Below are 56,722 nucleotides of genomic sequence, written 5' to 3' on the forward strand. Positions count from 1 at the left end.
ACCGCCTGATCGCCAAGATGCCGACGATCGCGGCGATGGCCTACAAGTATTCGGTCGGCCAGCCCTTCGTCTATCCGCGCAACGACCTGTCCTACACCGGCAACTTCCTGCGCATGACCTTCGCGGTCCCGGCCGAGGAATACGAGGTGAACCCGGTGGTCGAGCGGGCGCTCGACCGCATCTTCATCCTCCACGCCGATCACGAGCAGAACGCCTCGACCTCGACCGTGCGCCTGGCCGGTTCCTCGGGGGCAAACCCGTTCGCCTGCATCGCGGCCGGCATCGCCTGCCTGTGGGGCCCGGCGCATGGCGGCGCCAACGAAGCTGCGCTCAACATGCTCAAGGAAATCGGCACTCCTGACCGGATCCCGCACTATATCGAGCGCGCGAAGGACAAGAACGATCCGTTCCGCCTGATGGGCTTCGGCCACCGCGTCTACAAGAACTACGACCCGCGCGCGACGGTGATGCAGCAGACGGTGCGGGAAGTCTTCGCCTCGCTCAAGGTCACCGATCCGCTGTTCGAGACCGCCCTGCGGCTCGAGGAACTGGCGCTCAGCGACCCTTACTTCATCGAGAAGAAGCTGTTCCCCAACGTCGACTTCTACTCGGGCATCATCCTTTCGGCGATCGGTTTCCCGACCACGATGTTCACCGCGCTGTTCGCGCTGGCGCGTACCCTTGGCTGGGTGGCGCAGTGGAACGAGATGATCAGCGATCCCGGCCAGAAGATCGGCCGTCCGCGTCAGCTCTACACCGGCCCGGTGCAGCGCGACTACGTTCCCGTCGAAAAGCGCTGAGCCCTTGGGGCGGCGAGAGGAAGAAGCAGCATGAACCTGATCTTGCGTGTTTTCGGTATCGCCGCCCTCCTCATGGGCCTGCTCTGGATGGGCCAGGGAGCCGGTCTCATCATGTGGCCGGCGTCCAGCTTCATGCTGGAGCAGAAAGTCTGGATCCTGTGGGGCGGCGTGCTCACCGCTGCAGGAGCGGGGCTGCTGATCCTCGCCCAGCGCCGCCGCTGAGGTTCAGGCCGTCCGGTCGGGCGGCAGGGTCAGTTCGAAGCGCGCGCCTTCGCCCGCAGCGCTCGTCACCACGAGATCGCCGCCCATGGCGCGCGCGAGATGGCGCGAGATATAGAGGCCGAGGCCGGTCCCGCCATCACCGCTACGGCCCAGTCGCTCGAACTTTTCGAACACGCGTTCGGCCTGTTCGGCTGTGAGACCACGCCCTTCGTCCTGCACGGCGATCCAAGCACCGCGCTGATCCAGCCCCACCCCAAGCGTGACCGTGGTGCCTTCCGGACTGTAGCGGATGGCATTGGTGACAAGGTTGAGCAGCACCTGCAGCACGCGGCGGAACTCACCGATGGCCGGTACGTGCGCACCGCTTTCCGGCGTGACGAGCGTGATGCCGCGCTCCTGCGCACGCACCGAAAGGATACCCGCAGCCCGCCGTGCGCAATCGGCCAGATCGATATGATCGGGCGCCGGCGCAAAGCCCGGCGCTTCGACCGCTTCGAGATCGGCAAGGTCCTCGATCAAGCTCATCAGGTGGCGGCCAGCATCGGCGATATCACGCGCGTAGCTCGCATATTCCTCCGCCAGCGGCCCCGCGAGCCGGGTGCGGATTGTCTCGGCATTGGCGATGATGCGGGCGATCGGCTGACGCAGCGCCGGAGCCAGATCGCGGCCCAGCAGGCGGTTCCAGCCGGGCTGCGCCTCTGCCTCCTCCGGCTTGGCTTCGGCCGGCTGGGCGCTGGGAGGCAGCGCTTCGATAACTTCGGGAAGCGCCAGCAGCGCAAAGCCGCCCTGAGCGCGCGGGAGGATGCGTGCGCGCCAGTTGCGGACCGAGCCTTCGACCGTGAACGGCGCATCATCGAGCAGGCGCCAGTGCAGCGGCCCCTGCCGCGCAGTCATCAGATCGCTCACCCGGTCGATGGTTACGAAATCGGTCCAGTAGCGCCCCCGCCCCGTTTCCAGCGCAGCCGCAAGGTCAGCCAGATCGGCCGCGCGCACATCGGCAACGATGACCCTTTGCGCGTCGTCGAGCAGGATCTCGGCCTCGGCCAGATGGTGCAGTAGCGCGTCCGGCACGGGCAATTCGGCGGCAGACTCTTCGCCGCGATGCCATTGGCTGAGCTCGATCGCGGTTCCCTCGCCCTCCGGCGTCACGAACGCCATTGCGGTGACCGGGTAGCCTTCGTCGACCGAAAGGATCGTGCGCGAGGCAGGCTGTCCGGTCCGGCGCACGCGGCGCACCAGCGCAAGCAGCGCTGGCAGCGCGATGGCGCCGGGCACGGCACTGCCACTGCGGACCTGGAGGCCGGCCAGCGGTTCGTCCGCTGCGATCAGCTGGTCCGTGCCATCGGTGCGGGCGCGGATCATGCCGCCGGGCGTGGTGGGCGCGGCACCCTGTTCGCGCAGCGCGCTCATGCTGCTGCCTCGCCAAGCAGCGCGGCAGCATCGCCGGGCGAAAGCTCGGCATAGCCCTGCGGCAGAATGGCGTCCGGATGGAACGCCAGTGCGGCAGCGGCGACCGCAGCGGGTGCAAGGCCGCAGGCGCGCAGCGCCAGCAGGAAGCGCGGTAACTGGCTGTCCACGGTTGCCATGATCGCGGCCTCGCGGCTCAGCCCCGATCCGCGCGCAAGCGCGGTGAGGAACAGCGCGACCCCCGCCTTGTCGACATCAAGCGCCGCAAGCGCGGTGCCCCCCATGGCATCGAGCACGCGGCTCATCTGCGCGAGGCGTGAGCGGCTCTCATCGATCCCGGCGCGCACGCTGCGCTCGGCGATCAGGGCATAGGCATCCGCCGTGGCATCCAGCCCGACATGGGCCCGCAGGGTGACCAGCGCGATGTGGACCAGATCGCCCGGCAACTCGCCAAGCGGCAGCTGCATGCGCCGCTGGCTCTGGCAGAAGCGCGCCTGCGCGGCGAGGAGGGTCATCGCACTTGCTGAGGCCTGCCCATCGGGATCGGCCATGCGCGACTGGAGCAGCGGTGGCAGTACCGGATCAAGCGCGCGGCTGCGCTCGAGCTTGACGGTCCATTGCCATTCCAGCGCAAGGGCATGAAAATGCTCGAGGAAGGCGGGATTCTCGACAAGCACCTGGGCCAGTTCGTCCGCCGCTTGATGCGCCCAGCCCTCAGGCTCGGAATGGCCTGCCGCCTCGGCCAGCGCAACGACCAACTGGCGCGCCACATCGACGAACATGCCGCGTACGCGCGCGACGATCTCGTCACTGAAGATAGAACTGTCGTCGCTGCGCAGAAGATGCCGCAATATGGGCACGGCATTGGCCACAGCGCCGCGCGCAGCCGCGATTTCTTCCGCCAGCGGCGAAGGGATCGCGGTTGCCGAAGCTCCGGAAGATGCGGGTATGGCCATCGTCACCAGCATAAGCCTGTGCTGGTTAATTCGGGGTTAGGCGGTCGACCGTCACGCAGGCCGCCCTCCAGCGGGCAAGGCGCTCCCCGGCCCATCGCTGCGTGCGGTGAGAAACAGCCCCACGACCATGAGCGTCACGACCAGCGCGCGCAGCACGAAATCGAACGGTAGCAGGATGCTGGAGAGCGCCAGCAACGTGCCGACCACGAAACGATCGTTGAGCCACCAGATCCACGCTTCATCGCCTCGCAACCGGGCAAGCAGCCGCAGCAGCAGGAACAGCACCACCGGCGGAAACCACGCAATTCCCCATGGCACGCCGGTGACCGCGGGAATCTCGCTCCGCCACGCACAAAGCGTGATGAACATGCCGTCCAGAACCCAGTCGGCCAGCTGGTCGAGCGGGGCGACGCCCGTCGAGGCGATCAGCGAATCCCGTTCGACCCGGGCGAGCAGCCCCGCCACCTGGTGGACCAGCCACGCCAGCGCCAGCATGGCAAAGCCCGGTCCGCACCAGCCGAACCAGCCCGCGCCGGTGCCTAGCAGAGCCGTGATAACCGCGCCCAGCGCGATCAGGTAAGGGCGCGTGCCGGCATGCAGCAGCGCCGGCCCCAGCGTGCGCACCACACCTGCCGCCAGCCACAAACCCGGCGAGCGGACCTGCGCGCTGGCGGTGTGCAGCCGCACCCAGCCCGGCTCTGCGCGGTGCGCTTCGGCCTCATCGCGGATCAGGCGCCAGCGGCCCTGATCGAGCAGGAGCTGCGGCAATTCACGCTGCACGATCCGCGCCTGCGAGGCGATGCGCAGCAGCGCCGAGCCGGGGTTCCAGTCCCCCGGCAAATCGCCCAGCGCGGCAATCAGCTTGCCCGGCAGCAGCATCGCGCCTGCGCCGGCGTTGTTGATGTCGATCCGCTCGAAGCCGAGCGGAAGGCCCGTCTCGACCGGCAGCGTCAGGACAACCGGGCCATCGCCGAGCAGACGCAGCGCATCCTCGGGCATGGCGAGCAGCCCTTCGCCCAGCACGAGCAGTTCGTCCTCGGCCGCGACCAGCGGTGCCAGGGCACGGGCCGAGGCGATCACGTGGAAGCGTGCCCCGCCCGCCTCTGCCGCATGCTGGAGCACGACGAGATCATTCGTGAGCGTTTCGGCCAGAACCACGATGCGCGAGCAGCCTAGCGCCATGGCAAGGCCCAGTTGATGGCGCAGGATCGAGCGGCCGCCGATCGGCAGCAGGCCGCGAAGACCCTGTGGCTCGCCCTGAGCGGCGTCCATCAACGACAACAATGCGACCCGCAAGGCGGCGACCTCCCTTTGCCCTATGCTAGGGCCGCCGGGCAGCAATGCCAAGTGTGTGGGCCAAGTGTGAGGGCGAATCAGCCGGTAGGTTCGATCGAATCGAGCGCGGCGGCAATGCGGCGCAGCACAACCGGCTCTCCCGGTGCTGCCTGCAGGGCCTGATCGGCTAGCGCGATGAGATCTTCGGCATGGAACGTCGCGGCAAGGCTTTTCAGGCGCATGGCGGCCATTTCCCAATTGCCGTCGCACCGGGCGCGGCCCAGCAGATCAAGCTGGCGGCGGGCAGATTCGACGAAAGCGGCCCTCAGTTCGCGAAAGAGGTCCGCATCGTCGCCGGTTGCCGCCGCCAGGTGGGCATCGATCGCATCGCCAAGATAAGCCATGGCAAAGGGAATATCGGCTTTGGGTTAACCCCCGCTTTAAGCGGCAGCCCCATGTGTGTTAAGGTCTCCGACATGGCCGGGGGAAGAAAGATCATCGCGATCGAAAGTGGCGCGGACGACGACGCAGCGAATGCGGCTGCCGTGCGGCTGGGCAAGCGTCTGGCAAACGAAGCGCTGCTCGAGGAAGCCGATACCGGTGCGGCGCTGGCCGCATTGGAAGAGGATGTTGCTGACAGCGGCTGGCCGATCGCGCCAACCCCGGAAGACAGTATGGCCGTTTGGGACGATGATGGAGACAACAGGCTGCCGCTCCAGCGCGAGTGGCTCGGCCTTGCCATCGGCGGCGCGCTGATTGCGGCGTGGACGGCTGCTTTCGTGATGGGCAATTGGGCCGCGTTTCAGCAAGCCCAGCCTCTGGGCGTGTGGACCGCACTCGTCTCGGCGTGGTCTGCGCCGGTGCTCGTAGTGTTGGTCGCGCTCCTCCTCGTGCGGCGTGGCAGCCGGCGCGAGGCCGCGCGCTTCGGTGATGCTGCACAATTGCTCCGCATCGAATCACAACAGCTTGAGCGCCGCCTGGCCGCCGTGAACACCGAACTTTCGCTCGCGCGCGATTTCCTGGCGGCCCAGGGCCGCGATCTCGAATCGCTGGGCCGCATTGCGGTGGAGCGGATCAGTGGCAATGCCGGGCAATTGCAGGCCCTGATCGCCAGCAACGGTGCGCAAGTCGATCGTATCGGCACGGTTTCGGACCACGCGCTGGAAAACATGGAAAAGCTGCGCGGCCAGCTGCCCGTGATCGCCAATTCGGCGAAGGACGTCACCAACACCATCGCGAACGCCGGGCGCACGGCGCATGCCCAGCTGGAAGACCTCGTCGCCGGGTTCCAGCGGCTCAACGAATTCGGCCTCGCCAGCGAACGGCAGGTCGGCACGGTGCGCGAATCCGTCGATGCAGCCCTTGCCGCCTTCGAGGAAAGCGCCGCGCGGATCACCCAGATCAGCGAGACGCGCTTCGCAGCCCTGGAAGAAGGCACCGATGCGCATCGCCGGCGCCTCGATTCCGAAGAAATCGCTGCGCTCGCCGCCATCCGCACCCGCGCCGAAACGCTCCACGAAGAGCTTGCCCGCCAGCGCGAGGCGATCATCCGCAGCGAGGAAGACACCCTTGCCGCGCTCGGTGCGCGCTTTGCCGCCATGCGTGCGGAAAGCGGCGCGTTCAGCCGCTCGCTGAGCAGCGCCGAAGACACCGCGCTGCGCCAGTTTGCCGAACGTTCGGAGACCCAGCTGGCCGCCTTGCGCCATGCCATCGAAGCGCTCGGCAGCGATCACGAAGCGCTGATCTCCGCCTCGCGCGATCGGCTCGCCGCGTTCGAGGCCAACGCCACCGATCTCACCCACCGCCTTGGCGAGGATGCGACCTTGCTCGACGAGCAGCTCGCCGCCCGGCGCGCGAATCTCGAAGTCGCCTCGGCTGAGCAGCGCGCCGCGCTCACCCAGAGCCTCAGCGATCTCGACAGCGCGATCCGCGAACGCCGTTCCGCGATGGCCGCTGCCGGGGCCGAAGCGGCCGAGGCACTTGCCCGCAAGCTTGCCGATCTCGATACCGCCGTCGAAGCGCAGCGCCAGCGCCAGCTGGAAGAAGCGCGCGCGCTGGGCCAGCAGTGCGAGGCGATCGCCGCACAAGTCGCGGGCTTCAGCGCGACCCTCAAGCTCTCCGGCGAAACCGGCGATGCCGCCGCGACGACCATCGACCGCGCGCTGGCCGCCCTCAATCAGCACCTTGTGGACATGCGCCAGGCTCTGAATGGCACCGACGGGCAGATCGGCACGCTGACCGATTCGGCGGTGCGCCTGCTGGAGCTGATCCAGGCGGGCAGCGACCATGCCGGCACCGCGCTTCCCGCTGCGCTGGGCCGCGCCGAAGCCGGGCTTGGCGCCTTCGAGAACCGGGTCGACCAGATGCGCGCGGCGCTTGGCGAAGCCGGCGAGACCGGCCGCGCCCTGTCGCAGGACGCGGAGAACACACGCAGCAGCCTGAAGGCGGCGATGGCGGACGCAGCGCGCATGCAGAAGACACTCGCCGCGCAGGCCGCCGAACAGGAAGCGCGTCTTGGCGAACTGCGCGCGCTTCTCGCCGCAGCGCGGGAAGACAGCGAGGCGCTTTCGCAGGATATAGACGGGCAGCTTTCGGGCGCGATCGTCCGCGTACTGCAGGGCCGCGGCGCCGAACTGGTGGCCCGGCTGGAAGAAGCGATCGACAGCGCTGCCGCCGCGAGCCGCGAGACCGCGATCCAGCTGCGCGACCAGCTCGCCAAGGTGGACGAACTGGCCGGCAACCTCGAAAACCGCGTCGCCCGCGCGCGCGAACGCGCCGAAGAGCAAGTCGACAACGATTTCGCCCGCCGCACCGCACTGATCACCGAATCGCTCAATTCCACCGCGATCGACATCACCAAGGTGCTCTCTGCCGACGTTTCGGAAACCGCCTGGGCCTCGTACCTGCGCGGCGACCGCGGCATCTTCACCCGGCGCGCGGTCAGCTTGCTCGAGAGCAGCGAAGCCCGCGCGGTGCAGCAGCACTATGAGGCCGACACCGAGTTCCGCGGCCATGTGAACCGCTACGTCCACGATTTCGAGGCGATGCTGCGCCAGCTGCTCTCGACCCGTGACGGGCATGCGCTGGGCGTGACGCTGCTCTCTTCCGATATGGGCAAGCTCTACGTGGCGCTCGCGCAGGGGATCGAGCGACTGCGGACCTAGTCGGGCTGCCCGATTGTCGGCAACGATCTGCGCCGTGGTAGCCAATGGAGTTCAGCATGATCAGAAGCGTCGCGCTTGGACTTCTGGTCGTCGCAGGACTCGGATTTCGACCAATGGCGGCGCGGTCTGCTGATCGTGATGGTCCGGTAGGCCGCCCAATCCTCGTGCCCCCGGCGCGGCAGATTGCCCCCCTCGATGAGCGGGCCTTTTGGACGCTTGTCGATCAATCGGCAAAGTTCGAGGACGAACCGGAAGCTCAGATTGTGGCGCTTCGTAGCAGCCTGAGCCGACTGCCGCAGGAGAGGATCGCCGACTTCGAGCGGGTCTTCGATCAGGTCATGCGTCGGTCTTATTCCTGGGACCTCTGGGGCGCTGCCAGTGTTGCCAATGGCGGTGCGTCGGATGACGGTTTCGAGTATTTTCGGTGCTGGCTGATTTCAAAAGGCCGCAAAACGTTCGAGGCCGTATTGGCCAATCCCGATAGTCTTGCCGAAGTCTTGGCACCGGGCCCTCAAGGCAGCCTCGAGTTCGAAGATTTTGCCTATGTTGCACGTGAAGCGTGGTCGGCAAAGACGGGTCGCGACTGGAACGAGATGCCGTTTGTTGCGGCCATGATGTATGCCGAAAGTCCCGGTGGCATTCGTTTCAACGATAATCCGACTGACCTCGCAAAGCGGTATCCGAAACTGTGGGCGAGGTTCGGCAGCCGGTGATGTGTTGGAAACCTTACAACCTCTTCCACATCAGCGTTTCATCCACATAGCTGCCATCGCCGCGCCGAACCGAGTCCGGTTCACTGGCATAGACCTCATAGCCGTGGCGTTCGTAGAGCGTCTGGGCGCGCGGGTTGTCGGCCATCAGGGTCAGTTGCAGCTGGCGCAGGCCGAGTTCGCGGGCCTTGGCTTCAAGCTGCTCCAGTATGCGCGCCGCAGCGCCCGAGCCGCGTGCGGCGGGGACGGCATACATGCCCCAGACGAGGCCTTTGTGATCGAGCTTCTGCCCGGCGATGCGCGTGAGGCCGCCGACGGCAAGCCATTCGCCGTCCTGCACCACGGCATAGACATGATCGCGCGCCAACCGGTCGCGCCAGGCCGCCACGCCGATGGCATCGTCATCCGCGCCCGCACCGCGAAAGCTCATCGCTTCGGCTTCAAACATGATCTGGCGCAGCGCGAGGAAGCGCGCGGTGTCGTCGGGGCCCAGTTGCACGAGTTCCATGGGGCGATCGCCTAACTGCGGCTCGCGGCGCAATTGTGGCGCGCGCGGCTTCAATGAAAATCGCGCGATTTCGGGATCACGCGGACGTTGCGCGGATGGCTGCGCGCAGGTGGCGGGACGCGGCCGGGCACGGGGCGGTTGACCTCATCGGCGCGGGCCATCGCGGGCTGCAGCGCATCGTCTGAAAGCCGCGCGAGGCCCTCGCTCGCGTCGGTCAGGTGCTGGGCGATCACGTGGATCACCTCGTCGTCGTACTCCACCCGCCCGCGCACTTCCATCAGCCGCGCGCCCATCACCACGCTGCGCTGCTTCTCCTTCAGATCGGGCCAGATCACGAGGTTGATCACCCCCGTCTCATCCTCCAGCGTGATGAAGCACACGCCCTTGGCGCTGCCCGGCTGCTGGCGCACCAGCACCACGCCCGCCACCCGCACCATCGAGCGCACCTTGCGGTCGCGCAGGTCTGCCGCGCGCACAAAGCCGCGCTCGGCCAGCTCGGCGCGCAGGAAGGCCATGGGGTGTGCTTTCAGCGAAAGCCGCTGCGTCTGATAATCGGCGACGACTTCCTCCGAGAGCGGCATGGTCGGCAGGCGGGTCCGCGCGCGTTCCTCCCCCTCCTCGCGCGCGTCGGCGGCGGCGAACAGCGGCAGGGCATTGGCGGCAACAAGGCTGCGCGCATCCCACAGCGCCTGCCGCCGGGGCAGGCCCAGCGAGCCGAAGGCATCCGCCGCCGCCAGCCGCTCGATTACTGCCGGCGAAAGCCCGACGCGTGTCTTGAGCGCGGCCACATCCTCGAACCGCCCCCCCGCCTCGCGCGCGGAAACGAGCGCGGCGGCGGCATGTTCGGGGAGGCCATCGATCTGACGGAGGCCGAGGCGGAGGGCCATTCTGGGTTCGCGCAGAGGCGCAGAGGCGCGGAGAGCGGAAGAAAGATCGGGTTCGCGCAGAAATCGCAGTGACCGCAGAGATTCAAGAGAAGGCGGCGAAGCCGCTTTTGATCCTGACGGCCTATCAAATTCACTTTCTGCCTGCGGCGCACGCAAGCTCTCTGCGATCTCTGCGGTCTCTGCGCGAAATATTTCCCTTCTCTGCGCCTCTGCGCCTCTGCGCGAACCATCCTCTTCCAAGGCTTCCAAGGTGCAATCCCACATCGAATGATTCACATCGATCGGCAGCACCGTGACCCTATGCTCCACCGCATCGCGCACGATCTGCGCGGGTGCGTAGAAACCCATCGGCTGCGAATTGAGCAGCCCGCAGGCAAACGCTGCCGGATAGTGGCACTTCAGCCAGGACGAAACATAGACGAGGTGCGCGAAGCTGGCGGCGTGGCTTTCGGGAAAGCCGTATTCGCCAAAACCGCGGATCTGGTTGAAGCAGCGCTGCGCGAAATCGCGGTCATAGCCGCGCTGAGTCATGCGTTCGACCATCATGTCCTGCAGTTCGTCGACCATGCCCCGGCGGCGGAAGGTGGCCATGGCCTTGCGCAGGCGGTTGGCTTCCGCGCCGGTGAACTTGGCCGCATCGAGCGCGATCTTCATCGCCTGTTCCTGAAAGATCGGCACGCCCAAGGTGCGGCCGAGGATCGAGGTCAACTCGTCCGGCGGGCCGAAAGCGGGGCCGGGCGCCGGGATGCTGACGGCCTCCTCCCCCCGCCGCCGCCTGAGATAGGGGTGCACCATATCGCCCTGAATCGGCCCGGGCCGCACGATCGCGACCTGGATGACGAGATCGTAGAACTCACGCGGGCGCAGGCGCGGCAGCATGTTCATTTGCGCACGGCTTTCGACCTGGAACACGCCGAGCGAATCGCCCTTGCGCAGCATGGCGTAAGTCTCCGGGTCCTCACGCGGCACGGTGGCGAGTGTGAGATCGCGGCCGTGATGTTCGCCGAGGAGATCGAGGCATTTGCGGATGCAGGTCAGCATCCCGAGCGCCAGCACATCGACCTTGAGGATGCCCAAGGCGTCAATATCGTCCTTGTCCCATTCGATGAAGCTGCGGTCCGCCATCGCGCCATTGCCGATCGGCACGGTCTCGGTCAGCGGGCCTTGCGTGAGGATAAAACCGCCGACATGCTGCGAAAGATGACGTGGCATGTCAATCATCTGCTCGGTCAACTTTAGAACTCGCTTGAGGTGTGGATCGGTGAGATCGAGCCCTGCCTGCGCGACGTTCTTCTCGGCGATCTCGCCCCCCCAGCCGCCCCACACGGTGCGCGCGAGGACGGCGGTGACGTCTTCGGTGAGGCCCATGGCTTTCCCCACTTCGCGGATCGCCATGCGCGGGCGGTAGTGGATCACCGTCGCGCAGAGCCCAGCGCGCTGGCGGCCATAGCGGCGATAGATGTACTGGATCACTTCCTCGCGCCGCTCGTGCTCGAAATCGACGTCGATATCGGGCGGCTCGTTGCGATCCTCGGAAATGAAGCGGTCGAACAGCAGCGCATGGCGTGCGGGATCGACCGCCGTGATGCCGAGGCAATAGCACACCGCCGAATTGGCCGCCGAACCGCGCCCCTGGCACAGGATTGGTGGATCCTGATTGCGCGCAAAATCAACGATATCCTTGATAGTCAGAAAGTAGGTTGCGAGGTTGAGCTTGCCGATCAGCGCGAGTTCGCGCGCCAGCGTATCGCGTACACTGTCCGGCACGCCGGAGGGGTAGCGCTCCGCCGCGCCGAGCGCGGTCTGTTCCTCAAGCCAATCCTGCGGGGTGCGGCCTTCGGGGCAGATTTCCTCGGGGTACTCGTAGCGCAGTTCATCGAGGCTGAAGGTGCAGGCATCGGCAAGCTCGCGCGCGGCGGTGATGGCGTGGGGCCAGCGTTCGAACAGGCGAATCATCTCGGCCGGGGATTTCAGGTGGCGCTCGGCATTGGGGTGGAGCAGATGCCCGGCACGCGCGACGGTGGTCTTGTGGCGGATCGCCGTCATCACATCCTGCAAGGGCCGCCGCGCCGCTTCGTGATAGAGCACGTCGCCCGTGGCAAGGAGGCCGAGGCCATGCGCCCTGGCCAGCGCATCGAGCGCGCTGATCCGCGCGATATCGTCGCCGCTGTAGAGATAGCTCGCCGCCAGATGGCGCATGGTGGGCAGGCTGTGGACAAGATGGGGGACAAGCGCGGCAAAAGGCAGGGATAGCGTGCTCCCCTCCCGCTGGCGGGAGTTCCCTTCCATTCCCCCCTCCCGCTGGCGGGAGGGGTCGGGGGTGGGCTGTTCAAGCGCAACGTCTGCCGCTTGCCCACCCCTAGCCCCTCCCGCCAGCGGGAGGGGGACAACGTTGCTCTCCACTTCGATGGTGAAGTGCGCATCCAGATCGCGCGGGGGGATCAGCACGAGGTGGACGCCTTCCGCATGTGCCGCCAGCAGCGCAAGATCGATCTCGCAGACCCCCTTGGCCTGCCATTCGCCATCCAGCCGCGCCATGCGTCCGGCGGAAATAAGGCGGCACAGGCGGCCATAGGCGGCGCGGTTTGCCGGATAGGCGAGGAAGGCGAGCCCCTCGACCGTCTCGATCCGGCAGCCGATCACGGGCCGCACGCCCAGCGCCTTCGCCTCGCCATGCACGCGCACCACGCCCGCCATCGAATTGGCGTCCGCCACCCCCATGGCATCGTAGCCAAGCCGGTGCGCGGCGAGCACAAGGTCGACCGGATCGGACGCCCCGCGCAGGAACGAGAAGCAGGTGGCAAGCCCGAGTTCGACAAACGGCGCCCGAGGCGGCGGGGTTACCCCCTCCTCCTCGGGCGCGACATGGCGGCGCGCCGGGGTGAGCGGTATGTCAGGCACAAAGCCCCTGCAGGAACCATTCAGGCGCGCCGCCGCGGCCATCGCCGGCAAGGCCGTGGCGGTAGATCCAGTAGCGCCGGCCCGTGCTATCCTCGATGCGGTAGTAATCGCGCAGCCGCACCGTGGAGCGTTCGCGCCACCATTCGGGCGCGATGCGTTCGGGCCCTTCGGCGCGCGCGATCTCGTGCACCCCGCCGCGCCAGCGGAACAAGCGGGGGAGCCCGTCGGGCGCTTCGTAGATCACCGCGATGGGTTCAGGCCGGTCGAGCAGCTTCAGCGGCCGTTCGTGGAAAGCGAAGTCTTCCTGAAGGCCGGGCAGCGGCTCCAGCGGCGGGGCCCAGCGCTGCGCGCGTTCGGGCAGATGGCTGGCGCGCGGCACAGGGCGGCGCACGGCCTCCGCGCCCAGCCGCACGGTCAGCCGATCCATGCAGGCGGCGAGGCTGGTGCCGTGGCGCTCTGCGGCGGCATCAAGCTCGGTCTGCGCGAGCGCCAGCGGCTCGGTCCACGGCGCGCTGAGCCGGACAAGTTCGATCCCGAAGCCCGCATCGAGATCATCGAGCCGCGCGGCGAACAGGCGGCAGACATGCGCGGGATCGCGCGTGGCCGCTGCCATCTCCAGCCGCCGCACCACGACGTCTCCATCGACCTTCCACGCCGCCATCTCGAGCCGCCGCGCGCCCTCCCCGCGTCCTTCAAGCGCGCGCGCCATGTCTTCGGCGAGATCGGCGAGCACGCGGTCGAGCAGCGGGCGGTGGCGGATGGGTTCCATCAGGCGGCGCTGCACCATGGGTTGTTCGGCGGCGACCACCGGCAGCAGGGGCTCAGGCACCCGGCCGAGCAACTGATCGAGCCGCACCAGCGGGTTTGCGCCGGGCGAGCGGCGGTTGCGGAAGCGCCGCGCCAGCGCCTCGCGCCCGATGCCGGCGAGATCGCCCAGCCGCTTGAGCCCGAGGCGGCGCAGCAGCAGCAGGACATCGTCATCGAGCCGCAAGGCCGCGACGGGAAGCGCGGCGAGGCGGTCCATGAGATCATCCCCGGCTTCGAGGATCGCGCCCTCCGGCCCATAATGCGCCAGTGCCCAAGCCGCGCCCGCCGTCGGTGCGATCGCGGCGCGCGCTGCAAGGCCGCGCCGTCGCAGCTGCGCGCGCGTATCCGCCAGCAGCATGGCCTCCCCGCCGAACAAGTGCGCGGCGCCGGTGGTATCGACGATCAGGCCATCGGGCGGATCGAGCGCGCTCCACGGGCCCCAGCGCTGCGCCCAGAGCGCGAGGGTTTCGAGGAACGCAAGGTCCCCCGCCGGATCGGCCGGACGCACGGCCAATGCGGGGCAAAGCGCCCGCGCATCCGCCAGCATCGCGTGCGCGCGCACGCCCTCAGCCATGGCGGCGGGATTGGCGGCGGCGATCCGTGGCCCGTGCGCCGTTTCGGCAATCAGCGCGAGCGGTGCGGCATCACTGCCCTCTCCCCGCGCGCAGCCTTCAGCCAGCCGCCAGCGATCGAGCGCCAGGTCCGCGCACCAGATCGCCATGATCCGGCGTGCCAGAACCGGCGGGCTCGGCGGCGAGAGCGGTGTCTTCATCGCGCAAGGTCCAGTGTCCGGGTTGAAAGGTGTGGGCGCGGAACAGCTCTGCAGACCATGTCGCGCGGCCGGGCGCCTGGGGGTTCCAGCGCGGCGGGGGCGAGGTGGCGGCGGCCACGCGCCAGCGCATCCGCGCCGAGCCGAGATCGCTGCGCGCATCCAGCCGCACCAGCCACAGCGCAGTGCCATGCTTTTCGGCGGCAAGGCTGAGCCGGCGCGAGGCGGTGAAATCGAGCGCGCGCGGATTGCTCGCGATTTCGCCGATCACGAAAGCGAGATCACGGCAGCGCAGCCCTTCTTCCAGCGCGAAGAGCGCATCTTCCGGCGTCGCGGCGGCAACATGGATCAGGCGGTGGCGCAGATGCGGCGGGAGGCCCGGGCGATAGGGCCGGCCTGAAAGCCGCAGCGCCGCCTTGTCCTGCACCCAGAGCCAGGGGCGCTGATCCTCTGCATCGGTGCAAAGAGCATCCCGAGCCAAGGCCAGCGCGAGGGCTACCCCGCTCGCTTCCCCGGCTGGCGCAAACACTTCAGCATGACGGCACCCGGTGGCCAGCCCCGGCCGCCAGCGCGCCGATTTGGCGCCGGAAAGAACACGAGAGACAGCACCACGACGCAAGCCTGCGGCCAGCGGCGGGGAGAGAACATGGATTTGGGACGAGGCTTCGATTCGGCTCATGTTCCCATTATGTTCTTATTCTCTCGCCATGCAAGCACCTCCCCGCGCGCCCCACACTTTCGTGCAAAAGGGCCCTTCCATGCAAAAGGGCCGCCTCCCGGTGGGGAAGCGGCCCTCCTGTATGGCGATTGCCCGCCCTTGTCAGACGATGGGCGGCACCGACTGCGGCGGAATGTCCGCGTCCGTCTCGTGCACTTCGACCGTGCCCCGGCCGACATGGCTGCGGCTGCGGCTGTAGGTGTAGTAGACAAAGAGGCCGATCACCGCCCAGCCGAAGAACAGCAGGATCGTCTCATGCGAGAGGCTGAGGAACAGGTAGACACAGCCCGCGATCGAGATCGGCGCGACCACCGCCACCGCCGGCGTGCGGAACGGGCGGTGCCGCTTGGCATCGGTCCGGCGCAGCACCAGCACCGCGATCGAAACCGCAGCGAAGGCGAAGAGCGTGCCCGAGTTGGACACGTCGGCCAGCAGACCCACGGGGAAGAAGGCGGCAAACAGCGCCACGAACACGCCGGTGAGCATCGTGATCACATGCGGGGTGTGGAACTTGGGGTGGATGCGCGAGAAGAACTCGGGCAGCAGCCCGTCACGGCTCATCACGAAGAAGATGCGGGTCTGGCCGAACATCATCATCAGGATCACCGAGGGCAGCGCCAGAATGGCTGCGGCACCGACCAGCCAGCCGACGAAGGGATAGCCGACCGAGCGCAGCGTCCAGGCCAGCGCCTCCTTCGAGCAGACCACCGCGTTGTCCTGAACGGCGGCGCAAGCGGCCGAGAGAGCGGGCGTGCCGGGTGAAAGCACCTCACCCGCCGGACCGAACATCGGCTGCGCGCCGACAGTGCCGATCACACCGGCAGCAACGAGCATGTAGAACACGGTGCAGATGCCGAGGCTGCCGATCAGGCCGATGGGCATGTTGCGCTGCGGGTTCTTGGTTTCCTCCGCCGCGGTCGAAACCGCATCGAAGCCCACATAGGCAAAGAAGATCGAGGCCGCCGCGCCCGAAATGCCGGCAAAGCCGAGCGGCGCGAAGGGCACGAACTTGCCCGACTGGATCACCGGCAGGGTCAGCACCACGAACATCGAGAGCGCAGCGATCTTGATCGCCACCAGCACCGCGTTGACCGTGGCGCTTTCCTTGGTGCCGAGCACGAGGAGGCCCGTGATCACCGCCGCGATCGACATCGCCGGCAGATTGATGATCCCGCCATCAAACGGCCCGCGCACGAATTCCAGCGGCACGGTTATATGGAAACTGTGCTGGACGAACCCGATCATGTAGCCCGACCAGCCGACCGAGACCGCACCTGCCGCAATCGCGTATTCGAGGATCAGCGCCCAGCCGACCATCCAAGCCACGAGCTCGCCCATCACGGCGTAGCTGTAGGTATAGGCAGAGCCCGAAACCGGCACCATCGCGGCCATTTCCGCGTAGCACAACGCCGCCACCGCGCAGACGAAGCCAGCGATGATAAAACTGATCATCATGCCGGGACCCGCCTTCTGGGCAGCCTCGGCAGTCAGCACGAAAATGCCGGTGCCGATGACGGCGCCGACGCCGAGCATGGTGAGCTGGAAAGCGCCGAGCGATCGATGGAGCGATTTCTTCTCGGCAGTTGCAAGAATGGCGTCGAGTGGTTTGACGCGACCGAACATTGATTTCTCCCGCCTTGGTCCGTCAGCCGATTGCGCCCTTTTCACCCATTGCGCGGGCGCGACTGCCGGTCACCAGGTTTGCTACTTTTATTGCTAGCGCCGAGGGCCGCTGCCGCAAAGCGCTTTTTCCCCAACCCTGTGCACCGGGGCGGAACAACCAAGGCCCGAAACGGACCCGCCTTGCGGCTTTGCGGCTTTGGTCTAAAAGCGCGAGGCCCAGCGACAGGGAACCTCGCTAATGTCCACGACCTACGTCCTCGACACCGCCACCAGCCGCGCGCACCCCACGCCGGCGCCGATGAAGCGGCTCAACATTCCCGGCATCCGCCAGCGCAAGGTGGATGGAGTGACCGAGCAGCCGGTGGTGATGCTCACCGCCTATACCGCGCGGCAGGCCCAATTGCTCGATGCGCATTGCGATCTGCTGCTGGTGGGGGATTCGCTCGGCCAGGTCATCTATGGCCTGCCTTCCAGCGTGCCCGTCACGCTCGACATGATGTGCGCGCATGGCGCTGCGGTCGTGCGCGGATCGTATCATGCGGCGGTCGTGGTCGATATGCCCTTCGGCGCCTACGAGCGTTCGCCCGAGCAGGCCTTCGACAGCGCCTCGCGCCTGCTCAAGGAAACCGGCTGCGATGCGGTGAAGCTCGAAGGCGGCGTGGCGATGGCCGAGACCGTGGCGTTTCTCGTCGCGCGTGGCATTCCGGTGATGGGCCACGTCGGCCTCACCCCCCAGGCGGTCAACGTGCTCGGCGGCTACAACGCACGCGGACGCAGCGCGGCGGAAGCCGAGAAGATCGTCGGAGACGCGCGCGCAATTGCCGAGGCCGGGGCCTTTGCCATCGTCGTCGAAGGCGTGGTCGAACCGCTGGCCATCCAGATCACCAAGGCCGTGCCCTGCCCCACCATCGGCATCGGCGCTTCGGCGCAGTGCGACGGCCAAGTGCTGGTGACGGACGACATGCTCGGCATGTTCGAGCGCACCCCGCGCTTCGTGAAAATCTACGAGCACCTTGCGGAGACGATTTCCGCCGCCGCCGCGACTTATGCCGCCGAAGTGCGCGCTCGCACTTTTCCGGGGGTGGAACAGACGTATCAGCCGAAGTAAGAGGCACTGCGCCGCTATTATGCGGCCATGACGGGACCCCAAATTGCTCAAGAACTTCGGCGGCTCGATCGCCTTCACGCTTGTCTGCCTCGCGCTGGCGGCCGCCTACGGCTGGTTCCAGACCGCATCCGTGCCTGCAACGCTCGCGATGCTGTGGATCGTGATCATGCTTTCGGTGCTCGAGATCTCGCTCTCGTTCGATAACGCCGTGGTCAACGCGGTGGTGCTCGGGGAAATGGACCCGGTGTGGCAACGCCGCTTCCTCACCTGGGGTATGGTGATCGCGGTGTTCGGCATGCGCATCGTGTTTCCGGTGGCGATCGTGGCGATTGCATCGGGCATCGGGCCGGTCGAGGCGGTCCGCATCTCGCTGACCGAACCGAAGCGCTACGAGGAAATCGTCTCCAGCGCGCATGTCGGCATCGCGGGCTTCGGCGGGGCGTTCCTCGCCATGGTCGGCCTCTCGTTCTTCTTCGATGGCGACAAGGACGTCCACTGGATCAGCTGGATCGAAACCCGCCTGGCCCGTTTCGCCGATATCAAGGCAGCGGAAATCGCCATCCTGCTGGTCGCGGTCTACGGCATTTCGCTGCTGCTGCCCCCTGACGAAGCGCTGACTTTCCTGGGCGCAAGTGCACTGGGCATCGTGACGTTCATTGCGGTCGAGGCAATCGGCACGCTGCTTGAAATGCAGGAAGCGGCGCAGAAGGCGGCGGGCCAGGTCGTGCGTTCAGGGCTCGGCGGGTTTCTCTATCTCAACGTGCTCGATGCCTCGTTCAGCTTTGACGGGGTGATCGGAGCCTTCGCGCTGTCCAACAACATGGTGGTCATCGCGCTCGGCCTGTCCATCGGCGCGATGTTCGTGCGCTCGCTCACGCTGCTGCTGGTCAAGCAAGGAACGCTGGCGGAATACCGCTATCTCGAGCACGGCGCCTTCTGGGCAATCGTGGCGCTGGCCGCGATCATGCTGATCTCGGCGCATGTGGAAATCCCGGAGACGGTGACTGGCCTGATCGGCGCGGTACTGATCGGGCTCTCGCTGTGGTGGTCTGTCCGCCACAACCGCCGGTTCCCCGATTGCGAGATAGAGGACGCGCTGCGGGCGGAGTAGGACGCGCCGCAGAAAATGCAGGCGAGCTTTGTTTCTTGAAAAGAAGAAGGCTGGTTCTCGCAGAGCTCGCAGAGGAAACAAAGAGCGCAGGGATGCTGCTTGGTACGGCAAAGCCACATTATCAACGAGCGGCTCGGCAAGCAGGATAATGCCTGCGGCGCACGCTACATCTTTGCGATCTCTTCTGCCTCTGCGCCCTCTGCGAGAAACAGCCTTTATTCGGATCAATCCAGCGGTTCAGACGCCAACTTGGGCGAAGGCGCAGGCGTACCCATGAAGCGCGGCGCTGGGGCGGGCATCGTCATTCCGCCATCTTCCACGAACGTGCTGCGCGCCGCATTGTGCGGGTGGTGGGGCGCTTCCTTGAGGCTCAGGACGGGCGCGAAGCAGATGTCCGTGCCGTCCATGATCGCTTCCCACTCCGCACGGCTCTTCGTCGCGATCATCGCGGCGACTTTGGCCTTGAGCGCCGGCCAAGCCGACTGGTCATGCTGCGCAGCGAAGGCGGGATCGGCGCCGAGCCCGCTCTTTTCCATCAGCAGCTCGTAGAATTGCGGCTCGATCGAACCCAGCGCGATCCACTTGCCATCGCTTGTCTGGTAGGTGTCATAGAAATGCGCGCCGCCGTCGAGCAGGTTGACCCCGCGCTCGTCCTTCCACTGGCCATTGCCGAAGAAGGTCCAGGTCATCGCTGAAAGGATCGCCGCGCCGTCGACCATGGCGCAATCGATCACCTGACCCTGGCCGGTCCGCTGCGCCGAGAGCACGCCCGCCAATACGCCGAACGCCATGACCATCCCGCCGCCGCCAAAATCGCCCACCGCATTGACCGGGAATTGCGGCTTGCCGCCTGCCTGTCCATAGGTGTGCAGCGCACCGGCGAGTGCGATGTAATTGATATCATGGCCTGCCAGCGGTGCCATCGGGCCATCCTGCCCCCAGCCGGTCATCCGGCCATAGACGAGGCGCGGATTGTCGGCGAGCAGCACGTCCGGCCCCAGCCCCAGCCGCTCCATCACGCCGGGGCGGTAGCCTTCGATGATCGCGTCGGCGTCTTTCACCAGTTCGCGGATGCGGGCGATCGAGGCGGGGTCCTTGAGATCGAGCTCGATCCGCACGCGGTTGCGGTTGAGGATATCGCGGTTGCCCTGATCCCCCACCCGCGCGCCCTTGCTAGGCCGGTCGATGCGGATCACCCGCGCGCCGTGATCGGCGAGCATCATGCAGGCGAAGGGTCCGGGTCCGATCCCCGCGAACTCGAGAACCGTCAAACCTTCCAGCGCACCAGCCATCACTCACCCCGTCTGTTTTAACCGATCGATTGAAAAGAGGTTTGCCCCGCGATTGCCTCGCTGTCGAGACTTATTGCACCGGCTGGGGCTGACCGCGTGCGGCAAGGGCCCGCGAAATCGCCAGATAGGCATCGCGGCGGGGCTCCCTTGCCCAGGCGGCGGCGAGCAGCTTCATCGCCAGCAGGCTCTGGGGGTTCTGGGCCAGATAGCGCGAGGTCATGGAATCGGCATCGCGCGTGCGGCCGAGCGCCCGCAGGGTGGCATCCATGCGCCGCAGCACAGGTTCGTTGAAGCGGATCGATGCGCCGTTCTGATAGTCCGCCAGCGCGCCTGCCGCATCACCGCGCATGGTGCGCACGTCACCGGCAAGGAGGTGCGCTTCGGCCGCGCCGGGATTGGCATCGCGCAGACGGTCCGCCGCGGCCTGCGCCTCGTCATTGCGGCCATCCTTCAGCAGCGCGCGAATATAGGGCACCGCCGTCTGCGCCCGGTTTGGCGCATCGGCATAGGCACCGCCCAGCACGGCTGCGGCGAATTCGGTGGGCAGCGGCACCGGACCGTGAGCCGCAGGGTGCGCCGCGCGCGCAAAAAGCGCCTCGGCACGGGCCTTGTTGCCCAGCCGCTGCCAGCTCGTACCGACCAGACGCAGCGTATAGGGCGGCGCGGTCGCCTGCATGGCATCCTTGTCGAAGCGGCCCAGCAGCGGCTGATCGCTGCCTTGGCGCGACATGGCGCGCAGCAGCATCTGCCGTGCCTCGAGATTGTCCGGCTGCAGGCGCACCAGCCGGTCGAACTGCTCCACCGCCACGTTGGTATTGCCCGCCCGGTATTCGAGCACGCCGGTCAGCATGACGGCGGCGGGCATGTCGCGAAAGGCGTTGCCCGTGCGCTGCAGGATTGTTCGGGCCAGATCGGTCTCCCCGGCGCGCGCCGCCAGAACGGCTTGCAGATAGGCGGGGCGCGGGTTCTTGGGATCGACTTGCGCCAGTTTTCGGCACACGATCAGCATCCCGCGATACGCGCCCATATCGCCCAGCGTCGCGGCATATTCGCCGAGCAGCGCGGGATCATCGGGCCGCACCTTGAGCCCCGCCTCGAACCAGGGCAGCGCGGCGGCGAGGCCATATTGTTCGCGGATCAGCAGGCCCCGGAAGGCCAGCGCGCGGGCATTCTTCGGATCGAGCGCAACGGCGCGGTCTGCCGCTTCGATCGATTGCAGCTGCTCCCCGCCCGAGAAGCGCAGGGAGGCAATCGCGACCCAGAGGTCGGAATCCCTCGGGTTGGCCCTCAGCGCCGTATCGAATGCGTTCGCCGCGCCGCGCAGATCGCCCTGTGCCAGCGCGATCTGGCCGCGCACGCGCCAGCCCAGTGCCTCGGTGCCGGGTGCGAAGGTACCGCCTTCCAGCACCTTGCGCGCCTCGCTGCGGTCCCCTTCGGCCAGCAGCGCCTCGCCCAGATGCGCCCGCAGTTCGTCCTCGCGGGTGCCGCCCTTGATCGCCGCGCGCAGCATGACTTCGGCCGAGACCGGATCGCGCCGCTCGATTGCCGCCTGCGCTTTCGCACGCAAGTCATCGAGCCGCGAGGCTCCCGCCGCCGGCCCCGCCAGCAGCAAGGCCCCCAACGCAAGGCCGAGCGCCCGCTTAATGCTGAAGGTCGTACTGCTTGAGGAGGTCATAGAGCGTGGGCCGGCTGATCCCCAGCAGGCGCGCGGTGTTGGAGATGTTGCCCTCGCTCCGCGCAAGCGCATGGCGGATCATCTTGCGGTCGGTCGCCTCGCGCGCGGACTTGAGGTTGAGCGGATTGGCCTCGTCCTCGCCTGGTTCGGCCAGATCGAGATCGGCGGCGCCCACCAGCTTGCCATCGGCCATGATCACCGCGCGCTTCACGCGGTTTTCGAGTTCACGGACGTTGCCCGGCCACGTCCAGGCGTCGATCGCGGCCAGCGCATCGGGCGCGAAGCCCTTGACCGAGGGGTTCATCTCCGCCGCAAAGCGCGTGAGGAAGACCTTGGCCAGCAGCGCCGCATCGCCCGGCCGTTCAGCGAGACTCGGGATGCGCACGACGATCTCTGCGAGCCGGTAGAACAAGTCCTCGCGGAACCGTCCGTCGGTGATCATAGCCTCAAGGTTCTGGTGCGTCGCGCACACGATCCGCGTGTCGACCTCGATCGAGCGCCGACCGCCGATGCGCTCGATCGTGCGCTCCTGCAGGAAACGCAGCAGCTTGACCTGCAGCGGGAAGGGAATGTCGCCCACTTCATCAAGGAACAGCGTGCCGCCGCTGGCCTGCTCGATCTTGCCCTCGGTGGTCTTGACCGCGCCGGTGAAGGCGCCCTTCTCATGCCCGAACAGCTCGCTTTCGAGGAGGTTTTCGGGGATTGCCGCACAGTTGATCGCGACGAACGTGCCTTGCCGGCGGGGGCTCGCTTCGTGGAGGCCACGCGCGAGAAGTTCCTTGCCGGTGCCGCTCGCACCCAGCAGCATGACCGAGACATTGGTCCCCGCCACGCGCTCGATCGTGCGCGCGACCTTGACCATCTCGGGCGCACCGGTGATCAGGCGGCCCAGCACCTTGTTGCCTTCAGGCGCCCGCTCGGCCAACTGCCGGTTCTCCGCCTCGATGCGGTGAAGGTGCAGCGCGCGCCGAACGATCAGGCCCAGCGAATCGATATCGACCGGCTTGGCGTAGAAATCATAAGCGCCTTGGCTGATCGCCCTGAGCGCGCTTTCGCGTGCGCCGTGGCCGCTGGCGACGATCACCTTGGTATCAGGCTTCAGCGCCATGATCGCATCGAGCACGGCAAAGCCCTCGCTCGTCCCGTCCGGATCGGGCGGCAGGCCGAGGTCGAGCGTTACCACCGATGGCTCTTCCGATCGCAGCAACGCGAGCGCGGTCTGGCGGTCGCCCGCGATGTGCACCTCGAAGTCCTCGTAGGCCCACTTGAGCTGCGCCTGCAGGCCCGGATCATCCTCGACGATGAGGAGCTTGGGGAGTGCCTTTACAGCACTCGGGGGCCGGTCCTGGATCATCATGCCACCTTCTTGTCGCCCGACGTACCGTCAGGCTGTGTTTCGAGTTCGGTCGCCACCACCAGCGGAAGACGCACCGCAAACCGGCTGCCAAGGCCCTCGCGGCTCTCCACTTCGAGCCGGCCGTTCATCGCACGCACGAGTTCGCGCGCTTCGAACGCGCCGATGCCGAAGCCGCCCGCCTTGGTCGAGACGAACGGTGTGAACAGGCGGTTGCGCACAAAGTCCGCGCTCATGCCGGAGCCGGTATCGGAAACCTCGATCACGCCGCTCAGGCCATCGAGCCGCGTCTGGAGCAGGACCGCCATGCCGGGCTGGCTGGCGTCGATCGCGTTCTGCACGAGATGCGCGAGCACTTGTTCGAGCGTCTCGCGGCTCGCCGTTACATGGCAGGGCTGGCTCTGGGTGACATAGACCGGGCACTCGCCCCCCGCCCCGCGATAGCGCGCGGCAACCGCTTCGATGACTTCGGCCGCATCGACCGCCTCCAGCCGCTGCACGCCGCCCGCGCCATAGCGCGAGAGCCGCGCCAGCAGGGCGTTGAGCTTGTCAGCGGAATTGGTCAGTGTCACCAGCATGTCCTTGCGGAATGCGGGATTGTCGGCATGGCGCTCGGCATTGCGGGCGAGCAGCGCGAGCTGGCTGGCGAGGTTCTTGATGTCGTGCATCACAAAGGCAATGCGGCGGTTGAATTCATCGAACCGGCTCGATTCGAGCAGCGCGCTCTGGCCGTTGTGCTCGGCGATGTAGCTGGCCAGCTGCTGCCCCACGACGCGCAGGAGATCGAAGTCTTCCCAATCGAGCTTGCGCGCCAGCGGCGGGCGGGCCAGCACGACAAGGCCGACGAGCCGGTCGAAGTACAAGAGCGGCACCAGCGCCCATGCGCCATGCTCTTCCACCAGCCACTGCGGCATGAGCGCGATTTCGCCCTCGTGGTCCGTGCCGGACCGCACTTCGTCGAGATCGACGATGAAGCCGCGCCGCTCGAAGAATTGCGCGGTATCGAGCGGCATCGCCTCGGCCGGAACCTCTATGGTCGGCCACTGCCACCGCGCTGCAAGCACGAGATCGCCGCCTTCGCCCGGGATCAGCATGAGCCCGCTGGCGCTGTCGGTAATGTCGGCCAGCGCCTGCACCACGCGCGCATGGAGCGGCAGCGCCCCCTGCCCGCCGCGCCCGATGGTGCGGGTGAAGCGCAGCCACTCGGCGCGGTAGTCATAGCGGTGCTGGAAGAAGTGCTTGGCCAGCATCACATTGAGCCAGCCGCGCAAGCGCCCCGAAGGCACCAGCGCGAGGATTACCACGGTCGTCGCAAAGGCAAAGCCCAGCTGCGCCAGCTGGCTGACATTGCCGCCAAGCCAGGCGACCGATTGAGCCGCCGCGACCATCAGAATCAGATAACCGCCGATCACCAGCAGCGAGAGCGACTGAAACGCCACCGACCGGCTGGGCGAAAAGCGCAGCGCCGATCCGCCGCGCATCGCGCCCACCGAGACGAGCAGGATCGCGCCGATCTGCACAAGGCCGCGCAGGGCCACCATTTCGAGCGGGATGGTCCGGCCGAGATAGGCGATCGTATAGAAGTTGAGGTCGTACCCCCACATCAGGGCGAGCGCGAGCGCAGTCCAGCGCACAGCATCGCGCTGCCCGCTCAGCGCGCCGACATAAAGATTGTGGACCAGCACCAGCGCGCCCGTTGTCAGCAGCAGGCGGAACATCACCGAAAGCTGGAAGATCATCGCAACAGCCGGCTGAATCGCGGCAAAGCGGATCGCCAGCACCAGAAGCACGATCTGGAGCAGCTCGACCATCGCGAGCACCGCCAGCACCGGGCGCACCTGCACCACGCTGGTATGCCGGTTGTCGCGCGCGAAGAGCGAGTAGACCACCGCCAACCAGCACAGATTGCGCACCAGTTCGAACACTTGCGTCAACGCTGCATTCGGCCCGAACGAAGAGCTCAGCAGGGTCCAGGCCGTGGTCACCGTCAGCGCCGCGATCAGCGCGCGGCTGCTTTCCCTGCCGCGCCGCTGCCGGTCAGCCAGCCACACCGTGAGCAACATCGCCGCGAACGCCGCGGCGAGGTAGCTCCACTGGCTGAGGCCGATCCATCCAAGCGGACTTTGCATGGGGGTTCCCCGCTACCGCTCAGCGCGCACCCTCGTTCCAGAGCACCACGCGCAGCGTCTGGAGGAGGATCAGGAGATCAAGGAACGGGCTGTAGTTCTTGGCATAATAGAGATCGTATTCGAGCTTGTGGCGCGAATCCTCGATCGAGGCGCCATAAGGATAATTGATCTGCGCCCAGCCGGTGATGCCCGGCTTCACCATGTGGCGCTCGGCGTAATAGGGCAGCTTTTCCTCGAGGTCGGAGACGAACTCGGGCCGCTCCGGACGGGGGCCGACAAAGCTCATCTCGCCCTTGAGGACGGTCCAGGCCTGCGGCAGCTCGTCGATCCGCAGCTTGCGGATCATGCGGCCCACGCGGGTCACGCGCGGATCGTCCTTGGCCGCCCACTGCGCCCCTGCCGCTTCTGCATCGGTGCGCATCGAGCGCAGCTTGATCAGGCTGAAGTTCTGGCCATAGAGCCCGACACGGGTCTGGCGGAAGAAGGCCGGCCCCTTGCTGTCGAGCTTCACGATGATCGCGAAAAGCGCGATCACCGGCGCGGTCAGGATGAGCAGCAGCAGGCTCGCACAGATATCGAAGATCCGCTTGAAAGCGCTCGAAATCATGCGGCCCGAAGAAAACCCGTCGGAGAAGATCAGCCAGCTCGGGTTGACCGTATCGAGATCGACGCGGCCCGTCTCGCGCTCCATGAAGGTCGAGAAATCATTGACATGGACGCCGGTCGTCTTGATCCGCAGCAGGTCCTTGAGCGGCAGCGCATTGCGGCGCTCCTCCAGCGCTAGCACGACTTCACTGACGCCGAGGTTCTCGACATAGCGCGTGAGATTGTGGATCGCGTTGCGGTTGATCGCTTCCTTGATCACCGGCGCGCTGTCGCTCATCCCGACGAAGCCGACGATGACGAAGCCCGCCTCCACCCGCTCACCCAACTGGCGCAGGCGCTCCGCCCGGTCGCCCGCGCCCAGCACCAGCACGCGCCGGCGGAACACTGCCGTGCCGAGCAGGCCGCCCAGCAGGATGCGGATGAACACCAGCAGCGCCATCGCGATGAACATCGCGTAGAACAGGTTGGACCGCCACAAGGTGTGGCCCGGCAGCACGAAATAGACGACCGAAAGCGCAATGATGCCAAGGCTGATCGCCACCAGCAGCCGCGCGGTAGCATAGCGCATCGAACGCAGCGCATCCGAACCATAGACGCCGACCGCGATCATCGCGGTCTGCACCAGCCCGGCAAAGATCAGCAGCGGCATCCACCGATCCGCCACCACGCCGCCATCAATGCCGATCTGGTTCGCCCGGACCGTCCAGCCGAGTTCGCCCGACGCGATCAGCAGGATGAAATCGAGCAGTGCCAGCAGGAACACCGCGTTCGGAATGTAGAGTTTGAACAGGCGGATCATGGTGCCGCAATCATCCGTCTATGCGGCCCGGTGCGGACCTTCTCGTCGCGGTTTATGCGCAGAGGGGTAAAGCGTCGGTAAATCTGACACCCTGTTTCGGCGTGTTAACCTTTGGATTGCCCGATTTTTCGCTGCCAGGGCGCGAGTGCCTGCCCGAAATGTCGGCGCGGTTTACAGCACAGTCTTATACAAGCACCGCACTGGCGAAGCGCTGCGAAGGCTGTCATGTTGCTTTTCATGCGGGAAAAGGAACTGCGGCTCGCCCTGGTCTGCTACGGCGGGATCAGCCTTGCGGTCTACATGCACGGCGTCACCAAAGAGATCTGGTACGCCACGCGCGCCAGCCGCGCGTTTCATGATGAGGCCCCTGCCGGCACCGGTGCCGAGGCAGTCTACCGGCGCCTGCTCGAAATGCTGGAGTCTACGCGCGATCTCAGGCTGCGCATCCTTCCCGATATCATCTCGGGCGCCAGCGCGGGCGGGATCAACGGCGTGTTCCTCGCGCAGGCGCTGGCGAGCGGGCAGAGCCTGGAGCCGCTGACCACGCTCTGGCTTGAACGGGCAGACGTTGAAATCCTGCTCGATCCCGATGCCCGGCCGTGGAGCCGCTTTGCCAAGTTCTGGGCCCAGCCGCTCGTGTGGTTCCTCCTCAAGCGTCCGGGGAATGTCGTCAGCCGCACGGTGGGTTCGGCCCGCACGCGCCGCGAGGTGCGCCTCAAGCTCTCGCACCTCATCCGCGCGCGCTGGTTCGCGCCGCCGTTCAGCGGGATCGGCTTCTCGCATCTCCTCGCCGAAGCCTTTGATGCGATGGCCGAAACCGGCAGCGGCACCGCGCCCTTGCTTCCGGCCGGCCACCCGCTCGATCTGCTGGTCACCGCCACGGATTTCAACGGCCACCGCGAAGATCTGCGCCTCAACAGCCCGCCGATTGTCGAGGAAAGCGAGCACCGCCTTGCCATCGGCTTTCGCCGCAATGCCTCGGCAGGCGCGGGCGAAGACATTGCCGAGCGCGCCGAACTCGTCTTCGCCGCCCGCTCGACCGCCAGCTTTCCCGGCGCTTTCCCCCCGCTCATGCTCGCGGAAATGGACCAGCTGACCACCGAACGCGGGCTTGCCTGGCACGGCCGGGAGGCCTTCCTCAAGCGCGTGATGCCCAGCCGCTGGAAGCGCGGCCAGCTTGGCGAAGTCGCGCTTGTCGATGGCGCGGTGCTGGTCAATCGGCCGTTTGCCCCGGCCATGGCCGTGCTGCGCGATCGGCCCGCGCAGCGCGAGGTCGATCGGCGGTTCGTCTACATCGATCCCAGCCCGGCCCGCACCCCCATGCCGGACCACATGGAGCGTTCGGTCGGCTTCTTCTCGGCCATCTTCGGCTCGCTTTCGTCGATCCCGCGCGAACAGCCGATCCGCGACAACCTTGAGGCGCTGGAGGCCCAATCGCGCGAACGGGCGCGGCTGCGGATGATCGTCGATACCCTGCGCGGCGAGATCGATACGGCGGTGGAGCGCCTGTTCGGCTATACCTTCTTCTTCGATCAGCCCACGCTCAAACGCCTGACCGCATGGCGCGCCAAGGCCCAGCAAGCGGCGGCTGAGCAGGCCGGGTTCGCCTTCCATGGCTATGCGCAGGTCAAGCTTGCCGGCGTCGTCGCTTCCCTCGCGCAGGTGACCGAGGAAGCGATGATCGAAGCCCCGCCACGCGGCGCGGTCGAGGCTGAACTCTGGGCGCACCTCGCCACGCTCGGCTTCGACCGGCTCGCGCAGGCCAGGGGCGGCGCCACGACCGAGGCCATCGCCTTTTTCCGCGCGCACGATCTTGGCTTCCGCATCCGCCGCCTGAAGCTGCTGGCCCGCCGACTCACGCAGGATTGGGACGATGCCGAAGGGATCAGCCCCGCCGAACGCGAGACCGCGCGCGACATGGTCTACCGCGCGCAGGCGCTCTATCAGGCGAAGCAGACTGCGGCCGGGCTGGGCGAGGACTTCGCTGCCGTCGCCGCCAGCGCGCTCGCCCGCCCCGCCGATGTGCTCGCTGCCATTGCCTCCCGGCGTGATCTCACCGGCATCGACCTTGCCGTCGATGCGATGATCGTCGAAGGTCTCGCCGCGATGAGCAAGCCGCTGCGCCGGCGCTTCCTCTACGCCTACCTCGGCTTCCCGTTCTACGATGTGGCCACCCTGCCGCTGCTGCAGGGCGAGGGCATGGGCGAATTCGATCCCGTGAAGGTCGACCGGATTTCCCCGGAAGACGCTTTGTCGATCCGCACCGGCGGCACCTACGCCTGCCTGAAGGGGGTCGAATTCTTCCACTTCGGCGCCTTCTTCGCGCGCGCCTACCGCGAGAACGACTACCTCTGGGGCCGCCTCCACGGTGCCGAGCGCACGGTGGACCTGATCGCCTCGACCGCCGAGCCGCCGCTGCCGGCCAGCGTGATCCGCGCCTTCAAGCGCGACGTCTTCCTCGCGATCCTCGATGAGGAAAAGCCGCGCCTCACCGCTGAGCCGGGCATGGTCGATGGCGTGTTCGCCGAAGTGAACGCGATGTTTGCGGGGGACTAAGGTTCAAGCGGATCGGCCACGTTTATGCCCCGTGCCCGCGATCCGTGCCTCCCCCATACCTGGTCCCCAAACCTCGTCATTGCGAGGAGCGCAGCGACGAAGCAATCCAGAGCGTCACGCACAAACGCCCTGGATTGCTTCGCTACGCTCGCAATGACGACAGGTAAGGGTAATGTCTGATCCGGAATGATCCGCAATTCACTCCGTCAGATCGTTCCAGGCATCCTTGATCCGGTCAAAGAAACCCTTCGACTGCGGGGTTTCCTCGCCCGTTTCAGTCGCCTGGAATTCACGCAGCAACTCGCGCTGGCGGGCGGACAGCTTGGTCGGCGTCTCGACCTGAATCTCGATCACCAGATCGCCCGTGCCGCGCGCCTGCAGTACGGGCATGCCCGCACCGCGCTTGCGCAGCTGCTTGCCGGACTGGATGCCGGCGGGAATTTCGATCTTGTGGCGCGCTCCGTCGAGCCCGGGAATTTCGATCTCCCCGCCCAGCGCAGCCTTGGTGAAGCTGATCGGGCAGCGTGTCAGCAGCGTCGTCCCCTCGCGCTCGAACATGCGGTGGCGCTTCACGTGAAGGAAGATGTAGAGATCGCCCGCAGGCGCGCCAAACGGCCCGGCCTCGCCCTTGCCGGCCAGCCGGATGCGCGTGCCGTTGTCCACGCCGGCCGGAATCTGCACATCAAGCTTCTGCTCGGCATCGACGCGGCCCTCGCCGCGGCAGCTCTTGCAGGGGCTCTCGATCACTTCGCCGCGGCCATGGCAGGTCGGGCAGGTGCGCTCGACCATGAAGAAGCCTTGCTGCGCACGTACTTTGCCGTGCCCGCCGCACAAGTTGCAGCGCCGCGCCGTGGTGCCGGGCGTTGCGCCGGTGCCGCCGCAGGGCTGGCAGCTCTGGGCCACCTCGACCGCGATCTCGACCGACTTGCCGTGAAACGCGTCCTCGAGCGTGATTTCCATGTCATAGCGCATGTCCGCGCCGCGGCGGGCCTGCTGGCGGCCGCCACCACCACCAAATGCGCCGCCGAAGATCGTCTCGAAGATATCGCCAAGATCGCCGAAGTCGCCGCCGCCAAAGCCGCCGCCACCACCGCCCTGGCCGCCCTGCTGGAAGGCGGCATGGCCATAGCGATCATAGGCCGCCCGCTTCTGCGGATCGGAGAGGCAGGCATAGGCCTCGTTGATCTGCTTGAACTTCGCCTCGCTGTCCTGGCACCCCGGATTCTTGTCCGGATGGAACTTCATGGCGAGTTTGCGATAGGCGGACTTGAGCACCTTTTCGTCTGCGGTGCGCTCCACCTCGAGCAGTTCGTAGAAATCAATTTCAGCCGACATTGCGGTCCCCATCCAAGAACAGCGGCCCGCCGCCTGCACCCGAAAGGCAGGCGGCGGGCCGACTTAACGCAACATCACTTGGTGTCGTCGACTTCCGAGAACTCGGCGTCCACCACGTCCTCAGCGTCCTTCGGAGCCTCGGCCGAAGGCGAAGAAGCAGCGGCCTGCTCCTTCTCGTAGATCGCCTGGCCCATCTTCATCGCCTTATCGGTGAGCGCCTGGGTCTTGGCGTTCATGTCGGCCGGATCGCCGCCCTCGATCGCCGTCTTGGTCTCGGCAATCGCGGCCTCGATCTCGGCCTTCAGCGCAGCGTCGATCTTGTCGCCATTCTCCTCAAGCTGCCGCTCGGTCGCGTGGACAAGGCTGTCGGCGTTGTTGCGCGCCTCGGCCGCCTCGCGGCGCTTCTTGTCCTCTTCGGCAAACTTTTCGGCATCGCGCACCATCTGCTCGATGTCGTTGTCCGAAAGCCCGCCCGAGGCCTGGATGCGGATCTGCTGTTCCTTGCCGGTGCCCTTGTCCTTGGCGCTGACGTTCACGATACCGTTGGCGTCGATATCGAACGTCACCTCGATCTGCGGCACACCGCGCCGCGCCGGCGGAATGCCGACGAGGTCGAACTGGCCGAGCAGCTTGTTGTCCTGCGCCATCTCGCGCTCGCCCTGGAAAACGCGGATCGTCACCGCCTGCTGGTTGTCCTCGGCGGTCGAGTAGACCTGGCTCTTCTTCGTCGGGATCGTGGTGTTGCGGTCGATCATCTTGGTCATGATCCCGCCCAGCGTCTCGATCCCCAGCGAAAGCGGGGTCACGTCGAGCAGCAGCACGTCCTTCACATCGCCCTGCAGCACGCCGGCCTGGATCGCCGCGCCCATGGCGACGACTTCGTCCGGGTTCACGCCGGTGTGCGGATCCTTGCCGAAGAACTCCTTCACGATTTCACGCACGCGCGGCATGCGGGTCATGCCGCCGACGAGCACGACATCGTCGATGTCCTTGGCGGTGAGGCCGGCATCGGCAATCGCCTTGCGGCACGGCTCCAGCGTGCGCTGGATCAGGCCCGAGACGAGCTTTTCAAGGTCAGACCGCGTGACGTTTTCCACCAGATGCAGCGGGGTGGTGCTGCCACCTTCCATGCGCGCGGTGATGAAGGGCAGGTTGATCTCGGTCGTCTGCGCGCTCGAAAGCTCGATCTTGGCCTTTTCAGCCGCTTCCTTGAGCCGCTGAAGGGCGAGCTTGTCGGTGCGGAGATCCATGTTCTCCTTGGCCTTGAACTTGTCCGCGAGGTACTCGACCAGCACGTTGTCGAAGTCTTCACCGCCGAGGAACGTGTCGCCGTTGGTGGACTTCACCTCGAACACGCCGTCGCCGATCTCGAGCACCGAGATATCGAACGTGCCGCCGCCAAGGTCGTAGACCGCAATGGTCTTGCCGTCCTGCTTGTCGAGGCCATAGGCCAGCGCGGCCGCAGTCGGCTCGTTGATGATGCGCAGCACTTCAAGGCCTGCGATCTGGCCGGCGTCCTTGGTCGCCTGGCGCTGCGCGTCGTTGAAGTAGGCCGGCACGGTGATCACGGCCTGCGTCACGGTCTCGCCAAGATAGCTCTCGGCAGTTTCCTTCATCTTCTGCAGGATGAAGGCCGAAATCTGCGAGGGGCTGTAGTCCTCGCCGCCCGCCTTGACCCACGCGTCGCCGTTCTTGCCCTTGACGATGCCATAGGGAACCAGCGCCATGTCCTTCTGGGTCATGGGATCTTCGAAGCGGCGGCCGATCAGGCGCTTCACCGCGAAGATGGTGTTGTCAGGATTGGTCACGGCCTGGCGCTTGGCCGGCTGCCCGATCAGGCGCTCACCATCCCTGGTGAAAGCAACGATCGAGGGCGTCGTGCGCGCGCCTTCCGAATTCTCGATCACCTTCGAGGTGCCGCCGTCCATCACCGCAACGCAGCTGTTGGTCGTGCCGAGGTCGATACCGATAACTTTAGCCATGGTGTTCCTGTTTCCTTGCCCACTAGACGCCGCGCTTGAAGCGCCCCCCGAACCGGGCGAGCCTTCGTCTATGCAGCTCTGACAGAGGGCGATATAGGTCGCCTTCGTCCCGGGACAAGGCCCAGCCGCGCGCCTATGTACCATCTCGTTTCAAGACTGGAGAGAGCTTCGATGCCCCCTATCCGTTCCAATGCATTCGGCTTTGGTCTCGCCCTTGCCGCTGGGGCCAGCCTGCTCGCGCTCGCTGCCTGCAGCGGCAATGCGCCCGATGCTGCCGCAACGGCTTCAGCTAGCGCCGCTTCCGGCTCTGCGCCGAACCCCTTGGCGCCCGACAATGCGCCGAACGTCAGCGTGATCGAACCGGTCATCAAGTTGCCCGCCGTGCCCGGCAATCCGGGGGTGCTTTATTTCACGATCCAGCAGACTGCGGGTCAGGCCAACACGCTCGTGGCTGTCCATGTCGACGGCGCCGGGCGCGCCGAAATGCACGAAAGCAAGACCGAGAACGGCGTATCGTCGATGGCTCCCGTCAGCTCGGTAAGCTTCAGCGACAAGCAGCCCGCCGAATTCAAGGCTGGCGGCTATCATGTGATGCTGTTCGATCTCGCCAGCACGGTGAAGGCGGGCAAGGATGTCGAAGTCACCTTCACGCTCGCCAATGGTGACAAGGTGAGCACTTTCGCGAAAGTCGAGGAAACCGGCGCGATGGAAGGCATGATGGATCACATGTGACCCTGCCGCACAGGGTCCCTCCCGGCGGTGAACGTCCGCTCACGCCGGGCGAACGAGCCTTGGCTGAAAGCGTTTTCGGCGGCGCCCTCGATCTCGCACCCGTGCGGATCCGGCGCCGCCGGTTCTTCCCGTTCCAGCCGCGCGGCACCGTGATGGCGCCGATGGGGCACGTCCATTTCCACCCGGCGAGCCCGCACTACCGCGACGATTTTGCGCAGGCCCCGCTCGGTCTGCAGGGCCTCTTCATCCACGAACTCGTGCATGTCTGGCAGACGCAGCAGCGCGGCCGGTTCTACCTGCCGTTGATGCGCCATCCGTTCTGCCGCTATGCCTACCGCTTCGATCCTGCGCGGCCCTTCACAGCCTACGGCATCGAACAGCAGGCCGAACTTGTCGCCCACGCCTTCCTCGCCGCGAGGGGTGCGCCGCATGCAGCGGCCCCTTCGCTTGCCGCGCTGCAATCCGTGCTGCCGTTCCCGGTCAGGTCTGCCTGACCGGGCGCGCACAACGGCTCGTCAGCAGCGAACCTCATATTCATAACCATCGCGATCGCGGCGATAGCAGCGGCCGTGCTTCTTGATCAGCGAACCGCCTACCGCGCCAGCTGCCGCGCCGATCGCCGCGCCGGTGCCGACATCGCCGCCTGTTGCGCCGCCGATCACAGCGCCGCCTGCCGCGCCCAGCAGCGCCCCTTCGGCGCCGTAATTCCGTGCGCAGCCGACAAGCGAGAGCGCTGCCACGGCCACTATGGGAAGCATGATCTTGCGTTTCATCGTCCAGACTCCTTGTGGCCCCCGGATGCTTGTCCCTGCTCAGGCACAAACGCGCATCCCGCCGCCGGGTTCCGCCACGCGAAAGGTCCGCTGCCCCGCTCTGGCGCAAACCCGCGCGGCCATGGCACGTTTGCCGCGCAGAAAAAGGACCGCGCCGATGCCGCATGCCATAGACACCCACGCCATCCTCGATGCCGTCGCCGCCGCGCGCGGGGGCGTGCGCAATGTGTTCGATGAAATCGACCCGAAGCGCCTCGCCCACATCTGCGTCGATATGCAGAACGGCTTTCTGGAAGAAGGTTCACCGGTCGAAGTGCCGATGGCCCGAGAGATCGTCGGCAACGTGAACCGGATCAGCGCCGCCGTGCGCGCGGGCGGCGGGCTCAACTTGTTCCTGCGCTTCACCACGCCCGATGCGGCCAGCTGGTCGGTCTTCGTCCGCCGGCTGGGTTCAGGCGCAGCGGCCCACCGCGCCGCCTTCACGTCGGGCGCGCACTATCATGATTTCTGGCCTGCGCTGGATGTAGAGCCCGGCGATGCGGTGGTCGACAAGCACCGCTTCAGCGGCTTCACCCCCGGCACCAGCGATCTGGACGCCGTTCTGAAAGCGCGCGGCATCGATACCGTGCTCATCACCGGCACGCTCACCAACTGCTGCTGCGAAAGCACCGCGCGCGATGCCATGCAGTTCAACTACCGCGTCTTGTTCGCAGGCGATGCGAATGCCGCGCTGACGGACGCCGAACACGCGGCCACGCTGCACAGCATCGCGTTCGTGTTTGCAGATCTCTATAACACGGACGAGGTGGTGGGATTGCTGGGCTGAACGCCACCCCCCCAAAAAAACTTCGTCATTGCGAGCGCAGCGAAGCAATCCAGAGCCGCGCAGAGCCACCCTGGATTGCTTCGCTGCGCTCGCAATGACGAACTCAGGTGATGCTCTTTTGCTTCTGTTGAGGCGTTGAGCAGTCGCTAACGCTTGCTACCCAAGGGGCCTTGGGCAAGGTGATATCTCCGTCGCAAGTGTCCCCCTCATCCTCATACACCGCGTGCAGAGGATGATGGGGAACAGACTGGCGCGCCGCCAGTCCGCCCAGCACAAACGGAAGCATGATCCAGCGACGCAGCCTTAATCCGGCTTCTTCGCCACCGCCACCATCGCGGCGCGCAGCAGGCGGTCCTTGATCATGTAGCCGGCCTGCAGTTCCTGCAGCACGGTGCCCGGCTCCACATCGGCAGAGGGGATTTCCAGCATCGCCTGATGCTGGTGCGGATCGAGCGGCAGGCCCTTGGCAGCGATGCGGCTGATCCCGTGGCTCGCAAAGACCTTCTCGATCTCGCGCCCCGTGGCTTCCAGCCCCGCGACAAGGTTCTTCATCTTGTCGTCAGCGCGCAGCTCGGCGGGAATCGATTCGAGCGCACGCGAAAGGTTGTCCGCCACTGAAAGAATATCGCGCGCAAAGGCGGTTGCGGCATAGGCGCGCGCGTCAGCCATTTCCTTTTCCATGCGGCGGCGCACGTTCTGCGTCTCGGCCTTGGCATAGAGCACGTCCTGCTTCGCCGCCTCGAGATCGCCCTTAAGCGCTTCCACGAGTTCGCCCAGGCCATCGCCGCCATCGGTCAGTTCGGAAGGCACGCCTTCAAGTTCAGCTGCCATTTCTGCATCCGTCGGGCGCGTGTCGTTGTCAGTCATTTTCGCGTAAATCCGTCCTGCGTGATGATCCTGCTCAAGGATTGAGCCGTGAAATCAACCATGGGGACAACCCGCGCATAATTCAACCGCGTCGGCCCGATAACTCCCACCACGCCGACCACGCGCCCCTCCCCGTCACGCCATGGCGCGGCGATCACCGAGGAGCCCGAAAGCGAGAACAGCCGGTTCTCGCTGCCGATGAAAATGCGCGCGCTGTCAGCCTCGCGCGCGGCATCGAGCACGCCCGCAATCGCTTCGGCGCTTTCAAGCTCGTCCAGCAGCTGCCGCACCCGCTCAATATCGCCCAGCGCCGCTTCGTCGAGCAGATTGGCTTGCCCGCGCACCACCAGCACCGGCCGCTGCGCCGCATCGCGGCTCCACACCGCCAGCCCCCGCTCGACCAGCGCCGCGCTCGCCGCATCGAGCGCCGAGCGCCCACCCGCGATTTCCGCGCGGATCGCCTGCAAGGCATCGGCCAACGTCCGCCCGGCCATCCGCGCGGTGAGGTAGTTGCCCGCCTGTTCCAGCGTCGAGGCACTCGTCATCCCCGGCAGATCGATCACCCGGTTCTCGACAGTGCCGTCATCCCCCACCAGCACGACCAGCGCCCGTGCCGGCCCCAGCGGCACGAAGGAAATCTGCGCCAGCCGCATTTCCCGGTGCGGCACCATCACCACGCCCGCCCCGGCCGAGAGATCGGACAAGGCCAAGCTCGCCGCCGCCAGCGCCGCCTCGATCGTGCCGCCCTCGGCCAGCCCCCGCTCGATCTGCGCGCGCTCCGCTGCCGAAGGCTCAGCCGCCTGCATGATGCCATCAACGAACAGCCTCAGGCCCACCTCGGTCGGCATCCGCCCCGCGCTGGTGTGCGGCGCCGCCAGCAGCCCTGCGTCCTGCAATTCCTGCAGAACCGATCGGATCGAGGCCGAAGAAAGCCCGACCGCCCCGCTCCCCGCGAGGGTGCGCGAGCCGACGGGAAGCCCGCTGGCGATATAGCCTTCGACCACCAGCCGGAAGATTTCACGGGCGCGGAGCGAGAGTTCAGAAAGTCCGGGGCCTACCATCGCTCCTATCTAGGACAGTTCATCCCGCCGTGAAAGGCATCGAGGCCCCCGTCTTTTCGTGCCGCAGGGCCTTTCATTCCGCTCCGCGCGGGCTAAAGGCTGCGCAAACTTCAACCAAAGGAATTCCCATGCGTCCTTCAGGCCGCGCCGCAGATGAAATGCGCGCCATCACCGTCGAAACCGGTTTCACCAAGCACGCCGAAGGCTCGGTGCTGATCGGCTTTGGCGATACCAAGGTGCTGGTCACCGCCTCGGTCGAAGAACGCGTGCCGCCGTTCATGCGCGGCAAGGGCGAAGGCTGGGTCACGGCGGAATACTCGATGCTCCCCCGCGCCACCCACACCCGCGGCAGCCGCGAGGCAGCGAAGGGCAAGCAATCGGGCCGCACGCAGGAAATCCAGCGCCTGATCGGGCGTTCCTTGCGCGCCGTCACCGATATGAAGAAGCTGGGCGAACGCCAGATCACCTTGGATTGCGACGTGATCCAGGCCGATGGCGGCACCCGCACAGCCTCGATCTCCGGCGCGTGGATCGCGCTGCGCCTTGCCGTGCAGGGGCTGATGGACAGCGGCGCGATCAAGGAAGACCCGCTGACCCGCAAGGTCGCCGCGATCTCCTGCGGCATTCATCAGGGCACGCCCGTTCTCGATCTCGACTACATCGAGGACAGCTCGGCCGATGCCGACGCCAACTTCGTGCTGATCGAGGGCGGCCATATCGCCGAAGTCCAGGCCACTGCCGAGGGCGCGACCTATGACGAGGAAGGCCTGCTGCGCCTCCTGCGCCTCGCCCGCATCGGCTGCACGGAAATCTTCGCCGCCCAGGCCCGCGCCGTCGGCCAATGACTTTCTGCCCCCACCTACCCTCGTCATCCCCGCGCAGGCGGGGATCCAGAGCCCAAGGCGCAGCGTCAGCCGCTCTGGATTCCCGCCTGCGCGGGAATGACGAAAAGTTGGGGGCAAGACCATGACCCGCCTGCTAGCGCCCGGAAAACTCGTCATCGCCACCCACAACGCGGGCAAGCTGCGTGAAATCCGGGCGCTCTTGGCACCCTACGGCATGGACTGCCTCTCGGCGGGCGAACTCGGCCTGCCCGAACCCGCCGAGACGGGCACCACCTTTGCCGAAAACGCACTGATCAAGGCTCACGCTTCGGCCAGCGCCTCGGGCCTGCCTGCATTGGCCGATGATTCCGGCCTCTGCGTCGCTGCGCTCGGCGGCGCTCCCGGCGTCTACACCGCCGATTGGGCCGAAGCCGCGCCCTACGAAGGCGGTCCGGGCCGCGATTGGTACATGGCGATGGGCAAGGTCGAGGGCAAACTTGCAGAGCTCGGCCCCGATACCGCGCGCGATTGCTGGTTTGCCTGCGTCCTCGCGCTCGCCTGGCCCGATGGCCGCGAGGCGGTGTTCGAAGGCCGCGCCACGGGCACGCTCACCTGGCCCCCGCGCGGCACGATGGGCTTCGGCTACGATCCGGTCTTCGTGCCCTCAGGCGATGCGCGCACCTTTGCCGAGCTGGACCCGGCCGAAAAGCACCGCATCAGCCACCGCGCCGACGCTTTTTCGAAGCTGGTTTCGTCGGCTTTGACGGACTGACGGCCGCCGGAGCGACCGGCGCGGCAGTGACGGGAGCGGTAGCGGGGGCAGCAGCAGCCTTGTAGTCATAGGCTTGCTGCCCAATGACATTCCCAGCAGGGAAATAGCGGCACACCAGATAGTCGTTCTGCCGGTTGCTGGCGATCGCACAGCCCACTTCGCGCGTATCCTTCCACACGATCTGCGTATAGTGCCCCACATCTTCCCAGCGTCCTGTGGTCGAGACATCGGGAAACTTGCGCCGCTTGAAGAGCTTTCCCTCGTCGATGAAGAAGCCGATCATTTCTTCCGGGGTGTAATCATCCTTCGTGCCGGTCCAGAGGTTTTCCCCCTCCCCGCCATCGGCACCGATCGGCGCGTGCTCGAACATGTCGGACACGGCGAGCGTCTGCGCCCACTTTTTCGCATGCTCCGCCAGCTTGGCGCTCCAGACGAGCGGCTTCACTCGCAGCCGCAGTCGCTCGGCATTCTGCACAGCAAGCAGCCGCGGTCCCACCGTCCCGACAGGCGTCACGGTCACCTGCGCCGCTGCCGGCTGCACGGCCATCACGGCAGCAAGAATAGTGATCGCAAGTGCTCGACTGCCCCACATATGCGCTTTCCCCAAGGCTTTGGCCCTTGACTTTACCCGCCCGACTCAGGCTGGAAAGATGCATGGCCTTCGCCCTTTATATCCACTGGCCATTCTGCCTCGCCAAGTGCCCATACTGCGACTTCAATAGCCATGTACGAGAGGGCATCGACGTCGACGTATGGCAGCGCGCGTTGCTTGCCGACATGGCTCATGAGGCGGCGCTGACGGGTGGCCGCGAGCTTACCTCGATCTTCTTCGGCGGCGGCACCCCGTCGCTCATGCCCCCTGCGCTGGTGGCCACATTGATCGAGGCCGCAGGCCGCCACTGGCGCTTTGCCGAGGACATCGAGATCTCGCTGGAGGCCAATCCCTCCTCGGTCGAGGCGGCCCGGTTCGCCGGGCTGGCCGAGGCCGGGATCAACCGCGTCTCGCTCGGCCTGCAGGCGCTGGGCGATGCCGCGCTGGTGTTCCTCGGCCGGCTCCACAATGCCGCTGAAGGCCTCGCCGCTCTCGATGTGGCGCAGCGCCATTTCCGCCGCGTGAGCTTCGATTTGATCTACGCCCGGCCCGATCACACGCCCGCGCTGTGGGAGGCCGAACTCGCCCGCGCGCTGTCCTTCGGCACGGGTCATCTCTCGCTCTACCAGCTCACGATCGAGCCCGGCACGCGCTTCGCCACGCTGGTGCGCGAGGGCCGCTTCACCCCGCTGGATGATGACATGGCGGGCGATCTCTTCGCCCTGACCCGCGAGCGCACGCTGGCCGCCGGCCTTCCGGCCTACGAGATCAGCAACCACGCCCGCCCGGGTGAGGAAAGCCGCCACAACCTCGTCTACTGGCGCTATCAGGACTATGTGGGGATCGGCCCCGGCGCCCACGGCAGGCGCGGCGGCTTCGCCACGGTGCGCCACCGCAAGCCCGAAAATTTCCTCAAGGCCGTCAGCGCCCAGCACCACGGCATCGCCGAAATTCGCGAGCTTGGCATCCGCGAACAGGCCGCCGAAGCGCTCCTTATGGGCCTGCGCCTCGACGAAGGCATCGCGCCAGCCGCGCTGGCCCAGCGCTTCGGCCTTCCTGAAACCGATCTGATCGATCCTGCCAAGCGCGCATTCTACACCGCGCAAGGCCTGCTCAACGAACGCGCCGACCGCCTGATCGTGACCGATGCGGGCATGCCGCTGCTCGATGGCCTGCTGGCGGAGATTGTCCCCGCTGGACTCGTGGCGGCATGAGCGCCCCCGATCTGCTCGAAGCCTGGCGCGATCACCTGGCGCTCGCCCGCCGCCGCTCGCCGCACACAGTGCTCGCCTATGTCGCGACCGCCGCGCGTTTGCTTGCCGCGTTGCCCCCGCCGCATGACTGGGCCACGCTCGCTCGCCTCGAAGTCGGCGATGTGCGCACGCAACTGGCGGCCCGCCGCGCCGATGGGATCGGCAACGTCTCCGCCGCGCGCGAACTCTCGGCCCTCAAGGCCTTCCTTGCCTTCGCCCGCACGCAGGTCGGTGGCGCGGATGCCCCGGCGCCGCGCCTGCGCGGCCCCCGGATCAAGAAAGGCCTGCCCCGCCCCGTCACGCCGGACGACGCGGTGAATCTCGCCGCGATGGTCGAAGGCGAAGGCAGCGAACCGTGGATCGGCGCGCGCGACCGCGCGGTGCTGCTGCTGCTCTACGGCGCAGGCCTGCGCATTGCCGAGGCGCTGTCGCTCACCGCCGCCGCGCTGCCGCTGGCCGATGTACTGACCGTGACGGGCAAGGGCGGCCGCCAGCGCGTCGTCCCCATCCTGCCCATCGTGAAAGCGGCGGTGGAGGACTATGCGGCCAAGGTCCCCTTCCCGCTCGCGCGCAGCGAGCCGCTGTTCCGGGGTGCCAAGGGCGGCCCGCTTGCCCAGGCCATGATCCAGCGCGCCGTCGCCCGCGCGCGTACCGTGCTCGGCCTGCCCGCCACGGCCACCCCCCACGCCCTGCGCCACAGCTTCGCGACGCATCTCCTTGGCGCGGGCGCAGACCTCAGGAGCCTGCAGGAACTCCTCGGCCACGCCAGCCTGTCCTCGACGCAGATCTACACCAAGGTCGATGCGGCAACGCTGCTCGACGTCTACCGAAATGCGCATCCGCGGGCCTGAGCCTGCCGCCTACTTCCCACCCGATCTTGGCAGCCGCAGCACCGCCATCAACCCGCCGAGATCCTCGCTCTCGCCCAGCGTGATCGATCCGCCATAAAGCTCGGCCACATCGCGCACGATCGCAAGGCCCAGCCCGGTGCCGGGCTTGCCGGTATCGAGCCGCGCGCCGCGCGCAAACAGCTTGTCCTTGGCCTCATCCGGGATGCCCATCCCGTCGTCCTCGATCCAGATCTCGCAAGTCTTGGGATCATCCGGCACCGCATCGATCGTCACGAAGACCGAGCCGCCGCCATACTTGGCCGCGTTCTCGATCAGATTGCCGAGGATTTCGTCGAGGTCCTGCCGCTCGATCGCGACGCTGGCCTCGCGGTTGCCGTCCATATCGAAGCGCACTTGCGGATAGAGCCGCACGACTGCGCGCTCCACCGCTTCGGCGCTCTCGCCCACGCTGGCGCGCGAAAGCCCCGTCGCGCGGCGGCCCACGGCACGGGCGCGGGCAAGGTGGTGATCGACCTGCCGGCGCATCACCGCCGCCTCGCGGATCACGGTGTCGGAAAGGTCATCCGCCTTCGCCGTCGCCGCGTTCATCACCACCGTCAGCGGGGTCTTGAGCGCATGGGCGAGGTTGCCGGCATGGGTGCGCGCCTCTTCGGCCTGCCGCTCCGAATGCGCAAGCAGCGCGTTGATTTCCTCGACCAGCGGCTGGACTTCCAGCGGCAGCGGCTCATCCACTCGCCGCGCCTGCCCCTCGCGCATGTCGGCAATCGCGCGGCGGACCCGGCGCCAGGGGCCAAGGCCGTAATAGGTCTGCAGCGCCGCCATGGTGATGAGGCCGAGCGCCAGCACCACGAACGACCAGATCAGGATCGCCCGGATCCGCCGGATCTGCGCGTCGAGATCGCTGCGGCTCGCCGCCACGGCAAACTGCCAGTTGATCTGGCTACCGGGCAGGATGACCGACCGCTCGATGATGCGCAGCCGCTCCTCGCCGAACTGCTCGCTATCATAGACATGAGGCGCGCCATCGAAGTGATCGCCCTTGAGCTTGAGCGTGCGGTCCCACAGCGAGCGCGAGGGGAAATCCTCGTGCCCCTTGCCGCTGATCTGCCAGTAAAGGCCGCTATTGGGCTCAAGGAAGCGCTGGTCGCCCAGTGCCCGGTTGAAAAACACTTCGCCGTCCGGCCCGATTTCCGCCGAGCCCACCATGGCAGTGAGCATATAGCCGAGCTGGTCGTCGAAATTGCGGGTGGCAAGCCCGGTCATCGTCCGGTCGAGCGCCAGACCGCCACCGAGCAGCAGCACCGAAATCCACGCCACCGCAATCAGCAGCATGCGCCGCGAAAGCGATCCTGTGTGGGGCGCCGTGGCAGGCTGCACCTCAGGCGCCGCAGCAGGAGTTTCCCCGGGGGCAATCACGCTGTGTTCCACGCCGTGCGCCCCTTGGCCGTTCAGCCGCGCCCGCCGTGCGCCGGGTCGTCGAGGCTGTAGCCAAGCCCGCGGATGGTGGTGATCACATCAGGCCCCAGCTTTTTGCGGATGCGCGTCACGAACACCTCGATCGTGTTGGAATCGCGGTCGAAATCTTGATCGTAGATATGTTCGATCAGCTCGGTACGGCTTACCACCTTGCCCTTGTGGTGGAGCAGGTACGAGAGCAGCTTGTATTCCTGCGCCGTCAGCTTCACCGGCTCGCCATCGAGCGTCACGCGGCCCGAACGCGTATCGAGCCGCACCCCGCCAGCGATCAGTTCCGACGAGGAATTGCCCGAAGCGCGGCGGATCAGCGCGCGCAGGCGGGCAATCAGTTCCTCGCTCTGGAACGGCTTGGCGAGATAGTCGTCGGCACCTGCATCGAGCCCCGCCACCTTGTCGGACCAGCTGTCACGCGCGGTCAGCACCAGCACCGGGAACTTGCGCCCCTCCTTGCGCCACATGCCCAGCACCGTCAGCCCGTCGATCTCCGGCAGGCCCAGATCGAGGATCACCGCGTCATAGTCCTCGGTCGAGCCCATGAAATGGCCGTCCTCGCCGTCGACCGAAAGATCGACAGCATAGCCGTTGGCTTCGAGCGTGGACTTGAGCTGCTTGCCGAGGGTCGGTTCATCCTCGACGATCAGAATGCGCATCGTTTGCCCCTTGCTGTACCCGCTGCGGGCGGGACCAATCTTCGTGGAGCTTGATGGAGCGACAAACCTGAACGGTCAAGGAACAGGCCCGGTTTGTCGTCAAGGCCAAGGACCAGAAGGGGATTCTCGCAGAGACGCGAAGGAAAAGGAGACCGCGAAGCGGACTAAATGCGCCAAAGGCATCCGATTCCAGACAAAGCCACCAGGTCAATTTGCTGGGCAACCTCTTTGCGCTCTCCCCTTTCTCTCTGCGTCTCTGCGAGAAATCAGAAAGATAAAGCAGCCGCTCAGTGCGATTCGCCCAGGATCTGCCCCGTGCGCGCGTCGACATCCACAAACACGACCCGCCCGTCCTGAATGAACTTCAGCCGATAGGCCATCGCGGTCGGATCGTACTCGGGGCCGAGGTACTGCATGCCCCGCTTGGTCGGCAGCACCCGCGCCTCGATCTCGCGCAGCGAACGCACGTTGCCGTTGCGCAGATCGAGCCGCGCCTCGCGCTGTTCGTCAGCGCGGCGCTGCTGCGCATCGGCCGCAGGGGCGAGCGAAACGAGGAGGCCAAGGGTGAAGATTGCTGAAGTTGCGCGCATGATGCGAAGCGCCATAACCTGCGGCCTTTGAATAGCTTGTGAACGCGCGGGCGGGGTCCCCACCCCATGACCGCTTCCCTGTAGGGTCACTATGGCAGATCAGGCGAGCGAGTGCCAAGCTGATACTGGACCGCGCCGCGCCGCGCCGCTAAGCGCGGCCCATCATGGCAGCAGCACCAATCCTCAGCTGGGAAGGCCTCGGCCTCAACCAGGGCACAAGCTGGCTGTTCCGCGATCTCGATATCCAGATCGGCCCGCGTGACCGGCTTGCCCTCATCGGCCGCAACGGCGCGGGGAAAACCACGCTGCTCAAGCTGCTTTCGGGCGAAGTCGAGGGCGACAAGGGCACCCGCTCGGTCCAACCAGGCACGCGCGTGGTCACGCTGGAGCAGGACCCGTTCTTCACCGGCTTTGAAACCCTCATGGACTTCGCGCTTTCGGGCAAGGACGCCCCGCCGCGCCACGAAGTCGAATCCATCGCCGGACAGCTCGGCATCGACCTTTCCCGCAAGGCCGACAGCGCCTCGGGCGGTGAACGCCGCCGTGCGGCGCTGGCCCGCGCGCTCGCCAGTGAGCCCGATCTGCTGCTGCTGGACGAGCCGACCAACCACCTCGATCTCGCCGCAATCGAATGGCTCGAATCCTGGCTCCAGCGCTACAACGGCGCCTTCGTCGTCATCAGCCACGACCGCACGTTCCTCGAACGCCTGACCAAGGCCACGCTCTGGCTCGATCGCGGTTCGCTCCGCCGCCGCGAGATCGGCTTCGGCGGATACGAAGCGTGGATGGAAGCCGTCTACGCCGAAGAGGCCCGCGCCGCCGACAAGCTCGATGCCAAGCTCAAGATCGAAGCCCACTGGCTCGAACGCGGCGTCACCGCGCGGCGCAAGCGCAACATGGGCCGCCTCGAAAAGCTCTGGGAAATGCGCGCCACCCGCGCCGCGATGCTCAGCCCGCAAGGCGCGGCCAAGCTCACCCTCGCCAGCGACGATGCCAAGAGCAAGGCGGTGATCGTCGCGGACAAGATCACCAAGCGCTTTGGCGAGCGGGTCATCGTGAAAGACTTCAGCCTGCGGATCACCCGCAAGGACCGCATCGGCCTCGTCGGCGCGAACGGCGCGGGCAAGACGACGCTCCTGAAACTCCTCACCGGCGAACTGGAGGCCGACAGCGGCACCGTCACGCTGGCGAAAACGCTCACCCCCGTCGTGATCGACCAGCAGCGCAGCCTGATGTCGCCCGAGAAGCGCATCCGCGATGTGGTGGCCGAAGGCAGCGACTGGATCGACGTGCAAGGGGTGCGCAAGCACATCCACGGCTATCTCAAGGACTTCCTGTTCGATCCCGGCATGGTCGAGGCACGCGTCGGTACGCTCTCAGGCGGCGAACGCTCGCGGCTCCTCCTCGCGCGCGAATTTGCCCGCCCCTCGAACCTCCTCGTGCTCGACGAGCCGACCAACGACCTCGATCTCGAAACACTCGACCTCCTGCAGGAAGTCATTTCGGACTACGACGGCACCGTGCTGATCGTCAGCCACGACCGCGATTTCCTTGATCGCACCGTCACGATCACGCTCGGCATGGACGGCTCGGGCAAAGTCGATGTCGTCGCGGGCGGCTATGCCGATTGGGAAAAGCAGCGCAAACAGCGCCTCGCTGGCAAGCCCGTCGCGCGCGAAACGGCAGACAAACCCGCCGCCGCGCCGTCGCCGCCCCCACCACCCAAGAAGGCCAAGCTAACCTACAAGGACCAGCGCGACTACGAGATCCTCCCGGATCGCATCGCCGAACTGGAAAAGGCCATCGCCCGCGACGAAGCCGCGCTGGCCGATCCCGACCTCTACACCAAGAACCCCACCCGCTTCGCTGCGCTGACTGCCGGGCTGGACAAGGCGCGCGCGGAGAAGGACGCAGCGGAAGAACGCTGGCTGGAACTGGCGGAGATGGTGGAGGGCTAGCCCTTGGTCAGATCCGTGGGTACCACCCCCACGTGATCCACATCCCCACGTCCCCCTGGTTCCACTATCTCGGCGATCTCTCGGCTTGGCTCGTCGCCTTTCTCGGCGGCAGGTGGGTCTACCAGCGCCGTCGCGCCAACGTCGAGCAGCTCGCGCGGCAGACCGCGCCTGATTACTTCATCAGCCTCGCACTCGGCGCGGCGGCGGGTGCATGGTTGCTGGGTTCGCTCAACACACTTCAGCAAGCCCGGCCCACGCTCTCGCACTCGGTCGCGGGCGCGCTGGCCGGAGCAATCGTCGCCGTCGAGCTCTGGAAATGGCTGCGCGGTGTGCGCGGATCGACCGGCGGGCCCTTCGTCATTCCGCTCACGCTCGGCATCATGGTCGGCCGCCTCGGCTGCCTCTTCGCCGGTCTTCCCGATCAGACCTTCGGCATCCCCACCAGCCTGCCCTGGGGCGTCGATCTGGGCGATGGCATCGCGCGCCATCCCGTCCAGATCTACGAATCGCTCGCGATGCTGGCATTCCTTATCATCTATTGGCGCGCGCTCACCCGCGAACGCGCCTGGGCCACGCGCCACGGCTTCCATGCCTTCGTGCTGTTCTATGCGGTGCAGCGATTTGCGTGGGAGTTCTTCAAGCCCTATCCAAAGATCCTCGGCCCGTTAAACGTGTTCAACTTGGCCATGATCGGACTGATAGTTTATGCCCTCGTCTGGATCGCACGTGGAAACGACCGTCCTGCCAGCGCCTGAGCGCAAGGCCGCGCCTTACATATTCCACAGCCAGACCACGAGCCTGTGCGAAACTTGCCTCGAAACCGTCCCCGCGAAAGTCATCATCGAAGAAGGCTCGGTTTTCTATATCAAGCGCTGCGCCGCCCACGGCGTCCAGAAAACGCTCATCAGCGACGATCTTGCCTATTGGCGCGGCCAGAAGGACTGGCTCAAGCCCGGCGACCGCCCGCTCACCGCGCAGACCCGCACCGAAGCCGGCTGCCCGTTCGATTGCGGCCTCTGCCCCGATCACGAACAGCACAGCTGCCTCGCCATCGTGGAGATCAATTCTGCCTGCAATCTCGCCTGCCCGGTCTGCTTCGCGGATGCCGAGAACGTCCACGGCGCGCACCTGCCGCTGAGCGTGATCGAGGGCATGCTCGATGCGCTGGTCGAGAGCGAGGGCGAGCCCGATCTCGTCCAGCTTTCGGGCGGCGAACCCACAATCCACCCGCAGTTCTTCGAAGTACTCGATGCAGTGAAGCGCCGCCCGATCCGCCACGTGATGATCAACACCAACGGCGTCCGCATCGCGCAGGACCCGGTGTTTGTGGAGCGCCTCGCCAGCTACGCCCCCCGCCTCGAAGTCTATCTCCAGTTCGACAGCCTGAACGACGAGGCGCTGGTCAACTTGCGCGGCGCCCGCCTCTCGCGCGTCCGCCAGTCGGCGCTGGAGGCGCTTGAGCGCGTCGGCCTCTCGACCACGCTCGTCGCCGTGGTGAAGCGGGGGGTCAACGACGACGAGATCGCGGCCATCGTCAACCACGCGCTCGAATGGAAATGCGTGCGCGGCGTGACCTTCCAGCCGGTGCAGGATGCCGGGCGAAACGAAGGCTTCGATGGCAAGGCCAACCGCATGCTGATCACCCAGATCCGGCGCGAGGTGGTGAAGGCGGGCGTCTTTGCGGCGGAAGACATGATCCCGCTGCCCTGTAATCCCGATCAGATCTGCATCGGCTATGGCCTGCGCGCCGGCCGCTCGGTAACCCCGATCACCTCGCTGCTCCCGCGCGAAGTGCTGCTGAACGGGCCCAACACGATCAGCTACGAGGCCTACCCTGCGCTGCGCGAGGCGATGCTGAACCTGTTCAGCCTCGCCACCACGCAGTGCAACACCGAGGAAAAGCTGGCGGGCGTGCTGTGCTGCCTGCCGCAGGCGCTGGTGCCGGAAGACCTCGGCTATGCCAACAGCTTCCGCGTCGTGATCCTGCAGTTCCTTGATCGCTACAACTTCGATCTGGCAACGGTGAAGCGCAGCTGCGTCCACTTCGTCACGCCCGATCGGCAGATCATCCCCTTCGATACCTACAACACGTTCTACCGCCCCGGCGCCGAAGGTGCGCCGGTGCTCGCCCGCGCCCGGAGGACATCATGAAGCGCCTGTTCGGCGGCCTGCTGCTCGCGGCCGGTATCATGATCATGCTCACCAGCGGGCTGTGCACCCTTGCGGTGATTGGCATCGGTGCGTCCGAGGTGGCGAGAGACCCGACCGTCCTCGTCGCACTCTATCTGCCACTCATAGTGGGCGGCGTCCCCTTCGCCATAGGCTTCGGCCTTTACAAATGGGGACGCGCACTGCTGCGACAACCTGAAGAGAATGACGTCTTCTGAAGGCCCCCTCACCCCGCCGCCAACCGCTCCGCCGTCCGCTCTTCGATCCGCTTTTCCAGCATGAACAGCGGCATCGTGCCCTCTTCCAGTATCCCATGGAACCACGGCAGGCTGAACTTGTCGCCGAGCGCCGCCTGCGCCTTCGTGCGCGCCGCGACCCATGCTGTGTGGCCGATCTTGTAGCTGCAGGCCTGCCCGATCAGCACGCAATAGCGCTCCACCTCGCGCTGGCTGCGCGCCTGCGCGAAGCCGGTTGTGGCGACCATGTAGGCTGTCGCCTTCTCGCGGCTCCAGCGGTAGTGGTGGATGCCGGTATCGACCACCAGCCGCGCTGCGCGGAACAGGAACGATTGCAGATACCCCGCACGTTCCAGCGCCGAATACCCGCCCAGCTCGTCCGCCAGCTGCTCGGCATAGAGCGCCCAGCCTTCGCCGTGCGCCGAGAGGAAATAGTCCTTGAGATACAAAGGCAGCGCGCCACCCTTCTGCGCATAGCCGCCCTGCAGGTGGTGCCCCGGAATGCCCTCGTGATAGGTCAGCGAAGGCAGCGAATAGCGCGGCCAGTCGCCCACGGACTTGAGGTTGATCCAGTAGATCGCCGGGCGCGAGCCATCGAGGCTGGCGCTGTAGTAATAGCCGTTCGAAGCCCCGTCCTGAATCTCCACCGGCACGCGGCGGATTTCGAGCGGCTCGCTGGGATAGTTCGCAAAGGCTTGCGGCAGCTTCTTCGCCATCGCCGCGATCCCGGCGTTGAGCGAGGCAATCAGGTCGCTGCGCCCCGCATCGCTATCGGGATAGAGCTGGTCCGGCGCATGGTTCAGCGCCGTCAGCCGCTCACCCACCGTGCCCTTGGTATAGCCCGCCGCCTTAAGGATCGCATCGAGCTTGCCGGTGATATCGGCCACCTGCTCGAGCCCGATCTTGTGGACTTCCTCCGGGCTCAGCTTGGTCGTCGTCGCCTCGGCCAGCGCGGCTGCATAGATTGCATCGCCGCCGCGCACGCGCCACGCGCCGTCGCCCGCCGGGGTCCTGAGGCGCAGCGCCTTGATCAGCGCAATCTGCCGGTCGAGCGCGGGATATACGTCGCCGCCGACAATCTTCGCCGCCTGCGCCGCCCAATCGCCGGGAATGGACTTGGAGGTGGTACGCCGCGACAAGGAAAGCACCAGCGAGCTGGCCTCCGGCGCAGCGCTGCGCAGCTTGGCGAGCTGGCCCAGTGCCAGATCGAGCGACCAGCGCGGCGCGATCACCCCGCGCCCCGCCAGCCGCTTCTGGCCCAGCGTGTCCTCATCCAGCGCAAAGGCAAACGCCCGCAGCCGCGCGAGATAGGCCTCGGCATCGGCGGCGGTTTCCACCGGATGCTGGCTGTCGAGCATGTCCGGCACTTCGAAGTAGATGCCCTGCTGCTGCGTGATCGGATAGGGCTGCTGCACGCTCTCGATCCCGAAGGGCACACCGGCCAGCCGCCGCTCGAACATATAGGCCAGGATATCGCGCTGCCGCTGCACGGCGGGGCTGAGGCTGGCGGGATCGACGCCGCGCATTGCGGCAAGCCCGGCGCGGTCGAACGCCTGCGTGGCCGCCCGGCCCGCCTCGCTCTTGTCATCAAGCCGCGATCGCAGCGCGGCGCGCACGCCGGTATCGAGCCCGAGCCCGGTCGCATGGTTCGGCGTCAGCAGCAGGTTGTTGTAGAACAAGCGGTCAGCCAGCGCCGCAAAGGCGGCATCGCCGGGCGCGCCACCTGCGGCAGCGAAGGCCTGTGCTGGCAGCCAAGCCGTCAGCGCAGCGGTCGCTGCACCGGTGAGAAATTCACGTCTTTCCATGGACTAGGCTCCCGCAGATCGGAAAGCCTGTCCGCTCGCACATTCCCGCGCGGGGAAGCAAGACACCCCCCAGGGCGAGCGGGGGAAATCCTCACGACCCACCGTAAAATCCCGCCACCCGGTCGAGCGCCAGCTCCAGAACCAGCTTGCCGCTGCGCGCAGGCCAGGCCAGCGCCTTTTCCGCAGCCGGAACGCCCTCGCCCGCGCAGACCACGCGCCACAGGATGTCGGAAAGCCCCGGCCCCGCCGCCGCGATCGCGCCATCAAAGCGGCGGCGTGCGGCGAGCTGCCGCTCGCCCGGCGTCAGGCCCGGCTCGCCACCCGCAATGCGCACCGGGTCCCAGCGCATCGTCACCGAGGGCGCGAGTTCGGCGCGCTCCCAGTCCGCCCGCAGCCGCTCACCCGCCGCAAATTGCCGGTCATTGAGATGGCCCCGCGCATGAAGCCAGGTCAGCGGCGATTCGGCGAGATTGACCTTCACGCTGCGCACCGCCGCGCACCCGGAACCGGGCCGCACCCCGTCCACGCGCCGCGGCCCTTCCTCGGTCAGTTCACGCTCGACCAGAACCTGCGCCATGCCACCTCTCCTTTGAACAAATCAGGAACATGCGCTGCCTTGCCGGAGAGTGATGCCTGTAGGAAAGCACAAAACTTGCCGCAGCGCACAAAAGCTGTAAAAGCATGCATAAGGCCGCTGAAAGTGCCCCGATCATGATCAACCGCATCCGCGATATTCGCCGTCAAATGGGCCTCACCTTGGCCGATGTCGCCGCGCGCTGTGCGCCGCCGACAACTGCGCAAACCATCGGCCGTCTGGAAACGGGCATGCGCTCGCTTTCGCTGGGCTGGATGAACCGCATCGCCGCCGCGCTCGATGTCGATCCGCAGTTGCTGGTCAAGGCCGAGGTGGAAAGCGAACCGCAGATCATCGCCCGCCTCGCAGCGACCGGTGCGGAGGCGCTGACCAAGCCCATGTCGGCGGTTTTCCCGGTCGGCCCCGGCTCGGCCCAGCTTGTCGTGATGACTGTGGAAGCAAGCGCCGGCGAATACCGCTCAGGCGATCAGGTCTGGCTGCGGCAAGTTGGGCCCGATGATTTCGGCCGCGCGCTCAACCGCGATGTGCTCGCCCCCCGCCCCGGCGGCCGTTTCGCATTCGGCCGCATGATCGATCGCGATGGTGATCGTGTCGCGCTGCTCCCGCCCGGCGTCGGCCAGCGGCAGGTGGTGATCGATCATCCCGCATGGATCGGCGTTGCCGAACTGCTCGTCCGCTCGCTCTGACATTCCGCGATTTGCCGGTGAAGCGCCGCCTGCTGTCGATATCGACGCTGTATCCTGCCCCGACCCGCCCGGGCTTCGGCCGCTTCGTCGCGCGCCAGATGGAGGCGCTCGCCGCGCGAGGTGATTGGGACGTTACCGTGATCAACCCGATCGGCCTGCCCCCGCCCCCGTTTAGCGCGCTGGGCCGCTACAAGCCGCTCGCCGCCATCCCGTCGATTGAATCCGGCGGGCGCGTCACCGTCCACCATCCGAGTTTCCTGCTGGTCCCCGGCCTTTCCGGCCGTTTCAATCCCTGGGCGATCACCCGCGCGGTCCTGCCGCTGGCGCGAAAGCTCCACCGCGAAGCGCCGTTCGACCTTGTCGACGCCCAGTTTTTCTACCCCGATGGCCCCGCTGCCGCCGATGTCTCTGCCGCGCTTGGCCTCCCTCACGCGATCAAGGCGCGCGGTTCGGATATCCATCTCTGGGGGGACCGCCCCGCCGCGCTCCTACAGATGCGCCGCGCTGCCCACAGCGCTGCGGCCGTGCAGGCCGTGTCCGGCGCCCTCGCGCACGATATGGACGCGCTGCATCTCGCCCCGCCCGGCGGAATCACGGTGCATTACACCGGCCTGGACCGCGTGCGCTTCCAGCCGCTGCCCCGCAGCGAGGCGCGCGCGCAGCTTGCTGCCAGCCTCCCCACCCTAGCGCTGCGTCCCACAGACCGCCTTGCCGTCTGCGTCGGCGCGCTGATCGCGATCAAGGGCCAGGCGCTCGCGATCGAGGCGCTCACCAGCCTGCCTGGTGATATCCAGCTCGCGCTCGCAGGCACCGGCGCAGACGAGGCCGCGCTGCGCGCCCGCGCCGCCGCGCACGGCGTGTCCAGCCGGGTGCATTTTCTCGGCGCCGTCAGCCACGATACGCTGCCCGTGCTGCTTAGCGCCGCCGATGTCATGGTGCTGCCTTCGGAGCGCGAGGGCCTTGCCAATGCCTGGATCGAGGCGCTCGCCTGCGGCACCCCGCTCGTCATCCCGCCGATTGGCGGCGCACCCGAGGTGCTGGACCGCCCTGCCGCTGGCCGCCTCGCCGAGCGCACGCCCGCCGCAATCGCCGCCGCCATCTCGGAAATCCTCGCCGCACCGCCAGCGCAAACAGACGTCGCCGAGAGCGCCGCCCGGTTCAGCTGGGATGCGAATGCGGCAGCGCTCGCCGCGATCTACGAAAGGGCAGTGTCAGGCAGCTAAGGTTGCGCCGGGTGCAATCACCAACACCGCTCATCCTGAGCCTGTCGAAGGATGCTTACGCCTCGCCTGCGTTCAAGCCCTCTCGCGCGCCATCCGTTCCTGCTTGTCGAGCTGGCTCTCGGTCGGCACGAAGCTCTTCGAGGTGACCTTCAGCCAGATCAGGATAGGCGCAGCCATGTAGATCGAACTGTAGGTGCCGACGAAGATGCCCAGCGTGATCGCGGCGGTAAAGCCAAAGATCACCCCCGGACCCAGCAGCAGCAGCGCGGTCAGCGTAATCAGCATCGAAAGCGAGGTCGCCAGCGTGCGATGAAGCGTCTCGTTCACCGAGAGATCGAGCAGCTCAGGCATCGGCATCTTGCGGTATTTCTTGAGATTCTCGCGGATGCGGTCGTAGACCACGATCGTATCGTTGAGCGAGTAGCCGATCAGCGTCAGCAGCGCCGCCACGATCGTCAGATCGAATTCCAGCTGCGTCACCGCGAACAGGCCCAAAGTCAGCGTCACGTCGTGGACAAGGCTGAACAGCGCGCCCACACCAAACTGCCATTCGAACCGCAGCCAGATATAGGCCGCAACCGCCAGCGCCGCGAGGCCGAGCGACAGCACCGCGCTGTGCCACAGCTCGCCCGAAACCTTGCCCGAAACCGAATCCACGCCGTCGACGCGCGCATCGGCGTGCTTGGCCTTGATATCGGCGGTAATCGTGCGCGCCATCTTGTCCGATAGGCCGCTGTCGTGGTCCGCGCCTTCGGGCAGTTTCATGCGGATCGAAATCTCGTTGGGCTTGCCATAGCGCTGGATGATCGGCTCACCATAGCCCAGCGCCTCGATCTCGCCGCGCAGCGGCCCGACCGGTGCCTCCGCGCTCTGGGTGAAGGTCACGCGGATCATCTGCCCGCCGATGAAATCGACGCCAAGGTTGAGCCCCTTGGTGAACACGAGGCCGAGGCTCGCCGCCATCAGCAGCAGGCTGATCACGTAGAAGGGCACGCGCCAGCGCAGGAACTTGATGTTCGTGTTATCGGGAACGAGCTTGAGAAGTTTCATGGTTGCCAGTCCCTCAAAGCGCGATTTCGGTGGGCCGCGCCTTGCGCAGCCACTGCGCGACCCACATGCGGGTCATGGTCACCGCGGTGAACACCGAGGTCGCGATGCCGATCAGCAGCACGATGGCGAACCCGCGCACCGGACCAGTGCCGAACGCGGCCATCGACATCGCCGCGATCACGTTGGTGATATTGGCGTCGAAGATCGCGCGGCTGGCTTCCTTGTAGCCCGTCTCGACCGCCTGGAACACGCGGCGGCCACGGTGCCGTTCCTCGCGGATGCGCTCATTGATCAGCACGTTGGCGTCCACCGCAGCACCGATCGTGAGCACGAAACCGGCGATGCCCGGCAGGGTCAGAGTCGTGCCGATCAGCGCCATGATGCCCAGGATCATCAGCACGTTGAACACCAGCGCAATGCAGGCATACATGCCGAAGCGGCCATAGACGGCGAGGATGAACGCCACCAGCGCCAGCGTGCCAACCGCCATTGCGATCATGCCCTTGCGGATCGAGTCCGCGCCGAGGTCTGGCCCGACGGTGCGCTCTTCCACCACCTTGAGGTCGACCGGAAGCGCGCCCGAACGCAGCGAGATCGCGAGGTTGCTTGCCGCTTGCGTGGTGAAGCTGCCCGAAATCACCGCGCTGCCGCCAAGGATCGGCTCGTTGATATTGGGCGCGGAAAGCACCTTGCCATCGAGAATGATCGCGAAGGGCTTGTTGACGTTCTGCGTCGTCAGCTTGGCAAACCGCGCGCCGCCTTCGGTGTTGAAGGTGATCGCGACTTGCGGCTCGTTGGTCTGCTGGTTGTTGGTGACTTGTGCATTGGTCAGCTGATCACCGCGAATGCCGCCAAGGCGCTTGACCGCAATCGAGCCGACCGGCCCGCCGTCCTTGCCCGGCGCATAGGGCACGATCTCGCTGCCCGGAGGCGCGATGCCGCGCTGGATATCGCTCTGCAGCGCGGTCGTATCGACCAGCTTGAACTCAAGCTTGGCGGTCTGGCCTAGGAGGTTCTTGAGCGCCTGCGGATCCTGCAGGCCCGGCACTTGGACCACGATGCGGTTGGCACCCGAACGGATGATCGTCGGCTCGCGCGTGCCCAGTGCGTCGATGCGCTTGCGCACCACCTCGACCGCGGTTTCCATCGCCTGCGCGACCGCAAGATCGATGCCTTCCGCTGTCGGCGTCAGCACGAAGCGGTTGCCATCGATGACCTCGATCTTCCAGTCGCGCGCGCCGGTCAGCCCCGCCCCGTTGGTCAGCGGCAGGATCGCCTCGCGCACCGCATCGACCTTGGCGGGATCTTCGACGAGGAAGGTCAGCGCGCCATCACGGTTGGAGATGTCGCTGATGCGGATATCCGGGCTCGCCTGCTTCAGCTTGTTACGGACCGATTCGTCCATGCCCTCGATGCGCTGCTGGCGCACCTGGCTGGGATCGGCCTCAAGCAGGATGTGGCTGCCACCGGCAAGATCGAGGCCCAGATTGACCTTGGGCGCATAGATGCCCGCAGGGATCGTGAAGCCCATGACCGTGGCGATCGAAGGGGCCGCGGCAAGCGCGGCCAGCAGCGTGATCGCCCAGAGCCAGATCACCTTCCAGCGCGGAAATTCAAGCATCGAGAGAAGTCTTCCTGAAGGAGGCCGCGCGCACATGGGGCCATTGGCCACCATATGGTAACGCGGGCCGCAGCATCAATCGTTGGCGGGAGCAGACCCTGCAGGCGGCAGCACGTCGCCGATCGTCGCCCGCACCGCGCGAACGCGGACATTGGGGCCGAGTTCAAGATCGACCGTCTGTTCCTCGACCTTGATCACCTTGCCGATCAGGCCGCCTGCGGTCACCACCTGATCGCCCTTCTTGAGCGCCGAGATCTTGACCTGCTGCTCCTTCTGCCGGCGCATCTGGGGGCGCAGGATCAGGAAGTAGAAGATCGCCGCCATCGCGACGAGCGGCAGAAACTGGAGGTACGCCGGCGGCTCGGCCGGAGTGGCGGCCGGCGCGGCGGCGGCGAGGATGGCAAGAAGAGCAGGACCGTTCATGGCAGGTCAGGAACTTTCGCAAGGGCTGGTCTGGCGCAGCGATACCTGGCAGGCGGCAAGCCGCAAGCCCGGTGAGGCCAGTATGGGCTGGCGCGCTAGCAGTTTGGCTTGGCTTAGGCAACTTTGCGCCCAAGCCGTTTCGCCCAATCAATTTGCGCGGCCTCAATCAGTGATCAAGAAGCCTTGCCATCCACCCAGACCCTGCCTATAGGCCCGCCTTCCGGTCGGGACGTAGCGCAGCCTGGTAGCGCATCACACTGGGGGTGTGGGGGTCGGAGGTTCGAATCCTCTCGTCCCGACCAATTATTTCAAATACTTAGCACCTCATCCTCAGTTTTCAGGCGAGAAAAAATCGCCCCCCATGGTGCGCTGGTGGTGCAAACCTGCGAAACAAGGCGAAACGCTTTGCGCCGAATTGAAACGAGGGCTCATTCCAGAGTCGGTGCGCGGGCCCTTGGCCTTCGTTTTTTTGACCCGCTGAAGGGCCCATCAACGACTAGCGAAAAGCCCAAACCTGCTGCCACCGAGAAGCGCTTTTGGCGTCTTGAGATTTGCCGAAATCGAAGCCGCAGGAGGCGCATCGGCGCCGGCTTGCAAACGCCAGGCACTCCGATCTTGCACATGCGCCAAAAGAGATTTCAGGCTTAGCAGACAACCATCGCCAAGGGCTTATCTGCAAAGGCGGAAGTGCCGCGGTCGACCACTACTAGGCCGCAAACTCACAAACCGCGCCATCGAGGTTTAGGGCAGAATGGCTCAGTCACCCGCCATACCATCAAGGGCAGAGGCCAGCGCCAGCGGATCTTCAACGGTAACGCCAGGCAGGCCTGCAAGACCGGCAAGTGCAGTCCCGATGGCTTCACTGGAGAACCTGTAGCCGCTGCGAAGCACCCACTCGGTTTCGAGAAGCAGAGTCGTCGGATTAAAGATATCTCCAGCCTCGATGGCCCGGCGCGCCACTGCGGCCTGAGCGGCGTGGTCCGCCGTCAGGAAGC

General features: G+C 66.4%; 49 protein-coding genes and 1 tRNA gene (1 of these 50 cut by a window edge). 21 read left to right on the top strand and 29 right to left on the bottom strand.

Translation table 11 applies throughout. The annotated features are described in order from the left end of the window. Both gltA and Q0071_RS09800 read left to right on the top strand, forming a co-directional pair. Positions 1 to 800, top strand: an 800-nt coding sequence (gene gltA / locus Q0071_RS09795) for a citrate synthase (RefSeq protein WP_298168169.1), incomplete at its 5' end; no start/stop codon positions are given. A gap of 30 nt (positions 801 to 830) precedes the next feature. Next, a complete protein-coding gene (locus tag Q0071_RS09800; protein ID WP_298168172.1) occupies positions 831 to 1,022 on the top strand; it encodes a hypothetical protein in 192 nt (63 codons plus the stop codon). 3 nt (positions 1,023 to 1,025) lie between these two features. Here the strand turns inward: Q0071_RS09800 and Q0071_RS09805 are convergent, their stop codons facing one another. The 4 genes from Q0071_RS09805 to Q0071_RS09820 form a co-directional block, all read right to left on the bottom strand. After that, a complete protein-coding gene (locus Q0071_RS09805) occupies positions 1,026 to 2,432 on the bottom strand; it encodes a HAMP domain-containing sensor histidine kinase (RefSeq protein ID WP_298168175.1) in 1,407 nt (468 codons plus the stop codon). Beyond that, positions 2,429 to 3,391, bottom strand: coding sequence for a hypothetical protein (locus Q0071_RS09810; RefSeq protein ID WP_298168178.1), 963 nt, complete (start codon positions 3,389 to 3,391; stop codon positions 2,429 to 2,431). The genes Q0071_RS09805 and Q0071_RS09810 overlap by 4 nt, the downstream gene beginning before the upstream one ends. A 45-nt stretch (positions 3,392 to 3,436) precedes the next feature. After that, positions 3,437 to 4,657, bottom strand: a complete 1,221-nt coding sequence (locus Q0071_RS09815; protein WP_298168181.1) for a hypothetical protein — start codon at positions 4,655 to 4,657, stop codon at positions 3,437 to 3,439. Positions 4,658 to 4,758: 101 nt separating this feature from the next. Next, positions 4,759 to 5,064 (bottom strand): Hpt domain-containing protein, encoded by a 306-nt coding sequence (locus Q0071_RS09820; protein ID WP_298168184.1) that lies wholly within the window; start codon positions 5,062 to 5,064, stop codon positions 4,759 to 4,761. A 72-nt stretch (positions 5,065 to 5,136) separates the two neighbouring features. Here Q0071_RS09820 and Q0071_RS09825 point away from each other — a divergent pair, with 72 nt between their 5' ends. Both Q0071_RS09825 and Q0071_RS09830 read left to right on the top strand, forming a co-directional pair. Then, positions 5,137 to 7,824, top strand: coding sequence for a hypothetical protein (locus tag Q0071_RS09825; protein WP_298168187.1), 2,688 nt, complete (start codon positions 5,137 to 5,139; stop codon positions 7,822 to 7,824). 56 nt (positions 7,825 to 7,880) lie between these two features. After that, positions 7,881 to 8,537 carry a DUF4240 domain-containing protein gene (locus Q0071_RS09830; RefSeq protein ID WP_298168190.1) on the top strand — a complete coding sequence of 219 codons (657 nt, stop codon included), beginning with the start codon at positions 7,881 to 7,883 and terminating at the stop codon, positions 8,535 to 8,537. 13 nt (positions 8,538 to 8,550) lie between these two features. On the opposite strand, the gene Q0071_RS09835 is transcribed toward Q0071_RS09830, so the two are convergent. The 5 genes from Q0071_RS09835 to Q0071_RS09855 all read right to left on the bottom strand — a co-directional run bounded on the left by Q0071_RS09835 (position 8,551) and on the right by Q0071_RS09855 (position 16,747). After that, complete coding sequence (locus Q0071_RS09835; protein WP_298168192.1) at positions 8,551 to 9,042, bottom strand: GNAT family N-acetyltransferase; 492 nt, start codon at positions 9,040 to 9,042, stop codon at positions 8,551 to 8,553. A gap of 50 nt (positions 9,043 to 9,092) precedes the next feature. Continuing rightward, a complete protein-coding gene (locus Q0071_RS09840) occupies positions 9,093 to 12,830 on the bottom strand; it encodes an error-prone DNA polymerase (RefSeq protein ID WP_298168193.1) in 3,738 nt (1,245 codons plus the stop codon). Beyond that, entirely contained in the window at positions 12,823 to 14,409 is a 1,587-nt protein-coding gene (locus tag Q0071_RS09845) for a DUF6504 family protein (protein ID WP_298168195.1), read from the bottom strand. The genes Q0071_RS09840 and Q0071_RS09845 overlap by 8 nt, the downstream gene beginning before the upstream one ends. Continuing rightward, a complete protein-coding gene (locus tag Q0071_RS09850; protein ID WP_298168197.1) occupies positions 14,309 to 15,085 on the bottom strand; it encodes a hypothetical protein in 777 nt (258 codons plus the stop codon). The genes Q0071_RS09845 and Q0071_RS09850 overlap by 101 nt, the downstream gene beginning before the upstream one ends. Before the next feature lie 141 nt (positions 15,086 to 15,226). Continuing rightward, positions 15,227 to 16,747: an amino acid permease gene (locus Q0071_RS09855; RefSeq protein WP_298168199.1), complete on the bottom strand. Its 1,521-nt coding sequence runs from the start codon at positions 16,745 to 16,747 to the stop codon at positions 15,227 to 15,229. 238 nt (positions 16,748 to 16,985) lie between these two features. Between Q0071_RS09855 and panB the strand changes: the two genes are divergently transcribed. Continuing rightward, positions 16,986 to 17,855 (top strand): 3-methyl-2-oxobutanoate hydroxymethyltransferase, encoded by an 870-nt coding sequence (gene panB / locus Q0071_RS09860; protein ID WP_298168201.1) that lies wholly within the window; start codon positions 16,986 to 16,988, stop codon positions 17,853 to 17,855. 43 nt (positions 17,856 to 17,898) lie between these two features. Continuing rightward, positions 17,899 to 18,966, top strand: coding sequence for a DUF475 domain-containing protein (locus Q0071_RS09865; protein ID WP_298168203.1), 1,068 nt, complete (start codon positions 17,899 to 17,901; stop codon positions 18,964 to 18,966). Positions 18,967 to 19,190: 224 nt separating this feature from the next. On the opposite strand, the gene Q0071_RS09870 is transcribed toward Q0071_RS09865, so the two are convergent. The 5 genes from Q0071_RS09870 to Q0071_RS09890 form a co-directional block, all read right to left on the bottom strand. Continuing rightward, a complete protein-coding gene (locus Q0071_RS09870; RefSeq protein WP_298168205.1) occupies positions 19,191 to 20,258 on the bottom strand; it encodes a CaiB/BaiF CoA-transferase family protein in 1,068 nt (355 codons plus the stop codon). Positions 20,259 to 20,328: 70 nt separating this feature from the next. Beyond that, complete coding sequence (locus Q0071_RS09875; RefSeq protein ID WP_298168207.1) at positions 20,329 to 21,933, bottom strand: tetratricopeptide repeat protein; 1,605 nt, start codon at positions 21,931 to 21,933, stop codon at positions 20,329 to 20,331. After that, the gene (gene prsR / locus Q0071_RS09880) at positions 21,899 to 23,287 is read right to left on the bottom strand and encodes a PEP-CTERM-box response regulator transcription factor (protein WP_298168355.1); all 1,389 of its coding nucleotides are present in this window, start codon (positions 23,285 to 23,287) and stop codon (positions 21,899 to 21,901) included. Before prsR ends, Q0071_RS09875 begins: the two co-directional genes overlap by 35 nt. Further along, positions 23,287 to 25,416 (bottom strand): XrtA/PEP-CTERM system histidine kinase PrsK, encoded by a 2,130-nt coding sequence (gene prsK, locus Q0071_RS09885; RefSeq protein WP_298168209.1) that lies wholly within the window; start codon positions 25,414 to 25,416, stop codon positions 23,287 to 23,289. Before prsK ends, prsR begins: the two co-directional genes overlap by 1 nt. Positions 25,417 to 25,435: 19 nt before the next feature. After that, positions 25,436 to 26,821 carry a TIGR03013 family XrtA/PEP-CTERM system glycosyltransferase gene (locus Q0071_RS09890; protein WP_298168212.1) on the bottom strand — a complete coding sequence of 462 codons (1,386 nt, stop codon included), beginning with the start codon at positions 26,819 to 26,821 and terminating at the stop codon, positions 25,436 to 25,438. Positions 26,822 to 27,046: 225 nt separating this feature from the next. On the opposite strand from Q0071_RS09890, the gene Q0071_RS09895 reads away from it, so the two are divergent. Continuing rightward, positions 27,047 to 29,377, top strand: coding sequence for a patatin-like protein (locus Q0071_RS09895; RefSeq protein ID WP_298168215.1), 2,331 nt, complete (start codon positions 27,047 to 27,049; stop codon positions 29,375 to 29,377). A gap of 198 nt (positions 29,378 to 29,575) precedes the next feature. Here Q0071_RS09895 and dnaJ read toward each other — a convergent pair whose 3' ends face one another. Together dnaJ and dnaK are read right to left on the bottom strand one after the other, a co-directional pair. Next, a complete protein-coding gene (gene dnaJ, locus Q0071_RS09900; RefSeq protein ID WP_298168218.1) occupies positions 29,576 to 30,712 on the bottom strand; it encodes a molecular chaperone DnaJ in 1,137 nt (378 codons plus the stop codon). Between the two features lie 74 nt (positions 30,713 to 30,786). After that, positions 30,787 to 32,694: a molecular chaperone DnaK gene (gene dnaK / locus Q0071_RS09905; RefSeq protein ID WP_298168221.1), complete on the bottom strand. Its 1,908-nt coding sequence runs from the start codon at positions 32,692 to 32,694 to the stop codon at positions 30,787 to 30,789. Between the two features lie 171 nt (positions 32,695 to 32,865). On the opposite strand from dnaK, the gene Q0071_RS09910 reads away from it, so the two are divergent. Together Q0071_RS09910 and Q0071_RS09915 are read left to right on the top strand one after the other, a co-directional pair. Next, positions 32,866 to 33,426, top strand: coding sequence for a copper chaperone PCu(A)C (locus Q0071_RS09910; RefSeq protein WP_298168224.1), 561 nt, complete (start codon positions 32,866 to 32,868; stop codon positions 33,424 to 33,426). 59 nt (positions 33,427 to 33,485) lie between these two features. Beyond that, positions 33,486 to 33,920 carry a vgr related protein gene (locus Q0071_RS09915; RefSeq protein ID WP_298168226.1) on the top strand — a complete coding sequence of 145 codons (435 nt, stop codon included), beginning with the start codon at positions 33,486 to 33,488 and terminating at the stop codon, positions 33,918 to 33,920. A gap of 21 nt (positions 33,921 to 33,941) precedes the next feature. On the opposite strand, the gene Q0071_RS09920 is transcribed toward Q0071_RS09915, so the two are convergent. Next, a complete protein-coding gene (locus Q0071_RS09920; protein ID WP_298168229.1) occupies positions 33,942 to 34,199 on the bottom strand; it encodes a YMGG-like glycine zipper-containing protein in 258 nt (85 codons plus the stop codon). Between the two features lie 157 nt (positions 34,200 to 34,356). Here Q0071_RS09920 and Q0071_RS09925 point away from each other — a divergent pair, with 157 nt between their 5' ends. Beyond that, positions 34,357 to 35,025: an isochorismatase family cysteine hydrolase gene (locus tag Q0071_RS09925; RefSeq protein ID WP_298168231.1), complete on the top strand. Its 669-nt coding sequence runs from the start codon at positions 34,357 to 34,359 to the stop codon at positions 35,023 to 35,025. A gap of 303 nt (positions 35,026 to 35,328) precedes the next feature. On the opposite strand, the gene Q0071_RS09930 is transcribed toward Q0071_RS09925, so the two are convergent. After that, positions 35,329 to 35,892, bottom strand: a complete 564-nt coding sequence (locus Q0071_RS09930) for a nucleotide exchange factor GrpE (RefSeq protein WP_298168234.1) — start codon at positions 35,890 to 35,892, stop codon at positions 35,329 to 35,331. Further along, on the bottom strand, positions 35,889 to 36,953 hold the full coding sequence (hrcA, locus tag Q0071_RS09935; protein WP_298168237.1) for a heat-inducible transcriptional repressor HrcA: 1,065 nt from the start codon (positions 36,951 to 36,953) through the stop codon (positions 35,889 to 35,891). Before hrcA ends, Q0071_RS09930 begins: the two co-directional genes overlap by 4 nt. A 128-nt stretch (positions 36,954 to 37,081) precedes the next feature. Here hrcA and rph point away from each other — a divergent pair, with 128 nt between their 5' ends. After that, positions 37,082 to 37,798, top strand: coding sequence for a ribonuclease PH (rph, locus tag Q0071_RS09940; protein ID WP_298168240.1), 717 nt, complete (start codon positions 37,082 to 37,084; stop codon positions 37,796 to 37,798). A 121-nt stretch (positions 37,799 to 37,919) separates the two neighbouring features. Continuing rightward, positions 37,920 to 38,549: an RdgB/HAM1 family non-canonical purine NTP pyrophosphatase gene (gene rdgB, locus Q0071_RS09945; protein ID WP_298168244.1), complete on the top strand. Its 630-nt coding sequence runs from the start codon at positions 37,920 to 37,922 to the stop codon at positions 38,547 to 38,549. Here the strand turns inward: rdgB and Q0071_RS09950 are convergent. Then, on the bottom strand, positions 38,494 to 39,141 hold the full coding sequence (locus Q0071_RS09950) for a CAP domain-containing protein (RefSeq protein WP_298168246.1): 648 nt from the start codon (positions 39,139 to 39,141) through the stop codon (positions 38,494 to 38,496). The genes rdgB and Q0071_RS09950 overlap by 56 nt on opposite strands. Before the next feature lie 62 nt (positions 39,142 to 39,203). On the opposite strand from Q0071_RS09950, the gene hemW reads away from it, so the two are divergent. Beyond that, entirely contained in the window at positions 39,204 to 40,355 is a 1,152-nt protein-coding gene (hemW, locus tag Q0071_RS09955; protein ID WP_298168249.1) for a radical SAM family heme chaperone HemW, read from the top strand. Next, positions 40,352 to 41,245 (top strand): tyrosine recombinase XerC, encoded by an 894-nt coding sequence (locus Q0071_RS09960; RefSeq protein ID WP_298168252.1) that lies wholly within the window; start codon positions 40,352 to 40,354, stop codon positions 41,243 to 41,245. The genes hemW and Q0071_RS09960 overlap by 4 nt, the downstream gene beginning before the upstream one ends. A gap of 9 nt (positions 41,246 to 41,254) precedes the next feature. Here Q0071_RS09960 and Q0071_RS09965 read toward each other — a convergent pair whose 3' ends face one another. The 3 genes from Q0071_RS09965 to Q0071_RS09975 form a co-directional block, all read right to left on the bottom strand. Continuing rightward, the gene (locus Q0071_RS09965; protein ID WP_298168358.1) at positions 41,255 to 42,577 is read right to left on the bottom strand and encodes a HAMP domain-containing sensor histidine kinase; all 1,323 of its coding nucleotides are present in this window, start codon (positions 42,575 to 42,577) and stop codon (positions 41,255 to 41,257) included. Between the two features lie 116 nt (positions 42,578 to 42,693). Beyond that, a complete protein-coding gene (locus Q0071_RS09970; protein ID WP_147160025.1) occupies positions 42,694 to 43,371 on the bottom strand; it encodes a response regulator transcription factor in 678 nt (225 codons plus the stop codon). Positions 43,372 to 43,658: 287 nt separating this feature from the next. Beyond that, positions 43,659 to 43,961, bottom strand: a complete 303-nt coding sequence (locus Q0071_RS09975; protein WP_298168261.1) for a hypothetical protein — start codon at positions 43,959 to 43,961, stop codon at positions 43,659 to 43,661. Between the two features lie 164 nt (positions 43,962 to 44,125). Here Q0071_RS09975 and Q0071_RS09980 point away from each other — a divergent pair, with 164 nt between their 5' ends. The 4 genes from Q0071_RS09980 to Q0071_RS09995 are packed head-to-tail and all read left to right on the top strand — an operon-like array spanning position 44,126 to position 48,306. Next, positions 44,126 to 45,919: an ABC-F family ATP-binding cassette domain-containing protein gene (locus Q0071_RS09980; protein ID WP_298168264.1), complete on the top strand. Its 1,794-nt coding sequence runs from the start codon at positions 44,126 to 44,128 to the stop codon at positions 45,917 to 45,919. Between the two features lie 32 nt (positions 45,920 to 45,951). After that, the gene (locus Q0071_RS09985; RefSeq protein WP_298168267.1) at positions 45,952 to 46,674 is read left to right on the top strand and encodes a prolipoprotein diacylglyceryl transferase family protein; all 723 of its coding nucleotides are present in this window, start codon (positions 45,952 to 45,954) and stop codon (positions 46,672 to 46,674) included. After that, complete coding sequence (locus tag Q0071_RS09990) at positions 46,646 to 48,070, top strand: radical SAM protein (RefSeq protein WP_298168270.1); 1,425 nt, start codon at positions 46,646 to 46,648, stop codon at positions 48,068 to 48,070. Before Q0071_RS09985 ends, Q0071_RS09990 begins: the two co-directional genes overlap by 29 nt. Beyond that, positions 48,067 to 48,306 (top strand): hypothetical protein, encoded by a 240-nt coding sequence (locus Q0071_RS09995; protein ID WP_298168273.1) that lies wholly within the window; start codon positions 48,067 to 48,069, stop codon positions 48,304 to 48,306. The genes Q0071_RS09990 and Q0071_RS09995 overlap by 4 nt, the downstream gene beginning before the upstream one ends. Positions 48,307 to 48,314: 8 nt before the next feature. Here the strand turns inward: Q0071_RS09995 and Q0071_RS10000 are convergent, their stop codons facing one another. Further along, a complete protein-coding gene (locus Q0071_RS10000; protein WP_298168275.1) occupies positions 48,315 to 50,129 on the bottom strand; it encodes a DUF885 family protein in 1,815 nt (604 codons plus the stop codon). 91 nt (positions 50,130 to 50,220) lie between these two features. Then, positions 50,221 to 50,706 carry a DUF6456 domain-containing protein gene (locus tag Q0071_RS10005; protein ID WP_298168278.1) on the bottom strand — a complete coding sequence of 162 codons (486 nt, stop codon included), beginning with the start codon at positions 50,704 to 50,706 and terminating at the stop codon, positions 50,221 to 50,223. A gap of 134 nt (positions 50,707 to 50,840) precedes the next feature. Between Q0071_RS10005 and Q0071_RS10010 the strand changes: the two genes are divergently transcribed. After that, positions 50,841 to 51,410 carry a helix-turn-helix transcriptional regulator gene (locus Q0071_RS10010; protein WP_298168281.1) on the top strand — a complete coding sequence of 190 codons (570 nt, stop codon included), beginning with the start codon at positions 50,841 to 50,843 and terminating at the stop codon, positions 51,408 to 51,410. A 17-nt stretch (positions 51,411 to 51,427) separates the two neighbouring features. Then, positions 51,428 to 52,633 carry a glycosyltransferase gene (locus Q0071_RS10015; protein WP_298168282.1) on the top strand — a complete coding sequence of 402 codons (1,206 nt, stop codon included), beginning with the start codon at positions 51,428 to 51,430 and terminating at the stop codon, positions 52,631 to 52,633. Positions 52,634 to 52,705: 72 nt separating this feature from the next. Here the strand turns inward: Q0071_RS10015 and secF are convergent, their stop codons facing one another. From secF to yajC, 3 genes are all read right to left on the bottom strand, one after another. Continuing rightward, on the bottom strand, positions 52,706 to 53,683 hold the full coding sequence (gene secF, locus Q0071_RS10020; protein WP_298168285.1) for a protein translocase subunit SecF: 978 nt from the start codon (positions 53,681 to 53,683) through the stop codon (positions 52,706 to 52,708). A 13-nt stretch (positions 53,684 to 53,696) separates the two neighbouring features. After that, complete coding sequence (secD, locus tag Q0071_RS10025; RefSeq protein WP_298168288.1) at positions 53,697 to 55,304, bottom strand: protein translocase subunit SecD; 1,608 nt, start codon at positions 55,302 to 55,304, stop codon at positions 53,697 to 53,699. Positions 55,305 to 55,379: 75 nt separating this feature from the next. After that, the gene (gene yajC / locus Q0071_RS10030; protein WP_298168291.1) at positions 55,380 to 55,727 is read right to left on the bottom strand and encodes a preprotein translocase subunit YajC; all 348 of its coding nucleotides are present in this window, start codon (positions 55,725 to 55,727) and stop codon (positions 55,380 to 55,382) included. A gap of 225 nt (positions 55,728 to 55,952) precedes the next feature. On the opposite strand from yajC, the gene Q0071_RS10035 reads away from it, so the two are divergent. Then, positions 55,953 to 56,029: transfer RNA gene (locus Q0071_RS10035), tRNA-Pro, on the top strand. Between the two features lie 454 nt (positions 56,030 to 56,483). Here Q0071_RS10035 and Q0071_RS10040 read toward each other — a convergent pair. Then, positions 56,484 to 56,722, bottom strand: partial view of a PIN domain-containing protein gene (locus Q0071_RS10040; protein ID WP_298168294.1) — the 3' portion only. Its footprint extends 31 nt past the window's final position; 239 of the gene's 270 nt are visible here — the last part of the coding sequence; the start codon falls outside the window, past its right edge; it ends in the stop codon at positions 56,484 to 56,486.

It is taken from the genome of Novosphingobium sp. (genome assembly GCF_027486195.1).
Lineage (GTDB): Bacteria > Pseudomonadota > Alphaproteobacteria > Sphingomonadales > Sphingomonadaceae > Novosphingobium.

Coding starts and splice junctions, on each gene's coding strand:
- Q0071_RS09800 (WP_298168172.1), top strand. CDS start 831: ATGAACCTGATCTTGCGTGTTTTCGGTATCGCCGCCCTCCTCATGGGC.
- Q0071_RS09805 (WP_298168175.1), bottom strand. CDS start 2,432: ATGAGCGCGCTGCGCGAACAGGGTGCCGCGCCCACCACGCCCGGCGGC.
- Q0071_RS09815 (WP_298168181.1), bottom strand. CDS start 4,657: ATGGACGCCGCTCAGGGCGAGCCACAGGGTCTTCGCGGCCTGCTGCCG.
- Q0071_RS09820 (WP_298168184.1), bottom strand. CDS start 5,064: ATGGCTTATCTTGGCGATGCGATCGATGCCCACCTGGCGGCGGCAACC.
- Q0071_RS09825 (WP_298168187.1), top strand. CDS start 5,137: ATGGCCGGGGGAAGAAAGATCATCGCGATCGAAAGTGGCGCGGACGAC.
- Q0071_RS09830 (WP_298168190.1), top strand. CDS start 7,881: ATGATCAGAAGCGTCGCGCTTGGACTTCTGGTCGTCGCAGGACTCGGA.
- Q0071_RS09835 (WP_298168192.1), bottom strand. CDS start 9,042: ATGGAACTCGTGCAACTGGGCCCCGACGACACCGCGCGCTTCCTCGCG.
- Q0071_RS09845 (WP_298168195.1), bottom strand. CDS start 14,409: ATGAAGACACCGCTCTCGCCGCCGAGCCCGCCGGTTCTGGCACGCCGG.
- Q0071_RS09850 (WP_298168197.1), bottom strand. CDS start 15,085: ATGAGCCGAATCGAAGCCTCGTCCCAAATCCATGTTCTCTCCCCGCCG.
- Q0071_RS09855 (WP_298168199.1), bottom strand. CDS start 16,747: ATGTTCGGTCGCGTCAAACCACTCGACGCCATTCTTGCAACTGCCGAG.
- panB (WP_298168201.1), top strand. CDS start 16,986: ATGTCCACGACCTACGTCCTCGACACCGCCACCAGCCGCGCGCACCCC.
- Q0071_RS09870 (WP_298168205.1), bottom strand. CDS start 20,258: ATGGCTGGTGCGCTGGAAGGTTTGACGGTTCTCGAGTTCGCGGGGATC.
- Q0071_RS09875 (WP_298168207.1), bottom strand. CDS start 21,933: ATGACCTCCTCAAGCAGTACGACCTTCAGCATTAAGCGGGCGCTCGGC.
- prsR (WP_298168355.1), bottom strand. CDS start 23,287: ATGATCCAGGACCGGCCCCCGAGTGCTGTAAAGGCACTCCCCAAGCTC.
- prsK (WP_298168209.1), bottom strand. CDS start 25,416: ATGCAAAGTCCGCTTGGATGGATCGGCCTCAGCCAGTGGAGCTACCTC.
- Q0071_RS09890 (WP_298168212.1), bottom strand. CDS start 26,821: ATGATCCGCCTGTTCAAACTCTACATTCCGAACGCGGTGTTCCTGCTG.
- Q0071_RS09895 (WP_298168215.1), top strand. CDS start 27,047: ATGTTGCTTTTCATGCGGGAAAAGGAACTGCGGCTCGCCCTGGTCTGC.
- dnaJ (WP_298168218.1), bottom strand. CDS start 30,712: ATGTCGGCTGAAATTGATTTCTACGAACTGCTCGAGGTGGAGCGCACC.
- dnaK (WP_298168221.1), bottom strand. CDS start 32,694: ATGGCTAAAGTTATCGGTATCGACCTCGGCACGACCAACAGCTGCGTT.
- Q0071_RS09910 (WP_298168224.1), top strand. CDS start 32,866: ATGCCCCCTATCCGTTCCAATGCATTCGGCTTTGGTCTCGCCCTTGCC.
- Q0071_RS09920 (WP_298168229.1), bottom strand. CDS start 34,199: ATGAAACGCAAGATCATGCTTCCCATAGTGGCCGTGGCAGCGCTCTCG.
- Q0071_RS09925 (WP_298168231.1), top strand. CDS start 34,357: ATGCCGCATGCCATAGACACCCACGCCATCCTCGATGCCGTCGCCGCC.
- Q0071_RS09930 (WP_298168234.1), bottom strand. CDS start 35,892: ATGACTGACAACGACACGCGCCCGACGGATGCAGAAATGGCAGCTGAA.
- hrcA (WP_298168237.1), bottom strand. CDS start 36,953: ATGGTAGGCCCCGGACTTTCTGAACTCTCGCTCCGCGCCCGTGAAATC.
- rph (WP_298168240.1), top strand. CDS start 37,082: ATGCGTCCTTCAGGCCGCGCCGCAGATGAAATGCGCGCCATCACCGTC.
- rdgB (WP_298168244.1), top strand. CDS start 37,920: ATGACCCGCCTGCTAGCGCCCGGAAAACTCGTCATCGCCACCCACAAC.
- Q0071_RS09950 (WP_298168246.1), bottom strand. CDS start 39,141: ATGTGGGGCAGTCGAGCACTTGCGATCACTATTCTTGCTGCCGTGATG.
- hemW (WP_298168249.1), top strand. CDS start 39,204: ATGGCCTTCGCCCTTTATATCCACTGGCCATTCTGCCTCGCCAAGTGC.
- Q0071_RS09960 (WP_298168252.1), top strand. CDS start 40,352: ATGAGCGCCCCCGATCTGCTCGAAGCCTGGCGCGATCACCTGGCGCTC.
- Q0071_RS09965 (WP_298168358.1), bottom strand. CDS start 42,577: ATGCTGCTGATTGCGGTGGCGTGGATTTCGGTGCTGCTGCTCGGTGGC.
- Q0071_RS09970 (WP_147160025.1), bottom strand. CDS start 43,371: ATGCGCATTCTGATCGTCGAGGATGAACCGACCCTCGGCAAGCAGCTC.
- Q0071_RS09975 (WP_298168261.1), bottom strand. CDS start 43,961: ATGCGCGCAACTTCAGCAATCTTCACCCTTGGCCTCCTCGTTTCGCTC.
- Q0071_RS09980 (WP_298168264.1), top strand. CDS start 44,126: ATGGCAGCAGCACCAATCCTCAGCTGGGAAGGCCTCGGCCTCAACCAG.
- Q0071_RS09995 (WP_298168273.1), top strand. CDS start 48,067: ATGAAGCGCCTGTTCGGCGGCCTGCTGCTCGCGGCCGGTATCATGATC.
- Q0071_RS10000 (WP_298168275.1), bottom strand. CDS start 50,129: ATGGAAAGACGTGAATTTCTCACCGGTGCAGCGACCGCTGCGCTGACG.
- Q0071_RS10005 (WP_298168278.1), bottom strand. CDS start 50,706: ATGGCGCAGGTTCTGGTCGAGCGTGAACTGACCGAGGAAGGGCCGCGG.
- Q0071_RS10010 (WP_298168281.1), top strand. CDS start 50,841: ATGATCAACCGCATCCGCGATATTCGCCGTCAAATGGGCCTCACCTTG.
- secF (WP_298168285.1), bottom strand. CDS start 53,683: ATGAAACTTCTCAAGCTCGTTCCCGATAACACGAACATCAAGTTCCTG.
- secD (WP_298168288.1), bottom strand. CDS start 55,304: ATGCTTGAATTTCCGCGCTGGAAGGTGATCTGGCTCTGGGCGATCACG.
- yajC (WP_298168291.1), bottom strand. CDS start 55,727: ATGAACGGTCCTGCTCTTCTTGCCATCCTCGCCGCCGCCGCGCCGGCC.